Origin of the sequence: Streptomyces sp. ISL-99 (assembly GCF_018614005.1) — a bacterium.
In the GTDB taxonomy this organism is placed as follows: domain Bacteria; phylum Actinomycetota; class Actinomycetes; order Streptomycetales; family Streptomycetaceae; genus Streptomyces; species Streptomyces flavidovirens.
In genome coordinates, this window is record NZ_JAGGPC010000039.1 from 1 (window position 1) to 57,273 (window position 57,273).

The 57,273-nt window shown below is 69.6% G+C and carries 53 protein-coding genes (1 of these 53 only partly in view); 13 read left to right on the forward strand and 40 right to left on the reverse strand.

The annotated features are described in order from the left end of the window. Positions 1-193: 193 nt before the first annotated feature. From J7E91_RS24010 to J7E91_RS24025, 4 genes are all read right to left on the reverse strand, one after another. Entirely contained in the window at positions 194-1,057 is an 864-nt protein-coding gene (locus J7E91_RS24010) for an ABC transporter permease (protein ID WP_308377015.1), read from the reverse strand. Between the two features lie 117 nt (positions 1,058-1,174). After that, positions 1,175-2,434, reverse strand: coding sequence for a DUF2092 domain-containing protein (locus J7E91_RS24015; protein WP_214908212.1), 1,260 nt, complete (start codon positions 2,432-2,434; stop codon positions 1,175-1,177). A 259-nt stretch (positions 2,435-2,693) separates the two neighbouring features. Beyond that, positions 2,694-3,683, reverse strand: coding sequence for a CHRD domain-containing protein (locus J7E91_RS24020; protein WP_214908214.1), 990 nt, complete (start codon positions 3,681-3,683; stop codon positions 2,694-2,696). Between the two features lie 120 nt (positions 3,684-3,803). Continuing rightward, a complete protein-coding gene (locus J7E91_RS24025; RefSeq protein ID WP_214908218.1) occupies positions 3,804-4,814 on the reverse strand; it encodes a polyprenyl synthetase family protein in 1,011 nt (336 codons plus the stop codon). A 467-nt stretch (positions 4,815-5,281) separates the two neighbouring features. On the opposite strand from J7E91_RS24025, the gene fahA reads away from it, so the two are divergent. Next, complete coding sequence (gene fahA, locus J7E91_RS24030; protein ID WP_214908221.1) at positions 5,282-6,508, forward strand: fumarylacetoacetase; 1,227 nt, start codon at positions 5,282-5,284, stop codon at positions 6,506-6,508. Between the two features lie 449 nt (positions 6,509-6,957). On the opposite strand, the gene recQ is transcribed toward fahA, so the two are convergent. The 15 genes from recQ to J7E91_RS24105 form a co-directional block, all read right to left on the reverse strand. Continuing rightward, positions 6,958-9,111, reverse strand: coding sequence for a DNA helicase RecQ (gene recQ, locus J7E91_RS24035; protein WP_214908222.1), 2,154 nt, complete (start codon positions 9,109-9,111; stop codon positions 6,958-6,960). A 131-nt stretch (positions 9,112-9,242) separates the two neighbouring features. After that, a complete protein-coding gene (nuoN, locus tag J7E91_RS24040) occupies positions 9,243-10,898 on the reverse strand; it encodes an NADH-quinone oxidoreductase subunit NuoN (RefSeq protein WP_214908224.1) in 1,656 nt (551 codons plus the stop codon). After that, positions 10,895-12,472 carry an NADH-quinone oxidoreductase subunit M gene (locus J7E91_RS24045; protein ID WP_214908226.1) on the reverse strand — a complete coding sequence of 526 codons (1,578 nt, stop codon included), beginning with the start codon at positions 12,470-12,472 and terminating at the stop codon, positions 10,895-10,897. Before J7E91_RS24045 ends, nuoN begins: the two co-directional genes overlap by 4 nt. Positions 12,473-12,477: 5 nt before the next feature. After that, positions 12,478-14,418 carry an NADH-quinone oxidoreductase subunit L gene (gene nuoL, locus J7E91_RS24050; RefSeq protein WP_214908228.1) on the reverse strand — a complete coding sequence of 647 codons (1,941 nt, stop codon included), beginning with the start codon at positions 14,416-14,418 and terminating at the stop codon, positions 12,478-12,480. Positions 14,419-14,433: 15 nt separating this feature from the next. After that, entirely contained in the window at positions 14,434-14,733 is a 300-nt protein-coding gene (gene nuoK, locus J7E91_RS24055) for an NADH-quinone oxidoreductase subunit NuoK (RefSeq protein ID WP_069927518.1), read from the reverse strand. Continuing rightward, positions 14,730-15,599, reverse strand: coding sequence for an NADH-quinone oxidoreductase subunit J (locus J7E91_RS24060; protein WP_214908230.1), 870 nt, complete (start codon positions 15,597-15,599; stop codon positions 14,730-14,732). The genes nuoK and J7E91_RS24060 overlap by 4 nt, the downstream gene beginning before the upstream one ends. Beyond that, a complete protein-coding gene (nuoI, locus tag J7E91_RS24065; protein ID WP_214908232.1) occupies positions 15,596-16,246 on the reverse strand; it encodes an NADH-quinone oxidoreductase subunit NuoI in 651 nt (216 codons plus the stop codon). Before nuoI ends, J7E91_RS24060 begins: the two co-directional genes overlap by 4 nt. Continuing rightward, the gene (gene nuoH / locus J7E91_RS24070) at positions 16,239-17,591 is read right to left on the reverse strand and encodes an NADH-quinone oxidoreductase subunit NuoH (protein ID WP_214908377.1); all 1,353 of its coding nucleotides are present in this window, start codon (positions 17,589-17,591) and stop codon (positions 16,239-16,241) included. The genes nuoI and nuoH overlap by 8 nt, the downstream gene beginning before the upstream one ends. A gap of 5 nt (positions 17,592-17,596) precedes the next feature. Then, a complete protein-coding gene (locus J7E91_RS24075) occupies positions 17,597-20,104 on the reverse strand; it encodes an NADH-quinone oxidoreductase subunit G (RefSeq protein WP_214908234.1) in 2,508 nt (835 codons plus the stop codon). Continuing rightward, entirely contained in the window at positions 20,101-21,462 is a 1,362-nt protein-coding gene (gene nuoF, locus J7E91_RS24080) for an NADH-quinone oxidoreductase subunit NuoF (RefSeq protein WP_214908236.1), read from the reverse strand. The genes J7E91_RS24075 and nuoF overlap by 4 nt, the downstream gene beginning before the upstream one ends. Next, complete coding sequence (gene nuoE, locus J7E91_RS24085) at positions 21,459-22,283, reverse strand: NADH-quinone oxidoreductase subunit NuoE (protein ID WP_251016171.1); 825 nt, start codon at positions 22,281-22,283, stop codon at positions 21,459-21,461. Before nuoE ends, nuoF begins: the two co-directional genes overlap by 4 nt. Before the next feature lie 35 nt (positions 22,284-22,318). Next, positions 22,319-23,644, reverse strand: coding sequence for an NADH-quinone oxidoreductase subunit D (locus tag J7E91_RS24090; protein WP_214908240.1), 1,326 nt, complete (start codon positions 23,642-23,644; stop codon positions 22,319-22,321). Then, on the reverse strand, positions 23,641-24,375 hold the full coding sequence (locus J7E91_RS24095) for an NADH-quinone oxidoreductase subunit C (RefSeq protein WP_214908242.1): 735 nt from the start codon (positions 24,373-24,375) through the stop codon (positions 23,641-23,643). The genes J7E91_RS24090 and J7E91_RS24095 overlap by 4 nt, the downstream gene beginning before the upstream one ends. Further along, on the reverse strand, positions 24,372-24,926 hold the full coding sequence (locus J7E91_RS24100) for an NADH-quinone oxidoreductase subunit B family protein (protein WP_028812444.1): 555 nt from the start codon (positions 24,924-24,926) through the stop codon (positions 24,372-24,374). Before J7E91_RS24100 ends, J7E91_RS24095 begins: the two co-directional genes overlap by 4 nt. Before the next feature lie 18 nt (positions 24,927-24,944). Continuing rightward, positions 24,945-25,304 carry an NADH-quinone oxidoreductase subunit A gene (locus tag J7E91_RS24105; protein WP_003956195.1) on the reverse strand — a complete coding sequence of 120 codons (360 nt, stop codon included), beginning with the start codon at positions 25,302-25,304 and terminating at the stop codon, positions 24,945-24,947. Positions 25,305-26,015: 711 nt separating this feature from the next. Between J7E91_RS24105 and J7E91_RS24110 the strand changes: the two genes are divergently transcribed. The 5 genes from J7E91_RS24110 to J7E91_RS24130 all read left to right on the forward strand — a co-directional run bounded on the left by J7E91_RS24110 (position 26,016) and on the right by J7E91_RS24130 (position 30,401). Then, positions 26,016-26,864 carry a C40 family peptidase gene (locus J7E91_RS24110; protein WP_214908243.1) on the forward strand — a complete coding sequence of 283 codons (849 nt, stop codon included), beginning with the start codon at positions 26,016-26,018 and terminating at the stop codon, positions 26,862-26,864. 66 nt (positions 26,865-26,930) lie between these two features. Further along, positions 26,931-27,125 carry a hypothetical protein gene (locus tag J7E91_RS24115; RefSeq protein ID WP_374224774.1) on the forward strand — a complete coding sequence of 65 codons (195 nt, stop codon included), beginning with the start codon at positions 26,931-26,933 and terminating at the stop codon, positions 27,123-27,125. A gap of 42 nt (positions 27,126-27,167) precedes the next feature. Then, positions 27,168-28,151 carry a GlxA family transcriptional regulator gene (locus J7E91_RS24120; RefSeq protein ID WP_214908245.1) on the forward strand — a complete coding sequence of 328 codons (984 nt, stop codon included), beginning with the start codon at positions 27,168-27,170 and terminating at the stop codon, positions 28,149-28,151. A gap of 109 nt (positions 28,152-28,260) precedes the next feature. Continuing rightward, positions 28,261-28,863 (forward strand): isochorismatase family protein, encoded by a 603-nt coding sequence (locus J7E91_RS24125; protein WP_214908247.1) that lies wholly within the window; start codon positions 28,261-28,263, stop codon positions 28,861-28,863. Between the two features lie 134 nt (positions 28,864-28,997). Continuing rightward, on the forward strand, positions 28,998-30,401 hold the full coding sequence (locus J7E91_RS24130) for a serine hydrolase domain-containing protein (protein ID WP_214908379.1): 1,404 nt from the start codon (positions 28,998-29,000) through the stop codon (positions 30,399-30,401). Here the strand turns inward: J7E91_RS24130 and J7E91_RS24135 are convergent, their stop codons facing one another. The 9 genes from J7E91_RS24135 to mqnC form a co-directional block, all read right to left on the reverse strand. Beyond that, the gene (locus J7E91_RS24135; RefSeq protein ID WP_214908249.1) at positions 30,402-31,274 is read right to left on the reverse strand and encodes a hypothetical protein; all 873 of its coding nucleotides are present in this window, start codon (positions 31,272-31,274) and stop codon (positions 30,402-30,404) included. 319 nt (positions 31,275-31,593) lie between these two features. Further along, positions 31,594-33,015, reverse strand: coding sequence for an ATP-binding protein (locus J7E91_RS24140; protein ID WP_214908250.1), 1,422 nt, complete (start codon positions 33,013-33,015; stop codon positions 31,594-31,596). Between the two features lie 94 nt (positions 33,016-33,109). Continuing rightward, positions 33,110-34,393 (reverse strand): geranylgeranyl reductase family protein, encoded by a 1,284-nt coding sequence (locus tag J7E91_RS24145; protein WP_214908252.1) that lies wholly within the window; start codon positions 34,391-34,393, stop codon positions 33,110-33,112. A 95-nt stretch (positions 34,394-34,488) separates the two neighbouring features. Next, a complete protein-coding gene (locus J7E91_RS24150) occupies positions 34,489-35,418 on the reverse strand; it encodes a zinc ribbon domain-containing protein (RefSeq protein ID WP_214908253.1) in 930 nt (309 codons plus the stop codon). Positions 35,419-35,530: 112 nt separating this feature from the next. Further along, a complete protein-coding gene (locus J7E91_RS24155; RefSeq protein WP_214908255.1) occupies positions 35,531-36,391 on the reverse strand; it encodes an alpha/beta fold hydrolase in 861 nt (286 codons plus the stop codon). A 52-nt stretch (positions 36,392-36,443) separates the two neighbouring features. Further along, positions 36,444-37,355, reverse strand: coding sequence for a glutaminase (locus J7E91_RS24160; RefSeq protein WP_214908257.1), 912 nt, complete (start codon positions 37,353-37,355; stop codon positions 36,444-36,446). A gap of 10 nt (positions 37,356-37,365) precedes the next feature. After that, positions 37,366-38,061, reverse strand: coding sequence for a demethylmenaquinone methyltransferase (locus J7E91_RS24165; RefSeq protein WP_214908259.1), 696 nt, complete (start codon positions 38,059-38,061; stop codon positions 37,366-37,368). An 84-nt stretch (positions 38,062-38,145) separates the two neighbouring features. Beyond that, positions 38,146-38,742 carry a hypothetical protein gene (locus J7E91_RS24170; protein WP_308377000.1) on the reverse strand — a complete coding sequence of 199 codons (597 nt, stop codon included), beginning with the start codon at positions 38,740-38,742 and terminating at the stop codon, positions 38,146-38,148. 27 nt (positions 38,743-38,769) lie between these two features. After that, entirely contained in the window at positions 38,770-39,966 is a 1,197-nt protein-coding gene (mqnC, locus tag J7E91_RS24175) for a cyclic dehypoxanthinyl futalosine synthase (RefSeq protein WP_214908263.1), read from the reverse strand. 126 nt (positions 39,967-40,092) lie between these two features. Here mqnC and J7E91_RS24180 point away from each other — a divergent pair, with 126 nt between their 5' ends. Together J7E91_RS24180 and J7E91_RS24185 are read left to right on the forward strand one after the other, a co-directional pair. Then, complete coding sequence (locus J7E91_RS24180) at positions 40,093-40,344, forward strand: type II toxin-antitoxin system CcdA family antitoxin (RefSeq protein WP_214908264.1); 252 nt, start codon at positions 40,093-40,095, stop codon at positions 40,342-40,344. Further along, positions 40,341-40,742, forward strand: coding sequence for a PIN domain-containing protein (locus J7E91_RS24185; protein WP_214908266.1), 402 nt, complete (start codon positions 40,341-40,343; stop codon positions 40,740-40,742). Before J7E91_RS24180 ends, J7E91_RS24185 begins: the two co-directional genes overlap by 4 nt. 50 nt (positions 40,743-40,792) lie before the next feature. Here J7E91_RS24185 and J7E91_RS24190 read toward each other — a convergent pair whose 3' ends face one another. Together J7E91_RS24190 and J7E91_RS24195 are read right to left on the reverse strand one after the other, a co-directional pair. Further along, positions 40,793-42,430, reverse strand: a complete 1,638-nt coding sequence (locus J7E91_RS24190) for a serine/threonine-protein kinase (RefSeq protein ID WP_214908268.1) — start codon at positions 42,428-42,430, stop codon at positions 40,793-40,795. Positions 42,431-42,673: 243 nt separating this feature from the next. Further along, positions 42,674-43,537, reverse strand: coding sequence for a menaquinone biosynthetic enzyme MqnA/MqnD family protein (locus J7E91_RS24195; protein ID WP_214908271.1), 864 nt, complete (start codon positions 43,535-43,537; stop codon positions 42,674-42,676). 283 nt (positions 43,538-43,820) lie between these two features. Between J7E91_RS24195 and J7E91_RS24200 the strand changes: the two genes are divergently transcribed. Beyond that, on the forward strand, positions 43,821-44,024 hold the full coding sequence (locus tag J7E91_RS24200; protein ID WP_003984261.1) for a cold-shock protein: 204 nt from the start codon (positions 43,821-43,823) through the stop codon (positions 44,022-44,024). Between the two features lie 100 nt (positions 44,025-44,124). Here J7E91_RS24200 and J7E91_RS24205 read toward each other — a convergent pair whose 3' ends face one another. From J7E91_RS24205 to J7E91_RS24240, 8 genes are all read right to left on the reverse strand, one after another. Then, entirely contained in the window at positions 44,125-44,754 is a 630-nt protein-coding gene (locus J7E91_RS24205) for a TetR/AcrR family transcriptional regulator (protein ID WP_214908382.1), read from the reverse strand. A 200-nt stretch (positions 44,755-44,954) separates the two neighbouring features. Beyond that, positions 44,955-46,316 (reverse strand): dicarboxylate/amino acid:cation symporter, encoded by a 1,362-nt coding sequence (locus J7E91_RS24210; RefSeq protein ID WP_214908273.1) that lies wholly within the window; start codon positions 46,314-46,316, stop codon positions 44,955-44,957. 396 nt (positions 46,317-46,712) lie between these two features. Further along, positions 46,713-46,967, reverse strand: coding sequence for a DUF4229 domain-containing protein (locus tag J7E91_RS24215; protein ID WP_214908384.1), 255 nt, complete (start codon positions 46,965-46,967; stop codon positions 46,713-46,715). A 119-nt stretch (positions 46,968-47,086) separates the two neighbouring features. Beyond that, positions 47,087-47,611 carry a GNAT family N-acetyltransferase gene (locus tag J7E91_RS24220; protein WP_214908275.1) on the reverse strand — a complete coding sequence of 175 codons (525 nt, stop codon included), beginning with the start codon at positions 47,609-47,611 and terminating at the stop codon, positions 47,087-47,089. A 19-nt stretch (positions 47,612-47,630) separates the two neighbouring features. Next, on the reverse strand, positions 47,631-48,284 hold the full coding sequence (locus tag J7E91_RS24225) for a UdgX family uracil-DNA binding protein (protein ID WP_214908277.1): 654 nt from the start codon (positions 48,282-48,284) through the stop codon (positions 47,631-47,633). Positions 48,285-48,360: 76 nt separating this feature from the next. Further along, on the reverse strand, positions 48,361-49,524 hold the full coding sequence (gene mqnE / locus J7E91_RS24230; RefSeq protein ID WP_214908279.1) for an aminofutalosine synthase MqnE: 1,164 nt from the start codon (positions 49,522-49,524) through the stop codon (positions 48,361-48,363). A gap of 87 nt (positions 49,525-49,611) precedes the next feature. Then, complete coding sequence (locus tag J7E91_RS24235; protein ID WP_214908280.1) at positions 49,612-50,064, reverse strand: Lrp/AsnC family transcriptional regulator; 453 nt, start codon at positions 50,062-50,064, stop codon at positions 49,612-49,614. A gap of 118 nt (positions 50,065-50,182) precedes the next feature. Further along, entirely contained in the window at positions 50,183-50,878 is a 696-nt protein-coding gene (locus J7E91_RS24240; protein ID WP_214908281.1) for a UbiX family flavin prenyltransferase, read from the reverse strand. Between the two features lie 103 nt (positions 50,879-50,981). On the opposite strand from J7E91_RS24240, the gene J7E91_RS24245 reads away from it, so the two are divergent. Then, a complete protein-coding gene (locus J7E91_RS24245) occupies positions 50,982-51,602 on the forward strand; it encodes a rhomboid family intramembrane serine protease (protein ID WP_214908282.1) in 621 nt (206 codons plus the stop codon). Here the strand turns inward: J7E91_RS24245 and mqnP are convergent. Together mqnP and J7E91_RS24255 are read right to left on the reverse strand one after the other, a co-directional pair. Beyond that, the gene (gene mqnP / locus J7E91_RS24250; RefSeq protein WP_214908283.1) at positions 51,592-52,494 is read right to left on the reverse strand and encodes a menaquinone biosynthesis prenyltransferase MqnP; all 903 of its coding nucleotides are present in this window, start codon (positions 52,492-52,494) and stop codon (positions 51,592-51,594) included. The genes J7E91_RS24245 and mqnP overlap by 11 nt on opposite strands. Beyond that, entirely contained in the window at positions 52,491-53,948 is a 1,458-nt protein-coding gene (locus J7E91_RS24255) for a menaquinone biosynthesis decarboxylase (protein ID WP_214908284.1), read from the reverse strand. The genes mqnP and J7E91_RS24255 overlap by 4 nt, the downstream gene beginning before the upstream one ends. Before the next feature lie 89 nt (positions 53,949-54,037). On the opposite strand from J7E91_RS24255, the gene J7E91_RS24260 reads away from it, so the two are divergent. The 3 genes from J7E91_RS24260 to J7E91_RS24270 all read left to right on the forward strand — a co-directional run. Then, a complete protein-coding gene (locus J7E91_RS24260; RefSeq protein ID WP_214908285.1) occupies positions 54,038-54,370 on the forward strand; it encodes a PLD nuclease N-terminal domain-containing protein in 333 nt (110 codons plus the stop codon). Between the two features lie 318 nt (positions 54,371-54,688). Beyond that, positions 54,689-56,731, forward strand: a complete 2,043-nt coding sequence (locus J7E91_RS24265) for a hypothetical protein (protein ID WP_214908287.1) — start codon at positions 54,689-54,691, stop codon at positions 56,729-56,731. Then, positions 56,728-57,273 carry the beginning of an ABC transporter substrate-binding protein gene (locus J7E91_RS24270; protein ID WP_214908289.1) on the forward strand. Its footprint extends 1,008 nt past the window's final position, so 546 of the gene's 1,554 nt are visible here — the first part of the coding sequence; its start codon is at positions 56,728-56,730; its stop codon lies off the right edge, out of view. The genes J7E91_RS24265 and J7E91_RS24270 overlap by 4 nt, the downstream gene beginning before the upstream one ends.

Here is a 57,273-nt window from a genome sequence, read left to right on the forward strand (position 1 = left end):
GCGAAGACCAGCCTCCAGCACCAGCTCACCGGCGCCGCCGTCAACCTCATCCGCATCAACGCCTGGCTCACCGACACACCAAGAGCCCGCACCCGCACCAGCCCCCTGACAGCACTCCGCCCCGCCGCATAACGACGGGGCGAAGCAACCAGGCCCGAATTCACCAACAGCATCCGGCGGGGGCCGGGCACCTTCACGCTGTGATGTCCTTCGTCGTGAAGCGCGCCCAGGCGGCGGAGCCGAACACCGCCGCGTACAGCGCCTGGAGCCCGAGATTGTCCAGCACCTCGTCCCAGTACACCGGCTCGCGCAGCAGGTCCGCGAAGGACAGCCAGTAGTGCGGGAAGAGGTACGGGTGGATCGCGTGCAGCTGCGGGATCGTGTCCAGGATCTGCACCGTGATCAGCAGCCCGACCGTCGCCGCCATGGCCGCGATGCCGCTGTTGGTGAGCGTCGAGACGAACAGGCCGATCGCCGCGAGCCCGGCCAGCGAGGCCGCTACGACGGCCGCGATCAGCGCGGCCCGTAGCAGGCCGTCCCCGAAGCCGATCCGCGTACCGGAGATCGTCGTGACTTCACCCAGCGGGAAGAGCAAGGCCCCGGTGACCAGCGCCGATACGGCCACGACCAGGGTAGCGACCAGGCAGAAGACCATGGTGGACGCGTACTTGGCGAGCAGCAGCCGGGTACGTCCGGCCGGGGCGACCAGCAGATAGCGCAGCGTGCCGGCGTTCGCCTCGCCCGCCACCGCGTCGCCCGCGACGACGCCGACGGCCATCGGCAGGAAGACCGGCAAGGTGGCGGCGAGCGCCGCGAAGACGAGGAAGAGCCCGTTGTTCGTGATCTGGGTGAGGAAGGCCGGGCCCGCGCCGCCCCCTTCGCCGCCTCCGCCGCTGACCGGCGAACCGTCGCTCGTCTCGATCTTCACGGCGATGCCGATGAGTACGGATACGGCGGCCAGCACCGCCAGCAGCGCGAGCGTGCGCCAGCGCCGGAAGGTGATCGTCAGCTCGGACCGGAAGAGGCCGAGGAAGCCGAAGACGCTGCCGGCGGGCACCCTGAGACCGAGGCCGTCGACGGCGAGCTGCCCGCCGCGGAAGCGCTTCGTGAGCCCACGTGTGGCGATCACGGCCTCACTGTCCACGGCGGACAACTCCTCCATCCCCGCTGTGCCTTACTTGGCCGCGTTGGCGGCCTGGACCAGCGCGTCCTTGGTGACCGCGCCGACGTACACCTTGCCGTCGTCCGTCATCAGGGCGTTGACGAGACGGGTCTTGAAGACCGTGCCCGAGCCGAACTCGCCGGACACCTTGTCACCCAGCGCGTCCATGAACTCCGCGGCCTCCGGCGGCACGTCGCCCTTCTCGGGCGCCTTGAAGCCGGCTTCGCCGCCGGGGGACGAGATCTCGGCGACCGTGGTCCAGCCCTTGCCGATGACGTTGAGTCCCTCGAAGTCCTTCAGCTCGTCCTTGCCCTTGAAGTCCTTCTTGAAGTCCTTCTCGTGGGTCTTCAGTTCGTCGGCCTCGGTCACCTTCGCGCCCTTGGGCGGGCTGAACCTGAAGGTGTCCACGGACGGCTTCGCGAAGTCGACCTTCGTGAAGCCCGCGTCGATAGCGGCCTTGCCGCCGCTGCTCGGCGTGAGGGTGAACTTGAGCGGTACGCCGTTCTCGGCGTCGACCGCGATCCGGATGGACCCGATCGTCGAACCGGACTGCTTGGGCTTGATGAGCAGTTGGTACGCGTCCCGGCCCGCGACCTGCGCCGTACCGTCGACCGTGACCGATGTGGTGTCGTCCGCGGCCTTCAGCGCCTCCTCGGCCAGCTCCTTGGGGGTCGTCGGAACGCCCTCGGGCAGCTTCTCGCGCTTGCCGGAGTCCTCGCCCGAGCCCTTGCCCGAGCCCTTGCCCGAGTCCTTGGCGCCGGCGGGTGCCTCGGCGTGGAAGGCCTCGTTCGAGGCACTGTCGTACGCCCAGACCTCGCCGGCATTGTGAATCAGGCTGTACTCCGCGGCGTTGCCCAGGATCGAGACCCGCTGCTTGTCCGGGCCGTCGGCCGCGACGCGCAGTGTGTGCGTACCGGAGGCGAGTTCCATCAGCTTGGCCTGCGGGTCGGCCGACGAGCCGTCGCCGCCGGTCTCGCCCTTGGGCATCAGGCTGCCTGCCATGCCGCCGAGCGAAGGAATGCCCAGGTCGGTGTTGATCTTCACGGTGCCGGAGAGCTGCTGGGTGTCCGAGGCCGCGATCTTTTCGATCAGCTGCTGAGCAGTGATCTTCGGCAGATCGGGGTCGCCGGAATCGGCGAGCGCCGGGACGAGCCCGATGGTCGCCGCCGCCACCCCCGCCACCGCGACCGGGACGATGTAGCGCGCCGCCTTCCGGCGCCCCGCGGCGAAGTTCCTGCCCTCGGTGGTCTGTGCGCTGTCGTTCGGTGCCATGTGTGCCCTACCTCCGTGGTTGGCGGCCGTCGTCCAGTTGCACTCGTCCACCCCGCGCCGCCATTCTCACCCGAATTGGTGGGGAGTGGTGGTCCCAATCTGACCAAAACGGCGGGCAGGAAGCGTCAGCCCCGGGGATCAACTCCATCTACTGCTCCGGGATGACAACCGGCGTCGGCGCCTCCACCATCAGAGAGCGGAGACGCCGATTGCCCCTTGCATCCAGTTACCGCGGTTGCCACCGTTTCCGCGGTTGCCGCTACCGCTGGATGAAGACGTAGTACGCCTGATACGGAACGGCCGTCGACGTGCCCGCCTCGCAACTGCCGGCCGGCGCGACGCCGCCCACCGTGTTCAGCCGCAGGATCTCGGTGGTCTGCGCGAGGAGCCCGTGCTTCTCGCCGGACTGCTCAGCCTGGAGGTCGAGTTCCGGGATGTTGCCCGCACCGTTCGCGCTCTTGCTGATGAGCGAGCCCGTGACCGCGCTGTGGTCCGGGGCGATCCACTGCGGCGTACCGGAGTTCGGCCGTACGAAGGAGTGAGCGATGTCGCCGGCGAGTACTGCCCGTACGTCACGCTGCTGGAACGAGCGCTTGCCGTCCGTCCCCTTCACGCACGCGTAGATCTGCTTGCCCTTGACGACCGGCGACTGGAAGTTGTTCAGCGCGCGGTCGAAGTCGAAGCCATTGGTGACCTTGTGGAACTGGCCGCGCACCGCGCCGGCCGGGAACTCGGCGGTGTGCAGGTTGGCGTAGAAGCTCGTCGGGTCGGCCTTGAACGCCTTGAGCAGCGCCGCGTCCGCGACCTCGACCGAACCGGTCGCGGTCCGCGCCTTGCCCTTGTCCTTGCCGTGGCCCTTGCCCTTGTCGTGGCCGAGCTGCTTGGTGAAGTCGGCCTTGATGCCGCCGTTGACGCCCTTGCCGCCCTGGTGGATGTGGAGCGCGGTCGGCTCGCCGGTGCCGCGCCACTCCACGGCGAACGACACCGTGCTGCCCTTGACCTTGACGAATTCCAGCGCGACGCCGTCCCGGTCGCCGAGGGCGGGCCCGCCCTCGACCGGTACCTCGTTGGCGCCGGTCAGGCTGGCCACGAAGAACGACGCCCCCGTGCCGCTGCCCCTGCCACTGCTGCCCCTGTCGGCGGCAATGGCCGGAAGGGCGGCGAGAGTGACGCCCGCCGCTGCCGCGACCGCCGTGATGCCGATGAGGACGCCGCTCTTACGCCTGCGAATCTTCGCGATCCAGCCCATGACCGGACATCTCCCCGTTCCAGTGCCGCCGCCCCCTGCGTCGGCTTCTGGGCATGAATACGGAGCGGATGCGATTCCGAACTCAACGCGACAATGTGACCTGAGTCACATCTCTCGCTCCTACCCGGCGCGGTGCACCACCGCGTCGCACAGCTCCTCCAGAGCCGACTTCGCGTAGCACTCGGGCAGCGGCGCCAGCGAGGCCCTGGCCTCCTCGGCGTACCGGATGGTGTCGCGTCGCGCCTGCTCGAGGGCCGGGTGCGCACGCAGACGCCGCAGCACCTCGGCGAGCCTGGCGTCGTCCGTGAGGTCGCCGTCCAGCAGCTCGCACAGCTCGACGTCGTCCGGGCGCCCGTGCTCCGCGGCCTGCGCGCGCAGCAGCAGTACCGGCAGCGTGGGGATGCCCTCGCGCAGGTCCGTGCCCGGCGTCTTGCCCGACTCGTGGCTGTCGCTCGCGATGTCGAGTACGTCGTCGGCCAGCTGGAAGGCGGTGCCGAGGCGCTCGCCGTACTGCGTGAGGATGCCGACGACGCGCTCGTCGGCGCCCGACATCATCGCGCCGAAACGCCCCGATACGGCGATCAGCGAGCCGGTCTTGCCCGCAATGACGTCCAGGTAGTGCCCCACAGGGTCCTGGCCCTCGCGGGGACCGGCCGTCTCCAGGATCTGGCCGGTGACGAGACGTTCGAACGCCTCCGCCTGGATCCGTACGGCCTCCGGACCCAGGTCCGCCAGAATGTGCGAAGCGCGCGCGAAGAGGAAGTCGCCGGTGAGGACCGCGACCGAGTTGCCCCAGCGGGCATTGGCGCTGGCGACCCCGCGGCGTACGTCCGCCTCGTCCATCACGTCGTCGTGGTACAGCGTCGCCAGATGCGTCAGCTCGACGACCACGGCGGAGGGCACGATGCCCGGCGCGTGGGGGTCACCGAACTGCGCGGCCAGCATGACCAGCAGCGGCCGGAACCGCTTGCCCCCGGCCCGGACCAGATGCTGGGCGGCCTCCGTGATGAAGGGCACCTCGCTCTTGGTGGCGTCGAGCAGTCCTTCCTCGACGGCTGCCAAGCCGGTCTGGACATCGGTCTCAAGAGCCTGGTCCCGCACGCTCAGTCCGAACGGCCCGACGACGGTCACGAGGGTCACTCCTGTCTGCTGACGATCACACGGATTGTCGATGTGTCGCTGCCTTCACTCAAGTCAGCGTATCCGGTCGCCTTTCGATCACAGTGAGCGCCTTCCCGTGGCCCTGAGCACAGCCCGATGTGCCCGGTATGCCTCTATCGCCCCATGCAGGCATAAATAGTACCTTCATCCCGCGACGCCGTGTCCGATGCCCCGCCCGACGGCGAGGCCACCGAACCACCCGCGCGCCCACCCGCCCCGAGGACGATCACGCCTCCTTCGGACAGCCCCGCGGACTGCTGACGCCGTCCGGCCTGGAGGCCTGGGAGCCCCGCGCGTCCGTCCCCAAAGGGCGCCAAGCCGGAATTCCCCCTCCAGCAAGGCCTTTTCGGACATTGCGAAATCTTTTGGCACTGCCCTCCCAGGCGACACCCACGTAACGTGTTGTCCTCCACGACCTGGAAAGCGAGGCAGCACCGATGCCCGAGCAGAGCCCGCTCGACCTGGCCGAAGGCGACCTCTTCGGCCCGCACAACCTCCCCTACGGTGTCTTCTCCACCGCGGACGAGCCCGAGCGCCGCCGTGTCGGTGTCCGTATCGGCGGCCATGTGCTGGACGCGGGGGCGGCAGCGCTCACCCTGGGCTCTCCGTACGCGGCGCTGCTCGCCCAGCCGACGCTCAACCCGCTGCTGGCGGCGGGGCGTACCGCTTGGCGCGACGTACGCCGGGCGCTCACCGCGTGGGTGACGAGCCCGGCGCACCGCGCCGACATCGAGCCCCTGCTGCACCCGGTCACGGCGGTCACGCTGCACCTCCCGTACGACGTCGCGGACTACGTCGACTTCTACGCGAGCGAGCACCACGCCACGAACGTCGGCAAGATCTTCCGCCCCGACGGTGACGCGCTGACCCCCAACTGGAAGCATCTGCCGATCGGTTACCACGGCCGGGCCGGCACGGTTGTGGTGTCCGGTACGGACGTCGTGCGCCCCAGCGGCCAGCGCAAGGCCCCGGTGGACCCGGCCCCGGTCTTCGGCCCTTCGGTCAAGCTCGACATCGAAGCGGAGGTCGGCTTCATCGTCGGCACGCCTTCCACTCACGGCACGCCGGTGCCGCTGGCGGACTTCCGGGAGCACGTCTTCGGCCTGTTCCTCCTCAATGACTGGTCGGCGCGGGACATCCAGGCGTGGGAGTACGTGCCCCTCGGCCCCTTCCTGGGCAAGTCCTTCGCCACATCCGTATCGGCGTGGGTGACCCCCCTCGAAGCGCTGGACGCGGCCCATGTGGCGCCCCCGGCCCGCGACTTCCCCCTCCTCCCCTACCTGGACGACTCCAACGAGGAGGAGCCCGGCGGCTACGACATCCGCATCGAGGTGAAGATCAACGGCGAGGTGGTTTCGTCTCCGCCCTTCTCGACCATGTACTGGACGGCGGCCCAGCAGCTGACCCAGATGACGGCGAACGGTGCGTCGCTCCGTACGGGCGACCTCTTCGGCTCCGGCACGGTCAGCGGCCCCGAGGTGAACCAGCGAGGCTCCCTCCTCGAACTCACCTGGAACGGCCGCGACCCGATCGAACTCGCCACGGGCAAGCGCACGTTCCTGGAGGACGGCGACGAGGTGACGATGACGGCGTGGGCACCGGGCCCGCACGGCACGAGGGTAGGCCTGGGCGAGGTAACGGGCCGCATCACCCCGGCGACCTAGCCCTGCGGGGACCGGAGGGGGGACCGGGGTGCCGCTGCCCCGGGTGCGGGGCGCGGGGCCGGAGTGCCCCTGCCTCGGGTCCGGGGTGGCAGGTGGTCAGGGCCGGGGCGCCGCTGCCCGGGTGGCCGGGTCGCGGGACCGGGGTGCGGGACCGGAGTGCCGCTGCCCCGGGTGCCGGGGTGGGCGGGTGCCCAGGGCCGGGCGCGGGCGTGGGGTGCCGCTGCGCGGGGCTTTCCCCACCCCGCCCCTTCCCGAACCGGGGGCAAGCCCCCAGACCCCCGGACGCCCTCCGGGCATGTCCTCAAACGCCGGACGGGCTGAATGGTTACCGCAACCAAATCCAGCCCCTCCGGCGTTTGAGGAGCGGGGTCTGGGGCAGCGCCCCGCGCGGCGGAGCCGCAAAGTGTCGCAGCGGGAAGGGGCAGCGTACGGGGTGGGGCAACGCCTCCCTACGCCGGGCCGGACAGTTCCGGCTCGTCCCAGTCGGGTTCCGCGTCCCAGTCCCATTCCGCCGCGTCCGCATCGGCAACCGGTGCCGCGGACACCGCCGCCCTGGCCGGGGCCGCCGATCCGACCGCCGGGTCCGCCGCGCCCACCGGAGCCACCGGAGACGCCGCAGCCACCCGGGCCGCGGGAGACGCCGAGGCCGACGCGCCAACCCGGGCCGCGGGAGACGCCGGGGGCGTTGCGCCCGCCGGGGCCGTCGGCGCCTCCACCTCCGCCCCGTCCAGCGAGGCCAGCACTCCCAGCACTCCCTCCCCGTACGTGGCCAGCTTCTTCTCGCCGAGGCCGGCGATGCCGCCCAGGTCCGCCACCGATCCCGGCCGCACCGTCGCGATCTCCCGCAACGTCGCGTCGTGGAAGATCACGTACGCCGGTACGCCCTGCTCCCGCGCCTGCTCCGCGCGCCACGCCCGCAGCGCTTCGAAGACCGGTACCGCCTCCGTCGGCAGGTCCGCCTTGGCGGCGGCCGACTTCGCCTTGCGCTCGCCCTTCGCGGAGGCGGAGCGCGCGGCCGGCACCGTCTTCGCCTCCTTGCGCAGGCGCACCTCACGCTCCCGGCTCAGCACAGAGGCGCTCTCCTCCGTCATCACCAGCGTGCCGTACTCACCCTCGACCGCCAGCAGCCCCTGCGCCAGCAGCTGCCGTACCACGCCCCGCCATTCCGCCTCCGCCAGCTCCTCGCCGATGCCGAACACCGACAGCTGGTCGTGGTCGAACTGGATCACCTTGGCCGTCTTGCGGCCCAGCAGGATGTCGATGATCTGGCCCGCTCCGAACTTCTGCCGCCGCTCCCGCTGCAACCGCACCACCGTCGACAGCACCTTCTGCGCCGGCACCGTCCCGTCCCACGTCTCGGGCGGATTCAGGCACGTGTCGCAGTTGCCGCAGGACGGCGCACCGGGCTCCTGCCCGAAGTACGCCAGGAGCTGCGCCCGCCGGCACTGCGCGGTCTCGCAGAGGGCGAGCATCGCGTCCAGATGGGACGCCGCGCGCCGCCGGAACGCCTCGTCACCTTCCCCGCCCTGGATCATCTTGCGCTGCTGCACCACGTCCTGGAGGCCGTACGCCATCCATGCCGTCGACGGCATGCCGTCACGCCCGGCACGGCCCGTCTCCTGGTAGTAGCCCTCGACCGACTTCGGGAGGTCCAGGTGGGCGACGAACCGCACGTCCGGCTTGTCGATGCCCATACCGAAGGCGATGGTCGCGACGACTACCAGCCCCTCCTCCCGCAGGAACCTGGACTGGTGCGCCGCGCGCGTCCCCGCGTCGAGCCCCGCGTGGTACGGAACCGCCTCGATGCCGTTCCGGCAGAGGAACTCCGCCGTCTTGTCCACCGAGTTGCGCGAGAGGCAGTAGACGATGCCCGCGTCCCCCGCGTGTTCCTCACGCAGGAACGACAGCAGCTGCTTCTTCGGGTCCGACTTCCCCACGATCCGGTACTGGATGTTGGGGCGGTCGAAGCTCGCCACGAAGTGCCGGGCCTCCGGCATCCCGAGGCGTTGCGTGATCTCCCGGTGCGTGGCGTGCGTCGCGGTCGCCGTGAGCGCGAGCCTCGGCACCTCCGGCCACCGCTGGCCCAGCACCGACAGGCTCAGGTAGTCCGGCCGGAAGTCGTGGCCCCACTGGGCCACACAGTGCGCCTCGTCGATCGCGAAGACGGAGATCTTGGCGCGGGACAGCAGGTCCAGCGTCGCGTCCAGACGCAGGCGCTCCGGCGCCAGGTACAGCAGGTCCAGCTCCCCGGCCAGAAACTCCGCCTCCATCGCGCGCCGCTCGCCGAAGTCCTGCGTGGAGTTGATGAACCCGGCCCGCACACCGAGCGCCCGCAGCGCGTCGACCTGGTCCTGCATCAGCGCGATGAGCGGAGAGATCACGATGCCCGTGCCTGGTCTGACCAGCGCCGGGATCTGGTAGCACAGCGACTTTCCGCCGCCGGTCGGCATCAGCACGACGGCGTCCCCACCCGCCACCACATGCTCGATGACCGCCGCCTGCTCGCCGCGGAACGCGTCGTACCCGAAGACGCGGTGCAGCGTCTCCAGGGCGTCGCTCCGCGTCACCTCACCGGCCTCGGCCATGCCACCTGTCCCGTCCATCGCTCTGTCCCCCGTACGTACCGTGCCCGGCTCCCCACGATAGGGGCACCCACTGACACCACCGCCCAAAAGCTGCCGCCCGGCACCCCTACGAGGAGGGACACCGGGCGGCAGCACCCACACACCAAGGTTCAGCGGACGAAGACTCCCGCCTGGCCGGCCAGATCCAGGAAGTACTGCGGCGCGACACCGAGCACCAGCGTCACCACGACGCCCACCCCGATCGCCACCGTCGTCAGCGGCGACGGCACGGCGACCGTCGGGCCGTCGGCCTTCGGCTCGCTGAAGAACATCAGGACGATCACCCGGATGTAGAAGAACGCGGCGATCGCGGACGAGATCACACCGACCACGACCAGCGCCCCGGCCCCGCCCTCGGCCGCCGCCTTGAAGACCGCGAACTTCCCCGCGAATCCCGACGTCAGCGGGATTCCGGCGAAGGCCAGCAGGAACACCGCGAAGACCGCCGCCACCAGCGGCGAGCGCCGCCCCAGCCCCGCCCACTTCGACAGGTGCGTCGCCTCGCCGCCCGCGTCCCGCACCAGCGTGACCACGGCGAAGGCGCCGATCGTCACGAAGGAGTACGCCAGCAGGTAGAAGAGGACGGACGAGATGCCCTCGGGCCTGGTCGCGATCACACCGGCCAGGATGAATCCGGCGTGCGCGATCGACGAGTACGCGAGGAGCCGCTTCATGTCGGTCTGGGTGACCGCGACGATGGCGCCGCCCAGCATGGTGACGATCGCGATGGCCCACATCACCGGACGCCAGTCCCAGCGCAGGCCCGGCAGTACGACGTACAGCAGCCGCAGCAGGGCGCCGAAGGCGGCCACCTTGGTCGCGGCGGCCATGAAGCCGGTGACCGGGGTCGGAGCGCCCTGGTAGACGTCCGGGGTCCACATGTGGAAGGGGACCGCGCCGACCTTGAAGAGCAGGCCCATCAGGATCATCGCGGCGCCGATCAGGAGCAGCGCGTCATTGCCCATGGTGTCGGCCAGCGCCGGGTCGATCTGCTTGACCGTGCCGTCGACGACGCTCGCGATCCTGGCGTACGAGACGGAGCCCGCGTACCCGTACATCAGCGCGATCCCGAAGAGCAGGAACGCCGACGAGAAGGCGCCGAGGAGGAAGTACTTCACCGCGGCCTCCTGCGACATCAGCCGCTTGCGGCGGGCGACGGCGCACAGCAGGTACAGCGGGAGCGAGAAGACCTCCAGCGCCACGAACAGCGTCAGCAGGTCGTTGGCCGCCGGGAAGACGAGCATCCCGGCGATCGCGAAGAGCAGGAGCGGAAAGACCTCGGTGGTGGTGAACCCGGCCTTCACCGCCGCCTTCTCGCTCTCACTGCCCGGTACGGACGCGGCCTGGGCGGCGAACGAGTCGACGCGGTTGCCGTGCGCGTCCGGGTCGAGCCTGCGCTCGGCGAAGGTGAACACGGCGACCAGCGAGGCCAGCAGGATGGTGCCCTGGAGGAAGAGCGCCGGGCCGTCGACCGCGATGGCGCCCTCCGCCGCGATCTGCGCCTTCGTCGTGCCGTACCCGCCGGCCGCGAGCGCCACGACCGCCGCGAAGGCGGCGGCGACGGCGACGACCGACAGGAACAGCTGCGTGTAGTACCGCGCCTTGCGCGGCACCACCGCCTCGACGAGTACGCCGACCACGGCCGCGCCGACGACAATGAGCGTCGGTGACAGCTGGGCGTACTCGATGTGCGGGGCCGTGAAACCGCCGTCGGCGCCGGGCGCCGCGACCGTCGCCCACAGGCTGTGGACAGCTGATGCGCTCACTTGGCCGCCTCCGCCTCAATCTCGGGGGTGGGGTCCGTTTTCCGGACGTCGTTCATGGTGTGCTGCACGGCCGGGTTGACGATGTCCGTCAGCGGCTTGGGGAAGACGCCGAGGAGCAGCAGCAGCGCGATCAGCGGGGCGACGACCACCAGCTCACGGGCCTTGAGGTCGGGCATGGTCCGCACCTCGGCCTTGACCGGGCCCGTCATCGTCCGCTGGTAGAGGACGAGCGTGTAGAGCGCGGCGAGAACGATGCCGAGGGTGGCGATGACCCCGGCCACCGGGTACGCCGCGAACGCGCCGACCAGTACCAGGAATTCGCTGACGAACGGTGCCAGGCCCGGCAGGGACAGCGTCGCCAGGCTGCCGACCAGGAACGTCCCGGCGAGCACCGGGGCGACCTTCTGCACACCGCCGTAGTCGGCGATGAGCCGCGACCCGCGCCGCGTGATCAGGAAGCCGGCCACCAGCATCAGCGCGGCGGTCGAGATCCCGTGGTTGACCATGTAGAGCGTCGCGCCCGACTGGCCCTGGCTCGTCATCGCGAAGATGCCGAGCACGATGAAACCGAAGTGCGAGATCGAGGCGTACGCGATCAGCCGCTTGATGTCGCGCTGACCGACCGCGAGCAGCGCACCGTAGACGATGCTGACCAGCGCCAGCACGATGATCACGGGCGTGGCCCACTTGCTGGCCTCCGGGAAGAGCTGGAGGCAGAAGCGCAGCATCGCGAAGGTGCCGACCTTGTCGACGACCGCCGTGATCAGTACGGCGACCGGGGCGGTCGCCTCGCCCATGGCGTTGGGCAGCCACGTGTGCAGCGGCCACAGCGGCGCCTTCACGGCGAACGCGAAGAAGAAGCCGAGGAAGAGCAGCCGCTCCGTGTTGGTCGCCATCTCCAGCTCGCCGCTCGCCCGCGCCTCGGCGATCTCCGCGAGCGAGAAGCTCCCGGCGACCACGTAGAGACCGACGACGGCGGCCAGCATGATGAGCCCGCCGGCCAGGTTGTAGAGGAGGAACTTGACGGCGGCGTACGAGCGCTGGGTGGCCGCCGCCCCGTCGGTGCCCGCGTGCGCCCGGTCCCCGAAGCCGCCGATGAGGAAGTACATCGGGATGAGCATGGCTTCGAAGAAGATGTAGAAGAGGAAGACGTCGGTGGCCTCGAAGGAGAGGATCACCATCGCCTCGACCATCAGGATCAGGGCGAAGAAGCCCTGGGTCGGCCGCCAGCGTGACGACTTGGTCTCCAGGGGATCGGCGTCGTGCCAGCCCGCGAGGATGATGAAGGGGATCAGCAGCGCGGTGAGCGCGATCAGCGCGACGGCGATGCCGTCCACGCCCAGTTCGTACCTGACCCCGAAGTCCGGGATCCAGGCGTGGGATTCGGTGAGCTGGTAGCGGTCGCCGCCGGGCTCGAAGCGGACGACCACGAGGGCCGCCAGTACGAGCGTGGCGAGCGAGAAGGCCAGCGCCAGCCACTTGGCGGCCGTGCGGCGCGCGGCGGGCACGGCGGCGGTCAGGATCGCACCGACCGCCGGGAGCACCGCCGTCGCTGTGAGCAGGGGAAAGGACATCGTGATCAGACCGCCCTCATCAGCAGGGTCGCGGCAATGAGGATCGCCGTACCGCCGAACATCGAGACCGCGTACGAGCGGGCGTAGCCGTTCTGCAGTTTGCGCAGCCGGCCGGAGAGCCCGCCGACCGTGGCCGCCGTTCCGTTGACCACGCCGTCGACCAGGGTGTGGTCGACGTACACCAGCGAGCGGGTGAGGTGCTCGCCGCCACGGACCAGGACGACGTGGTTGAAGTCGTCCTGGAGGAGGTCGCGCCGGGCGGCGCGGGTCACGAACGAGCCGCGCGGGGCGACGACCGGGACGGGCTTGCGGCCGTACTGGAGGTACGCGATGGCCACGCCCGCCAGCAGGACGGCGACCGTCATGCCGGTGATCACCGGGACGCTGATCGGCGGGTGCGGGTGATCGAACTGCGTCACCGGCTCCAGCCAGTTCACGAACCGGTCCCCGATGCTGAAGAAACCGCCCGCGAAGACCGACCCGAAGGCGAGCACGATCATCGGGATCGTCATCGACCTGGGCGACTCGTGCGGATGAGGCATCTCACCGGGGTGCACCTCGATGCCGGGCTCGACACTGGCCGTCTTGTCCGGGTCGGGGGCGGGCTGCCAGCGCTTCTCGCCGAAGAACGTCAGGATCATCACGCGCGTCATGTAGTACGCCGTGATGCCCGCGCCCAGCAGCGTGACCGTGCCGAGGATCCAGCCCTGGGTGCCGCCCGAGGCGAACGCCGCCTCGATGATCTTGTCCTTGGAGAAGAAGCCGGACAGGCCCGGGAAGCCGATGATCGCGAGATAGCCGAGCCCGAACGTCACGAACGTCACCGGCATGTACTTCCGCAGGCCGCCGTACTTCCTCATGTCGACCTCGTCGTTCATGCCGTGCATGACCGATCCGGCGCCGAGGAAGAGGCCCGCCTTGAAGAAGCCGTGCGTCACCAGGTGCATGATCGCGAAGGCGTAACCGATCGGGCCGAGGCCCGCCGCCAGGATCATGTAGCCGATCTGCGACATCGTGGAGCCGGCCAGGGCCTTCTTGATGTCGTCCTTCGCGCAACCGACGATCGCACCGAAGAGGAGCGTGACCGCTCCGACCGCCACGACGGCGGTCTGCGCGTCGGGGGCGGCGTTGAAGATCGCGCCGGACCGGGTGATGAGGTAGACGCCGGCGGTCACCATGGTGGCGGCGTGGATGAGGGCCGAGACCGGGGTGGGGCCCTCCATCGCGTCACCGAGCCACGACTGGAGCGGCACCTGTGCCGACTTGCCGCACGCGGCCAGCAGCAGCATCAGCCCGATGGCCGTCATCTTGCCCTCGGACGTCTCCCCCGTCGCCTCCAGGACCGGCCCGAAGGCGAAGGTGCCGAAGGTGGTGAACATCAGCATGATCGCGATGGACAGGCCCATGTCACCGACGCGGTTGACGATGAAGGCCTTCTTGGCCGCCGTCGCCGCGCTGGGCTTGTGCTGCCAGAAGCCGATGAGCAGGTACGACGCCAGACCGACGCCCTCCCACCCGAAGTACAGCAGCAGGTAGTTGTCGGCGACGACCAGCAGGAGCATCGCCGCGAGGAAGAGGTTCAGGTAACCGAAGAAGCGGCGCCGGCGCTCGTCGTGCTCCATGTAGCCGATCGAATAGATGTGAATCAAGGTGCCCACACCGGTGATCAGCAGCACGAACGTCATCGACAACTGGTCGAGCTGGAACGCGACGTCACCCTGGAAACCCTCGACGGGAATCCAGCTGTAGAGGTGCTGGCGCATGGTCCGCGCCTCGACGTCGTACCCCAGCATCGCGCCGAACAGCACCACACCGACCACGAACGAGGCCGCCGCGAGGGCCGTGCCGATCCAGTGACCCACACGGTCGAGCCGCCGCCCGCCGCACAGCAGGACCGCCGCTCCGAGCAAAGGCGCTGCGACGAGCAGCGCAATCAAGTTCTCCACGATTCTTGCGACCCCTTACAGCTTCATCAGGCTGGCGTCGTCGACCGAGGCCGAGTGGCGGGACCGGAACAGCGACACGATGATCGCGAGACCCACCACGACCTCGGCGGCGGCGACCACCATCGTGAAGAACGCGATGATCTGGCCGTCGAGATTGCCGTGCATCCGGGAAAAGGCGACGAACGCGAGGTTGCAGGCGTTGAGCATCAGCTCGACGCACATGAAGACGACGATCGCGTTCCGCCGGATCAGCACACCCGCCGCGCCGATGGTGAACAACAGCGCCGCGAGATACAGGTAGTTGACCGGATTCACTTCGCGACCCCCGATTCGTTCTGGCCACGGGCACCGTCACCGTCACGCTCATGGCCGGCGTCACGGCCGGTATCACGGCCCAGCCGCTCCTCGGCGCGCTGCTCCAGCGCCTTGAGGTCGGCCAGCGCCTCCGTCGACACGTCCCGGATCTGACCGCGCCCGCGCAGCGTCTTGTTGACCGTGAGCTCGGACGGCGTACCGTCCGGCAGCAGACCGGCGATGTCCACCGCGTTGTGCCGGGCATACACACCGGGTGCGGGCAGCGGCGGCAGGTGCTTGCCGCGTACGCGCTCCTGGGACATCTCCCGCTGCGTCTTCGCGCGCTCGGTGCGCTCGCGGTGCGTGAGCACCATCGCGCCGACGGTCGCCGTGATGAGCAGGGCGCCGGTGAGCTCGAAGGCGAAGACGTACTTGGTGAAGATGAGTTCGGCCAGGCCCTCGACGTTGCCGCCGGCGGCGGCGTTCGCCCTGCCGAGCCCGTTGAAGGTGGACAGCGAGGCCTGCCCGATGCCGGCGATCAGCAGGATGCCGAACCCGAGACCGCAGCCCGCGGCCAGCCAGCGCTGCCCCTTGAGCGTCTCCTTCAGCGAGTCCGCGGCCGTGACACCGACCAGCATGACCACGAAGAGGAACAGCATCATGATCGCGCCGGTGTAGACGACGATCTGGACGACACCGAGGAAGTACGCGCCGTTGGCGAGGTAGAAGACGGCCAGGACGATCATGGTCCCGGCCAGGCACAGCGCGCTGTGCACCGCCTTCTTCATCAGGATGGTGCACAGGGCGCCGATGACGGCGACCGTACCCAGCACCCAGAACTGCACGGCCTCGCCGGTCGAAGTGGCGGAGGCGGCAAGAGCGTTCATCCCCCGATCACCTTCTCCGTCGCCGGCTCGTCCTCGCCGAAGGTCGACGCGGCCTCCTGGGGCCGCTCGCCCTTGCTGAGCGCGACCTGCCGCTCGGTGCCCGGCGCGGCCTCGGTCACCAGGCCCCGGTAGTAGTCCTGCTCGTCCATGCCGGGGAAGACCGAGTGCGGCGCCTCGACCATGCCTTCCTCCAGACCGGCGAGCAGCTGCTCCTTGGTGTAGATGAGCGACTCGCGACTGCTGTCGGCCAGTTCGAACTCGTTGGTCATCGTGAGCGCGCGCGTGGGGCACGCCTCGATGCACAGGCCGCACAGAATGCAGCGGGCGTAGTTGATCTGGTAGACGCGGCCGTAACGCTCACCGGGGGAGTAACGCTCCTCCTCCGTGTTCTCCGCGCCCTCCACGTAGATCGCGTCGGCCGGACAGGCCCAGGCGCACAGCTCGCACCCGATGCACTTCTCCAAGCCGTCCGGATGGCGGTTGAGCTGGTGCCGGCCGTGGAAGCGCGGCGCCGTCGTCTTCTGCTGCTCCGGATACTGCTCGGTCAGCCGCTTCTTGAACATGGCCTTGAAGGTCACGCCGAAGCCGGCCACCGGATTCTGCCAGGGCGTCCGGGGGGCTTCCCCCGGCTTTGAGGTGTCAGGCATCGTCGGCCTCCTTCCCGTCACTCATAGTGTCCGGCCCACCACTGACAATCAGCTCGCGCTCATGGCGCGGCCGCCTGCGGGGCACGGGTGGCAACTCCTGGCCGGGCAGCGGGGGCACCGGGAATCCGCCCGCCATCGGGTCGAAAGCGGGTGGTTCCTCCCCGTCCCGCGCCGCCTTCTCCTTCTCCTTCTTGTCGCGGAAGATGTCGGCGACGAAGGACAGGAGCAGGATCGCGACGATCGCCCCGGCGACGTACAGCACGATGTTCTGGAATTCCATGTTCTCGTTGCGCATCGCGCGCACCGTGGCGACCAGCATCAGCCAGACCACCGAGACCGGGATCAGGACCTTCCAGCCCAGCTTCATCAGCTGGTCGTAGCGCACGCGCGGCAGCGTGCCGCGCAGCCAGATGAAGAAGAACAGGAGCAGCTGGACCTTGACGACGAACCAGAGCATCGGCCACCAGCCGTGGTTCGCGCCCTCCCAGAAGGCCGAGATGGGGTACGGAGCCCGCCAGCCGCCCAGGAAGAGGGTGACCGAGACCGCCGAGACGGTGACCATGTTGACGTACTCCGCCAGCATGAACAGCGCGAACTTGATCGACGAGTACTCGGTGTTGAAGCCGCCGACCAGGTCGCCCTCGGACTCCGGCATGTCGAAGGGGGCGCGGTTCGTCTCGCCCACCATCGTGACGACGTAGATGATGAAGGACACCGGCAGCAGGACGATGAACCAGCGGTCGTGCTGCGCCTCGACGATCGCCGAGGTCGACATCGACCCGGAGTAGAGGAACACCGAGGCGAAGGCCGCGCCCATCGCGATCTCGTACGAGATCATCTGCGCGCAGGAGCGCAGGCCGCCGAGCAGCGGGTACGTCGATCCCGACGACCAGCCCGCGAGCACGATGCCGTAGATGCCGACGGAGGCGATCGCGAGGATGTAGAGCATGGCGATCGGCAGGTCGGTCAGCTGCATCGTGGTGCGCTGCCCGAAGATCGACACTTCGTTGCCGGCCGGTCCGAACGGGATGACCGCGATCGCCATGAAGGCCGGGATCGCCGCGATGACCGGAGCAAGGATGTAGACCACCTTGTCCGCCCGCTTGACGATCACGTCCTCCTTGAGCATCAGCTTGACGCCGTCCGCGAGGGACTGGAGGAGACCCCACGGACCGTGCCGGTTGGGGCCGATGCGCAGCTGCATCCACGCGACGACCTTGCGCTCCCACACGATGGAGAAGAGCACGGTGATCATCAGGAACGCGAAGCAGAAGACGGCCTTGATGACGACGAGCCACCACGGGTCGTGCCCGAACATGGACAGGTCCTCGGCCGCGAGAAGCATGGAGTTCACGCGAGCACCTCCGGTACGTCGGTGGCGGTGGCAGCGGCCGCGGGGCCGATGCGGACGACCTGTCCGGGGACCGCGCCGGTGTCGGTGGCGACGCCGCCGCCCGTCGAGTTCAGCGGCAGCCACACCACGCGGTCCGGCATCGCCGTGACCTGGAGCGGCAGTTCGACCGTCCCCGCGGGCCCGGTGACGGCGAGCAGGTCGCCGTCCTTTACGCCCGTACCTGCGGCGGTGGTCTCGGAAAGCCGGGCGACGGCCGCGTGGCGGGTGCCCGCGAGCGCCTCGTCGCCGTCCTGGAGCCGGCCCTGGTCGAGCAGCAGCCGGTGCCCCGCGAGCACGGCCTCGCCGGCGCCGGGGCGCGGCAGCGGCTGGGCGGACTCGGCGGGGTCGGTGGCGTGGGCCCCGCCCCAGGCGCCGAGACGGTCCAGCTCGCGGCGTACGGCCCGTACGTCCGGCAGTGCCAAATGCACGTCCAGAGCATCGGCCAGCATGTGCAGCACCCGCGCGTCCTCAGGGGCGAGCGTGCGCGTCATCTGGTCGGGCTTGAGCGCGGCCTCGAACATCCGGGCCCTGCCCTCCCAGTTGAGGAAGGTGCCGGGCTTTTCCGCGACGGCGGCGACCGGAAGGACGACGTCCGCCCGGTCCGTCACCTCGCTGGGCCGCAGCTCCAGGGAGACGATGAAACCGGCCTGGTCAAGTGCTTCACGCGCGCGTACCGGGTCGGGAAGGTCCGCGACCTCGACGCCCCCGACGAGCAGCGCGGCCAGTTCACCGGTGGCGGCGGCCTCGATGATCTGGCCGGTGTCGCGCCCGTAACGGCTCGGCAGTTCGGCCACGCCCCAGACCGCCGCCACCTCGTCCCGCGCGCGCGGGTCGGTGGCCGGGCGGCCGCCGGGCAGCAGCGCGGGCAGCGCGCCCGCCTCGACGGCGCCGCGCTCACCGGCCCGGCGCGGGATCCACACGAGGGAGGCGCCGGTCGCGTTGGCGGCCCGTACAGCCGAGGTGTACGCGCCCGGCACGGCGGCCAGCCGTTCGCCGACGACGATCACGGCGCCCTCGGCCCGCAGTGCCTCGGTCGCGGCGTTCCCGTCGCCCCCGAGCTCGGTGCGGTCCGCGATCGCGTCGAGCCACTCGGGTTCGGTGCCCGGCGCGGCGGGAAGCAGGGTGCCGCCCGCCTTCGTCAGGCCGCGCGTCGCGTGCGTCGCCACGGCGAAGGTGCGCTGCCCATGCTTGCGGTGGGCCTTGCGCAGCCGCAGGAAGACGCCGGGGGCCTCCTCCTCGGACTCGATGCCCACGAGCAGTACGGCGGGCGCCTTCTCCAGCGCCGTGTACGTGATGCCCGTACCGTCGAGATCGCGTCCGCGTCCGGCGACCCGGGATGCCAGGAAGTCGGCCTCCTCGCCGCTGTGCACGCGCGCGCGGAAGTCGATGTCGTTGGTGTCCAGGGCGATACGGGCGAACTTGGCGTAGGCGTAGGCGTCCTCGACGGTGAGCCGGCCGCCGGTCAGGACACCGGCCCGCCCGCGCGCCGCCGAGAGCCCCCGGGCCGCCGCTTCGAGCGCCTCGGGCCAGCTCGCCGGTTCCAGTACGCCCGCCTCGCTGCGTACGAGCGGAGTGGTGAGCCGGTCGGGACGCTGCGCGTAACGGAAGCCGAAGCGCCCCTTGTCGCAGATCCACTCCTCGTTGACCTCGGGGTCGTCGGCCGCCATGCGCCGCATGACCTTGCCGCGCCGGTGGTCGGTCCGGGTCGCGCAGCCGCCCGCGCAGTGCTCGCAGACGGACGGCGACGACACGAGGTCGAAGGGCCGCGAGCGGAAGCGGTACGCCGCCGAAGTCAGCGCGCCCACCGGGCAGATCTGGATCGTGTTCCCGGAGAAGTACGACTCGAAGGGGTCACCCTCACCCGTACCCACCTGCTGGAGCGCGCCGCGCTCAAGCAGCTCGATCATCGGGTCGCCCGCGATCTGGTTGGAGAAGCGGGTGCAGCGCGCACACAGCACGCACCGCTCGCGGTCCAGCAGCACCTGCGTGGAGATCGGGACCGGCTTCTCGAACGTCCGCTTCTTGCCGTCGAAGCGGGACTCCGCGTCGCCGTGGGACATGGCCTGGTTCTGGAGCGGGCACTCGCCGCCCTTGTCGCAGACCGGGCAGTCCAGCGGGTGGTTGATCAGCAGCAGTTCCATCACACCGCGCTGCGCCTTGTCGGCGACCGGCGAGGTGAGCTGGGACTTGACGACCATGCCGTCGGTGCAGGTGATCGTGCACGACGCCATGGGCTTGCGCTGGCCCTCCACCTCGACGATGCACTGGCGGCAGGCGCCGGCGGGGTCGAGGAGCGGGTGGTCGCAGAAGCGCGGGATCTCGATGCCGAGCAGCTCGGCGGCCCGGATGACCAGCGTCCCCTTGGGAACGGAGATCTCGATGCCGTCGATCGTCAGGGAAACCAGATCTTCGGGCGGGACCGCCGCCTCGCCGCCTCCGGAGGGAGCACTTGTCGTGACGGTCATGCGTTCACCTCCGTGGTGTGGGCGGGCTTGTCGGCCCAGACGGTCGACTTGGCCGGGTCGAAGGGGCAGCCCTTGCCGGTGATGTGCTGCTCGTACTCCGCCCGGAAGTACTTGAGCGAGGAGAAGATCGGGGACGCGGCGCCGTCGCCGAGCGCGCAGAACGACTTGCCGTTGATGTTGTCGGCGATGTCGTTGAGCTTGTCGAGGTCGCTCATGCGGCCCTTGCCGGCCTCGATGTCACGCAGCAGCTGCACCAGCCAGTACGTCCCTTCGCGGCAGGGCGTGCACTTGCCGCAGGACTCGTGGGCGTAGAACTCGGTCCAGCGGGTGACGGCCCGCACCACGCACGTCGTCTCGTCGAAGCACTGGAGCGCCTTGGTGCCGAGCATCGAGCCCGCCGCGCCGACGCCTTCGTAGTCCAGCGGTACGTCGAGGTGCTCGTCGGTGAACATCGGCGTCGACGAGCCGCCAGGCGTCCAGAACTTCAGGCGGTGTCCGGCGCGGATGCCGCCGCTCATGTCGAGCAGCTGGCGCAGCGTGATGCCGAGGGGGGCCTCGTACTGGCCGGGGTTGGTGACGTGGCCGCTCAGCGAGTAGAGCGTGAAGCCCGGGGACTTCTCGCTTCCCATCGAACGGAACCACTCCTTGCCCTTGTTGAGGATCGCGGGAACCGACGCGATGGACTCGACGTTGTTCACAACAGTCGGACACGCGTAAAGACCCGCGACGGCAGGGAAGGGGGGACGGAGCCGGGGCTGGCCGCGCCGGCCTTCGAGCGAGTCGAGCAGCGCGGTCTCCTCACCGCAGATGTACGCGCCCGCACCCGCGTGCACGGTGAGTTCGAGGTCGAGACCGCTGCCGAGGATGTTCTCGCCGAGGTAGCCCGCCGCGTATGCCTCACGTACGGCCTCGTGCAGCCTGCGCAGTACGGGGACGACTTCGCCGCGCAGGTAGATGAACGCATGGCTCGACCGGATCGCGTAACAGGCAATGACAATCCCCTCGATGAGGGAATGCGGGTTCGCGAAGAGGAGCGGGATGTCCTTGCAGGTCCCGGGCTCCGACTCGTCGGCGTTGACAACTAGATAGTGCGGTTTGCCGTCGCCCTGCGGGATGAACTGCCACTTCATGCCGGTGGGGAAGCCGGCGCCGCCGCGGCCGCGCAGACCGGAGTCCTTGACGTACGCGATGAGGTCGTCCGGCGACATGGCGAGGGCCTTGCGCAGGCCTTCGTACCCCTCGTGCCGCCGGTAGGTGTCCAGGGTCCAGGACTCGGGCTCGTCCCAGAACGCCGACAGGACGGGCGAGAGCAGCTTTTCAGGGCTGGTCTCGTTGATCTCGGCTGCCAAGGTCATCACTCCCCCTCCTCGGTTTCCGGTCCGGCCGGGTGAGCGGGGTCGGACGCCGAGGTCTGCTGCGGAGCGTCGTGCGAGCTGAGGTGCTCGGACGGCGAAGGATCGTGCGGCGGCCCGTCCTGCTGCTGGGCCTCTCCGCGCGGGTGGACCACGCGGTGCTGCGGTGCCTCGCCCTTGGCTAGCTTGAGCCCGATGAGCGAGGCGGGCCCGGCGCCACCGGTCGCCTCGACGGCGCCGGGGCGCTCGTCGGGGAAGCCGGCCAGGATGCGGGCGGTCTCCTTGTACGTGCACAGGGGCGCGCCGCGGGTGGGCTGGACGGGCCGTCCTGCCCGCAGGTCGTCGACGAGGCGCTTGGCGGATTCGGGCGTCTGGTCGTCGAAGAACTCCCAGTTGACCATCACCACGGGCGCGAAGTCGCAGGCCGCGTTGCACTCGATGTGTTCGAGGGTGACCTTGCCGTCCTCGGTCGTCTCTCCGTTGCCGACGCCAAGGTGCTGCTTCAGCTCGTCGAAGATCGCGTCGCCGCCCATGACCGCGCACAGCGTGTTGGTGCAGACGCCCACCTGGTAGTCGCCGGACGGCTTGCGCCGGTACATCGAGTAGAAGGTGGAGACCGCGGTGACCTCCGCGGTGGTCAAGCCGAGCGTCTCGGCGCAGAACCGGACGCCGGTGCGGGTCACGTGGCCCTCCTCCGACTGCACGAGGTGCAGCAGCGGCAGCAGGGCGGACCGGCTGTCGGGGTAGCGGGCGATCACCTCCTTGGCGTCCGCGTCGAGCCGGGCGCGTACGTCGGCCGGGTAGTCGGGAGCGGGGAGCTGCGGCATCCCCAGGCTCACCTCTTGATTTGCTGGTGTGGCTGTCACCGGTCGACGCCTCCCATCACGGGGTCGATGGACGCGACGGCGACGATGACGTCGGCGAACATGCCGCCCTCGCACATCGCCGCCATGGCCTGCAGGTTGGTGAAGGACGGGTCGCGGAAGTGGACCCGGTAGGGACGGGTGCCGCCGTCGGAGACCACGTGCACACCGAGCTCGCCCTTGGGTGACTCGATCGCCGTGTACGCCTGCCCGGCCGGCACCCGGAAGCCCTCGGTCACCAGCTTGAAGTGGTGGATCAGGGCCTCCATGGAGGTGCCCATGATCTTCTTGATGTGGTCGAGCGAGTTGCCGAGGCCGTCGGGTCCGAGCGCGAGCTGCGCGGGCCAGGCGATCTTCTTGTCGGCGACCATCACGGGGCCCGGCTCCCGGAGCCGGTCCAGGCACTGCTCCACGATGCGCAGCGACTGCCGCATCTCTTCGAGCCGGATCAGGAAGCGGCCGTAGGCGTCGCAGGTGTCGGCGGTCGGTACGTCGAAGTCGTACGTCTCGTAACCGCAGTAGGGGTCGCTCTTGCGCAGGTCGTGCGGCAGCCCGGCCGAGCGCAGGATCGGGCCGGTCGCGCCGAGCGCCATGCAGCCGGTGAGGTCGAGGTATCCGACGTCCTGCATGCGGGCCTTGAAGATCGGGTTGCCGGTGGCGAGCTTGTCGTACTCCGGCAGGTTCTTCTTCATGGTCTTCACAAGCTCGCGGAGCTGGTCCATCGCGCCCGGGGGCAGGTCCTGGGCCAGTCCGCCGGGCCGGATGAACGCGTGGTTCATGCGCAGGCCGGTGATGAGCTCGAAGGCATCGAGAATCAGTTCACGATCGCGGAATCCGTAGATCATGATCGTCGTCGCGCCCAGCTCCATACCGCCGGTGGCGATGGCCACCAGGTGGGAGGCGAGCCGGTTGAGCTCCATCAGCATCACGCGGGTGACAGTCGCCCGGTCCGGGATCTGCTCCTCGATGCCGAGCAGCTTCTCGACGCCCAGGCAGTACGCCGTCTCGTTGAAGAACGGCATGAGGTAATCCATGCGCGTGACGAAGGTCGTGCCCTGCGTCCAGTTCCGGAATTCGATGTTTTTCTCGATGCCGGTGTGCAGGTAGCCGATGCCGCAGCGGGCCTCGGTGACCGTCTCGCCGTCGATTTCGAGGATGAGCCGGAGCACGCCGTGCGTCGACGGGTGCTGGGGGCCCATGTTGACGACGATGCGCTCGTCGTCGGCCTTGGTCGCCGCCTGGACGACCTCGTCCCAGTCGCCGCCGGTGACTGTGTATACGGGACCTTCGGTGGTCTCGCGTGCAGGTGCGGGTGGGGTGGTCACGAGTACGACCTCCGCTGGTCCGGAGCCGGAATCTGGGCGCCCTTGTACTCGACGGGGATGCCGCCGAGGGGGTAGTCCTTGCGCTGCGGGAAGCCCTGCCAGTCGTCCGGCATCATGATCCGGGTGAGGGCGGGGTGCCCGTCGAAGACGAGGCCGAAGAAGTCGTACGTCTCGCGCTCGTGCCAGTCGTTGGTCGGGTAGACCGAGACCAGCGACGGGACGTGCGGGTCGCTGTCCGGGGCGCTCACTTCGAGCCGGATGAGCCGGCCGTGGGTGATCGAGCGCAGGTGGTAGACGGCGTGCAGCTCGCGGCCCTTGTCCTCCAGGTAATGGACCCCGCTGACGCCCGTACACAGCTCGAAGCGCAGGGCCGGGTCGTCGCGCAGGGTCTTCGCCACCCGCACCAGGTGCTCGCGCGCGATGTGGAAGGTGATCTCGCCGCGGTCGACGACGGTCTTCTCGATGGCGTTGTCCGGGAGAAGGTTCTGCTCCTCCAGGGCGCCTTCGAGCTCGTCGGCGACCTCGTCGAACCAGCCGCCGTAGGGGCGGGCCGCAGGTCCGGGCAGGCGTACGGAGCGGACGAGGCCGCCGTAGCCGGTGGTGTCGCCGCCGTTCTTCGCGCCGAACATGCCGCGCTGGACGCGGATCTCTTCGCCGTGATCACCGCGCTGGCCGGGCAGGTTCTGCGCGCTGAGTTCCTTGTCGGGGTTCGGCTCGTTGATGTCGCTCACCGGAGCAGCCCCTTCATCTCAAGGGTGGGGAGCGCCTTCAGGGCCGCTTCCTCCGCCTCGCGGGCCGCTTCTTCCTGGTTCACGCCGAGCTTGGAGTTCTGAATCTTGTGGTGGAGCTTCAGAATCGCGTCGATCAGCATCTCGGGGCGGGGTGGGCAACCGGGCAAATAGATGTCAACAGGAACAATATGATCAACACCCTGCACAATTGCGTAGTTATTGAACATTCCACCTGAAGAGGCGCAAACACCCATGGAGATAACCCACTTGGGGTTCGGCATCTGGTCGTAGACCTGCCTCAGCACCGGCGCCATCTTCTGGCTGACCCGGCCTGCCACGATCATGAGGTCGGCCTGCCGCGGCGAGCCGCGGAAGACCTCCATGCCGAAGCGGGCCAGGTCGTAGCGGCCGGCGCCCGTCGTCATCATTTCGATGGCGCAGCAGGCGAGGCCGAAGGTCGCGGGGAAGACGGAGGACTTCCGCACCCAGCCCGCGGCCTGTTCGACGGTGGTCAGCAGAAAGCCGCTGGGCAGCTTCTCTTCGAGTCCCATTGGTGACCCCTCAGCCCCTCAGTCCCATTCCAGGCCGCCGCGCCGCCATACGTACGCGTAGGCAACGAAGACGGTGAGCACGAAGAGCAGCATCTCGACGAGCCCGAAAAGCCCCAGGGCGTCAAAGGAGACGGCCCAGGGGTAGAGGAAGACGATCTCGATGTCGAAGACGATGAAGAGCATCGCCGTCAGGTAGTACTTGATGGGGAAGCGGCCGCCACCGGCGGGTGTGGGTGTCGGCTCGATGCCGCACTCGTACGCTTCAAGCTTTGCCCGGTTGTAGCGCTTTGGGCCGATAAGCGTGGCCATGACCACGGAAAAGATCGCAAACCCTGCCCCGAGGGCGCCGAGCACGAGGATGGGCGCGTAGGCATTCACGCTCCTCGCTCCTTCCAGTCGTCCTTGACCGTTGGACCGCACCCGGGCCTGCATTTCGCGCCGCCTCCATGATCTTCGCCACGCGAAGATCATGTATATGTGAGGCAGTTCACAAGCCCGGCTGCTTCGCATCTTATGCCTGCTGGTCTGTGATCTGCGACACGGGTTGCGACAACGTCTTTGTGATCTCCACCACCCGACGAACGATCATCAAGCCGGGTGAGCGGTGATCTTCATACGCGAAGTGCACGAGTGGCTACCAGACGTGACAAGCGGTGGTGTTACCGCTGGTCGCGAGGGGGGCGCGCTATCAAGCGATGTCCTGTACAGGCAAATTCGCAAGGGGCGGCTTCCGAGTGATAAGGGAAAGCCGCCTCATCACTCCGAGGGAGCCCGGCGGACGAATGTGGACGCGTGAGCGCGTTCACGAGCGATCCGGGTCCCGAACGGTTGTCGATCTGTGACCTGTGCCACTTCATCCCCGCCCCGGGGAAAGCGGGCTTGGCCAACGGTGTGAACGGGTGGTAAGCGCCGGGCAATTGGGACGTAATGCGGAAAGCCCATGATCACAGGCATGATCACGCATGCCCGTATTGCCCGTTACGGCGTCAATAAAGCCCGGCAGAAGCCCGATTCGAGCCGCTGAGGCGCAACTGTGGCGGAGCACACCTTTCTTGAAGGGAACCGCGAACGCCTGATAGCGGTTGTCCCATGTCCCTCACCGCTCACATACCCAGCCACCGGAAACCCCGTCGTAGCGCCTCCAAGGTCGCGCTCCGTGCCGGAGTTGCCGGTGGCGTCCTCAGCACCCTCGGTGTGGCCGGTGCTGCCGGGCCGGCGCATGCCGAGCCGGTGACCGCCACCATCGAAATGCCCACCCTCACCGCGGACCTGGCGAACACCGTCGCCGTCTCCGCCGAGGCCACCCAGCAGGTCGCGCACGCCTACGACCTCCAGGCCCAGCAGGACGAAGCCGCCGCGAAGGCCGCGAAGGCGGCCAAGAAGGACAAGGCGGAGGCCGAACGCAAGGCCGAGGCCGAAGCCAAGCGGAAGGCCGAAGAGGCCGCCAGGAAGAAGGCTGCTCAGGAAGCAGCCGAGAAGGCCGCCGCGGAAGAGCGCGCCTCGCGTTCCTCGGAGCGCACGACGCTCAGCGCCTCCGCCTCCGTCGGCTCCTCCGACTCCTCCTCGTCATCCTCCACCGCCACCGGCAGCGCCGCCGCCATCGTCGCCTTCGCGCGAGCCCAGGTCGGCGACGCCTACGTCATGGGCAGCACCGGCCCCAACTCCTGGGACTGCTCCGGCCTTGTCCAGGCCGCCTACCGCCAGGCCGGCATCGACCTCCCGCGCGTCTCGGGCGCTCAGTCGAGCCTCGGCACCTCCGTCTCTGTCGACAGCCTCCAGCCGGGCGACATCCTCTACTGGGGCAGCCGGAGCAACTCGTACCACGTGGCGGTCTACGTCGGCGACGGCAAGTACGTCGGGGCGCAGAACCCGAGCACGGGCGTCGTCGAGCGCTCGCTGTCGTACGACATGCCGACCGGCGCGGTCCGCGTCCTCTGACCAAGCCTTAGTTCTTCCGCGACGGAGGGCCGTCGTTCCCACGCCCGGGAACGACGGCCCTCCGTCGTGCGTTCGCTCCATCTGCCTGCACCTGGTACGCCGGACCTCGGCGCGCAGGTCGCCGGCCAGCCGGCCCACCGCCTGGTCGTGCCGGCCCATCGCACCGGCGGGCAGTCCCAGTTCATCGACCAGCCCGTCCCCGAGACCGACGACGGCAACCTCGCAATTTCGCCGGAGCCGGTGGCCGGATGTGACAGATAACCGTCATTGCGGTCGCGGGGTGGAGGCGCTGACGATGGACGCATGCCCACCCCCCACCGTGTCGTCATCGCGGTCTTCCCGGATGTCGACCTGCTCGACGTGACCGGCCCGGCCGAGGTCTTCGCCCTGGCCAACCGGCAAACCGGTGGCCGCGCGGCCTACGAGGTCCGCCTGGCAGGCCCCGACGCGGGGCCGGTCGTCACGTCGGCCGGAGTGCGCCTGCTGGCGGACCTGGCCTTCGCCGACGTGGGCGCCGCAGTGGACACACTGCTGGTGCCCGGCGCGGTGGACCTGCACCCGCACGGCCCGGTGGCCCGGATCGACGACACCGTGGTGGAGTGGATCAGAACCACGGCGCCGTACGCGCGGCGCATCGCGTCGGTGTGCGTGGGCGCGCACCTGCTCGCGGCGGCCGGACTGCTCGACGGCCGGCGGGCGACCACGCACTGGTCGACCGCGGCGCAGCTCGCGGCCGAGCATCCGCAGGTGAGGGTCGACGCCGACCCGATCTTCGTCCGCTCCGGCCGGGTGTGGACCGGCGCGGGCATCAGCACCTGCATGGACCTGGCGCTCGCCCTGGTGGCCGAGGACCACGGCGAGGACCTGGCCCTGGCCGTGGCACGGGAGCTGGTGATGTACCTCAGGCGGCAGGGCGGCCAGAGCCAGTTCAGCGTGCCGCTGAGCCGGCCCGCCGCGTCCCGCAGGGACATCGACGAACTGCGCGTGTTCATCACCGAGCACCTCGACGACGATCTGTCAGCGCCCGCGCTGGCCGGTCGCATGTGCCTGAGCGAGCGCCATTTCGCCCGGGTCTTCCGCCAGGAGACCGGCACCAGCCCGGCCGCCTATGTGGAAGCCGCCCGGGTCGAAGCGGCCCGCCGTCTGCTGGAGACCACCGACCAGCCACTGGAGCAGATCGCGGCGACTGTCGGGATGGGATCGGTGGAAACACTGCACCGCGCCTTCCGTAAACAGATCAGCACCACCCCGGCCTCCTACCGCCGCCGCTTCCGCACCGCTTCCTGACCGCTCCTGCCGTCCCCACGCCCCCTGCCCCCCTGCCCCTCTGTCACGCGAACTGCCGCAACCGCGGCCTCGCCATGCCCGTTTCCCGCCCGAAAGGAACCTTTTACCCATGAACGCCTCCGCGACCCTGCGTGACGTCATCGGTCTCGACAACACGCTGCCCCGCCTCAGCGAGACCACCCTGATCATGATCGATTTCCAGAACACCTACCGCACCGGCGTCATGGCCCTGGACGGCGCCGAGCCCGCCCTGGCCGCCGGGGCCCGCCTGCTCGCCGCCGCCCGCTCGGCCGGCGTACCGGTCGTCCACGTCATCAACGACGGAGGCGAGGGCACCCCCTACGACATCCGCACCGAGATCGGCGCCATCAGCCCGGAAGTGGCACCTGCCGACGGCGAGCCGGTAGTGGTCAAGCAGTTCCCCGACTCCTTCCACCGCACCGACCTGGAAAGGAAGCTGCGCGACCTCGACGCCGGCCCGCACCTGGTCCTGGCCGGGTTCATGACCCACATGTGCGTCTCCTTCACCGCCCAGGGCGCCTTCAACCTGGGCTACCGGCCCACGGTCGTCGCCGAAGCGACCGCCACCCGCTCCCTGACCGCACCCGACGGCAGCACCGTGCCCGCCGCCACCCTCCAGGCAGGAAGCCTGACCACCATCACCGATCTCTTCGGCACCGTGGCCCCCACGGTCGAACACCTCACCGCCTGACCGGTCACACCTCACAAATGTCATCAGTTCCTGTGCAGCAGATCGTCCTGTGGGCGGAGGGCGTGCCGCGGCGGCGCGACGAGGATGGAGGAATCGCGTACGCCCGTACGCGAGTTGACCCCACGGGAGTGACCATGAGCCCAGCCCGCCCGTACGGCCGCCACCCGGACCTCCGCCGCCCGGAGCACCGGAGAGTCCGCCTGGCCGCCGCGGCCTCGGCCGCCGTTCTGTCGCTCGCGGTCGGCGTCGTGCCGACGCACGCCGCCGCCGCCGAGCACATGACAGCCGCCTCCACCTCCGCCTCCGCTCCTTCCGGCGCGCCCGCCGCGCCCTTCAAGGGAGTCGGCCACCGCCTCGACCGGGCAGCTCTGCGCGACTCCCTCGCGGCCATTCACCGGGCCGGTATGTACGGGGCCTATTCATCGGTCCGGGACGGCTCCGAGCAGTGGCGGGGCGCCACCGGATTAGCCGACGTGGACACCGAGCGCCGGATGCGCCCCGACTTCGAGCACCGGATCGGCAGCATTACCAAGACCTTCACCGCGGTGGCCGTCCTTCAGCAGGTCCACAAGGGCCGCATCGAACTGGACGCGCCGATCGGGCGCTACCTGCCCGAGCTGGTACCGGGTGAGACAGGCCGCGAGGTGACGGTACGCATGCTGCTCAACCACACCAGCGGCATAGCCGACTACGTGCTCCCGGCCTTCCCGGGCGTCGTCGAAAACCCGGAAAAGGTACTGGAAGAAAACCGCTTCCGCCGCCTGGACCCCGAGCACCTCGCCCGTCTCGGCCTCGCGGCACCACCGGCCGCCGAGCGCGGCAAGCACTCATACTCGAACACCAACTACATCCTCGCCGGGCTGCTGTTGCGGGAGGTCACGGGCCAGGACCCGGAGACGTACATCACCCGCAACGTGATCCGTAAGGCCGGGCTGCGGCACACGTACTTCCCCCGCTCGCCCTACATATCCGGGCCGCACGCCAAGATGTACGAGTCGATGTACGGCTATATAGACCCGGCCCGCGACTTCAGCGCCTACGACATGTCCTGGGCCGGTACGGCCGGGGCGATGGTGTCGACCATGCGGGACCTCAACGACTTCTACCGCCAACTGCTCGGCGGCAAGCTGCTCGGCCCCGCCGAACTCCGCGCCATGAAGACCACCGTCCCGGCACACGACCCGGAGCCGGGCCAGGAAGTCGTGATGCGTTACGGACTGGGCCTCTTCACCATGCGCATGCCGAGCGGCGGCTGGTACTGGGGCCACAACGGCGTTGTCTTCGGAGCCGGGACCTGGGCGCTCTCCACCGAGGACGGCCGCAGGCAGGTCGCGATGGGCTACAACTTGACGAAGTACAAGCGGTTCGACGAGGACAACAGGCCGAAGCCGGACCCGATAGGGGACGCGCTGTTCCAGTACGTCGACGGCGCACTCAGCGGCACGGGGCAGTCCTCCGCACCCCGCCACCGGCGGCCGGCACCCGGCTCGCTTCCCCCGCTCAACGCCCTGGTGGAACCCGGGCAACTGCGCCGATAGTCATCGCTCCGGCCGGAATTTGTGCGTACGGACGGTGTCCCGCAGCCGGGCCGCCTTGCCGCGCACGACGTCCGCCGGGAGGCGGTCGTCGTCCGGGCGTACGTACGGCTCACTGCGGCAGACGCGGCACAGACCGCCCGCCAGGGATTCCGGCGTACCGGGGGCGTGGCAGTCGGTGCACTCCATGACGCACCGGCCCTGAACGGGCGCCGGAAGCGCGGGCGGCAGCCGGTCGATCAGCCGGTTCTGTACGAAGCCGAAGGGACGCCGTACGGGGTCGGGCAGCATCGTCGCGACGGCCCGCACGAGCTGCGCCTCGGTGGCCCCTCGCCGGAACCAGTCCCCGGCGAGGTCGGCCAGCGCATCGCATTCCACTCCGGACAGGGCGAGTTGGGGGTGCTGGTGCACGAGCCGGGCGAGCGCGTCGCGACCGCGCGCCGCGGGCTCCTGCGCGGGCACGGGGTCGGCCAGTCCGGACTGCGGAACATCGCCACCAAGGAAGGCCGCCCACCAGGCATCGGGACGAGCGGTACGCGTGAAGAACGTCCGGTACACCCACCGCGCGCCTTCGGCGTCCTGCACTTCCCGGCGTACGCGCCGCAGGTGCCCGGCCTCGGAGAGCCTGCGCAGTACGGTGCCGATGGCACACTGCCCGAAGCCTTCCAGCTCCCTGGCCAGCGCTTTGATGGAGATGTCGGCGCCGTCGGGCAGCCGGTCGATGTAACCGGCGACGGCTGCTTCACGCTTGGGCAGATGTGCGAAGTCGCGGGCGCGGCGGGGCTCCTGGTCGGGCGCGGACCGTTTCCCGAAGCCGGGCTTGGCCATCGGGTGGGCGGGCGCGTGCAGGGCGGGACTAAGCTGCTGAACAGCCATGAGATCGGCTCCACGATCTTGTTGGTCAGACCCCTGTGTGGTGCTGCTAACACCGCATGGGGGTCGTTTCGTTGTGGCGCACGCTACACGGCAGGAGCACTGCGTGGCGACCCGGCCACGAAAAGTCATCTCCACTGGCACGCCGAACAGTTGGCGCGCCGCACGCGGGGTGGGTGGGAAGGATCCCCACCCCCCATTCCTAGCAAAAGCCGCTCGAACCTCGCCCCCCGAAGCTCAAGCCTCGCCCCTGCGGCAGCTCCACCCCCGTCCTGCGTGGCCGCGGTGAAGGGCGACCGGCTGCGGCCCCGCGCCTGAGCCGTCACCGCCAGGCGGTCAGCAACTCCTCGGGGCCGACCACCTGTACGCCGTCCACCGTGGCGCCGCTGCGCGATACCGCGAGCAGCGGTGTCGCGTCGTCCGCGCCCGGCAGCTGCGAGCGGTGGGCGATCAGTTTCGCCAGGTCGTGGGCGTCGAACGGCCGGTTTTCCAGCCACTTGACGGAGCCGACTGCCGTGATCCGCTTGGCGATCGGGCCCCGGTCGGCCGCGACAATGTCGATTTCCGGGTCATTGGTGCGCGTCCAGTACCCCCCGACAGCACCTGAATCGTCGGGCACCCCGCCCTCCCGCATGCGGTAGAGCCCCTCGCGGACGACGGGCTCGATGGCGCGACCGCGCCAGGAAGTCCACGACTTCCGGATCCGCGCCAGCGTCAGGTCCCCTCTGCCCCGCTCGATCTCCGAGAGGTACGGCCCGATGAAGGCGAGCCAGAACCGCAGATGCGGATCGGCGACGTAATACCGGGTCTCCTTCGACGGGCGCGTGGACAGGGGGGTGACCGCCTCCACGACCCGTTTTGCGCCGAGCAGTTGGAGCGACCGGTTGAGGCTGGTCGCGGGGAGGCCGCCCGCCGCCCGCCCGATGAGTGAGTGGGTCCGCTCGCCGGAACCGATGGCTCCCAGCACCAGGCGTGCCTGGGCGTCGGCCGGGAATTCGGCGGCCAGCGATCGCTCCCCGCTGACGATGAGCGCGGACGTGGGATCGGCCACGACTTCGGCCAGGTAGTCGAAGACTCCGGCGGCTCGCGGCCACTCCTCCAGTACGAGCGGCAACCCGCCGGACACAAGATAGGCGTCGAAGGCCTCGGCGGGCGGCAGTCGCAGTATGTCCGCCACATCTGCCGGGCTGAGCGGCGGGACCACCATCTCCGTACCCCGCTGGTGGAAGGGGCGGTCGTAGTCGTTGAGCCGCTCCATCATCGCCAGGTCAGAGCCCACGCAGAGCAACAGGACCGGTCGCCGTGACAGCTCGCGGTCGAAGAGCTTCTGCAGGGTGCCCTCGAAGCCCGGATCGTTCTTGATCAGGTATGGCATCTCATCGAGCACCACCACGCTCGGCCGGTCGGTCGGCAGGGCACCGGCGAGAAGGTGCAGGGCGGCGTCCCAGTCCCTGGGCGACTGCCCGCGCATCGCCTCGGCGCCGGGGAGATCCGATGCGGCGGCCGCCTCGATGAACAGCCTCAGGTCCGTTTCGGCAGTGGACTGGGCGGAGGCGGTGAAGAACATGCTCGGCAGCCCCGAGCGCTCGATGAACTCCTCCACCAGCCGGGACTTCCCCACCCTTCGGCGGCCACGCATCAGGACGGCCCGGCCGGGCCGTCCTGCCCGGCCGCCGGCCTCGGTGCGCTTGATCATCCGGTCGAGGGCGGCAAGCTCGCGCTCGCGGCCGATGAAGTCGTCCATTTATGCCATCCATCCGCCTGCGATCGGCCCAGGCATGATGGGCCCAAAAATGAACGTACCAAATTTGGTAGTGACCTGCATCACAAACGATGGGTCAGGAATTCGGTGCGACCTTCGCCAGGCCGTTGATGATGCGGTCCATCGCGTCGCCGCCCGTCGGGTCGGTCAGGTTGGCCAGCATCTTCAGTGTGAACTTCATCAGCACCGGGTGCGTCAGGCCGCGCTGGGTGGCGAGCTTCATGACCTTCGGGTTGCCGATGAGCTTCACGAAGGCGCGGCCCATCGTGTAGTAGCCGCCGTACGTCTCCTTGAGGATCTTCGGGTAGGCGTGCAGTGCCAGTTCCCGCTGGGCGGGGGTCGCGCGGGCGTGTGCCTGCACGATCACGTCGGCGGCGATCTGGCCCGACTCCATGGCGTACGCGATGCCCTCGCCGTTGAACGGGTTCACCATGCCGCCCGCGTCGCCGACCAGCAGCAGGCCCTTGGTGTAATGCGGCTGGCGGTTGAAGGCCATCGGGAGCGCGGCGCCGCGAATCGGCATCGTCATGTTGTCCGGGGTGTAGCCCCAGTCCTCCGGCATCGACGCGCACCAGGCTTTGAGGACCTCGCGCCAGTCCAGTTCCTTGAACGCCTTGGAGGAGTTCAGGATGCCGAGGCCGACGTTCGACGTGCCGTCGCCCATGCCGAAGATCCAGCCGTAACCGGGGAGCAGGCGGTCCTGCGGGCCCCTGCGGTCCCACAGCTCCAGCCAGGACTCCAGGTAGTCGTCGTCGTGGCGCGGGGAGGTGAAGTACGTGCGTACCGCTACGCCCATCGGGCGGTCCTCGCGGCGGTGCAGGCCCATGGCGAGGGAGAGGCGGGTGGAGTTGCCGTCGGCCGCGACGACCAGCGGGGCGTGGAAGGTGACCGGGGTCTTCTCCTCGCCCAGCTTGGCGTTGACACCGGTGATCCGGCCCGTACGGGGGTCGACGATCGGCTCGCCGACGTTGCAGCGCTCGTGCAGGCGGGCACCGGCCTTCTGGGCCTGGCGGGCGAGCTGCTCGTCGAAGTCGTCGCGCTTGCGGACGAGTCCGTAGTCGGGGTACGAGGCCAACTCCGGCCAGTCCAGCTGGAGGCGTACGCCGCCGCCGATGATGCGCAGGCCCTTGTTGCGGAGCCAGCCCGCCTCTTCGGAGATGTCGATGCCCATCGAGACCAGCTGCTTGGTGGCGCGGGGCGTCAGGCCGTCGCCGCACACCTTCTCGCGCGGGAACGCGGTCTTTTCGAGGAGCAGGACGTCGAGTCCGGCCTTCGCCAGGTAGTACGCGGTGGTGGAGCCGGCGGGTCCGGCCCCGACGACGATCACATCTGCGGTGTGCTCGGAGAGGGGCTCGGTCACGGCGGGATCTCCCGTAAGACTCGACATCGCGTGCCTTGGGGGCACAGGTCAGGGGCAGTCTATTGGGGGGTGCGGAGCGGTCCTCGGAAGGGTGGTCAGTGGAGGGTCCAGGTGGACAGCGCGGTGTCGAAGGTCTTGCGGGAGTACTGCCAGTCCCGGTCCCGGCCCTTGGTGTAGATCGAGTAGTCGGTGCCGTTCGGCGCGATGTAGCCCTGGTCGATGGCGTGGAGGGTCTCGCCCGTCTGCTTGTCCGTGAACGTGTACTCCCAGATCGCGCCCGGGCGGCCCTGGAAGGTGTTCCGTTCCAGGCGCAGGCGCCGGAAGTCCTTCTGGTTGACCCTGGCCTTGTTCTCAATGCTGAGGAAGTTGTCGTACGAGGAGGCGTACGGGGGGTTGGGGACGACGCCGATGAGCAGGTGCTCCATGCCGGTGGAGCCGGAGTAGGTGATCTGGCCGGAGACCGCTTTCGTACGGGACCAGAGCTCGGGTACGGCGAGGGAGAAGCCGGCGGGGTCGGTCACCGTGCGGAAGCCGGCGGGGGCGTCGGGGGCTTGTAGGCCTTCCGGGATTTGTGGGCTTTGTGGGGCTTCGGGAGCTTTCGGGCTCTCCTGGGGCGGGATCGTGGGCGCGGGCGCGGATGGTGCCGATGACGTCGACTCGGTCGGGTGGTCGCTCGTGGTCACTACGGGCTTGTCGTTCTGCGACTGGGCCGGGGCGGTGCCGTCGTCGCTGAGCAGCAGCACACCGGCGGTCGCACCGCCGCCGATGAGGAAGGCGGCGGTGAGTGTGGCCGCCCAGACGCGAGCGGGGTTCTTACGCGCAGGCGAAGGCGGGGGTCCGGGCGCGGGCACAGGCGCGAGGTGCACGGGAGGCGGCGGGTTGACCGGGGTGGCCGTCGCCGTCTCCATCGCCTCCAGGGGTACGGGTGGGACGTACTGCGGCTGCGGTCGTTCGCGCCCGCACCTCAGGCAGTAGCGGGCGTCGTCGGAGACCTCGGTCCCGCAGTGCGGGCAGTGCGGCGGCATGGACCCATCTTGCCCGGCGGGCGGGGCGCGTCAACCGGCTTCCGGGAAGCGGGGGTTGCGGCGTCGGCCGGGGTGCGGCCGACGCCGCCGCCCGCCGGGAAACCCTTCCTGGTCAGCTGCCGAAGAAATCGCCCAGGGACGCGGCGAGCACGTCCGGGGCCTGTTCGGCCACGTGATGTCCGGAGTCGATTCCGTGGCCGCGGACGTCGGTTGCCCAGTGCTGCCAGATCTTCAGCGGGTCACCGTAGAGCTCTTCGAGGTCGTCCTGGAGCGACCACAGGATGAGTGCGGGGCAGTTGATCCGCTCGCCGGCCCTCCGGTTGGCTTCTTCGTGGCGCTTGTCGACGGTCAGACCGGCTCGGTAGTCCTCCAGCATCGCGCGCACCACGTCGGGGTTTCTCGTGGCCTCGCGCCATTCGTCGTAGTTCTCCTGCCCCATGCTCTGCGGATCGCCGCGGTACCAGCTGTCCGGGTCGGCGTTGATGACACGCTCGGGAATGTCCGGCTGGGCGAAGAAGAACCAGTGCCACCATCGCGTCGCGAACTTCGCGGTGATACGGGACAGGTGCTCGCTGATGGGCAGGCAGTCGATCAGCGCCACCCGGGACACCGCGTCGGGGTGATCGAGGACGAGGCGCAGCGCCACGGCTCCCCCTCGGTCGTGCCCGGCGAGCAGGAATCGGTCATGGCCGAGGGAGCGCATCACGGCCAGCATGTCCCGGGCGACCGCGCGTTTGGAATGGGCGGTGTGATCGGCTGTGGGTACCGGGCCACGAGAGCGGCCGTATCCCCGCAGGTCGGGGCAGACGACCGTGAAGCCTCGCTCGACCAGCTGAGGGGCGACGCGGTGCCAGGTCGCGGAGGTCCTGGGGTGGCCGTGCAGCAACAGCACCGGCGGGCCCTCTCCGCCGTAACGCACGAAGATGCTCGCGTCCTGCACCTGAACCAGCTTGGATTCGAATTCTTCGAACATCACCCCAGCGTCTCGCACCCCGTGCCGGGAGGGGGCTGGAAGACCGGCAAAGCTAGAAGACCGAGAGGCCCGTCAGGGTCGTGAAGCGGTCCAGGGCCGCCACGCCCGTCACCGAGTTGCCGCGCTCGTCCAGGCCCGGGCTCCACACGCACAGCGTGCACCGCCCCGGTACGACCGCCACGATTCCGCCGCCCACGCCGCTCTTGCCCGGCAGCCCGACCCGGTGGGCGAATTCGCCGGCCGCGTCGTACGTACCGCACGTCAGCATCACCGCGTTGATCTGCTTCGCCTCGCTGCGCGTCAGCAGCCGGGAGTCGTCCGCGCGCAGTCCGTGGCGGGCGAGGAAGCGGGCCGCCAGGGCGAGGTCCGCGCAGCTCATCTCGATCGCGCACTGCCAGAAGTAGTGGTCGAGGAGTGTGGGGACGGGGTTGGTGATGTTGCCGTACGACGCCATGAAGTGGGCCAGGGCGGCGTTGCGGTCGCCGTGCGCGGATTCCGATTCCGCGACCTCCGGGTCGAAGGCCAGGTCGGGGTTGCCGGATTCCTGGCGGAGGAAGTCGAGGAGTTCGCTGCTCGCGTCGCCGGTGAGGGTCTGGAGGCGGTCGGTGACGACGAGCGCGCCGGCGTTGATGAACGGATTGCGCGGGATGCCGTTCTCGTACTCCAACTGGACCAGGGAGTTGAAGGGGTTGCCGGACGGCTCGCGGCCGACCTGCTCCCACAGGGAGTCGCCGCCCGTCGCCAGGACCAGCGCGAGCGTGAAGACCTTGGTGATCGACTGGGTGGAGAAGGGGCGCTGCCAGTCCCCGACTCCGTACACCTTGCCGTCCACATCCGCGATGGCCATGCCGAAGTGGCGCGGGTCGACGGCGGCGAGCGCCGGGATGTACTCGGCGGGCCTGCCGCTGCCGACCTGCGGCGCCACGTCCCGCGCGATGCGCTCCAGGACCGACTGGTAGTCCACGGGTGGCTCTCTACTGCGGCTTCGTGCCGCGGTGCAGTGCTACGACGCCACCCGTCAGGTTGCGCCAGGCCACCTTCGACCAGCCCGCCCGCTGGAGCCGGGACGCCAGTGCCGCCTGGTCGGGCCACGCGCGGATGGACTCGGCGAGGTAGACGTACGCGTCGGGGTTGCTGGAGACGGCCTTTGCTACCGGCGGCAGCGCGCGCATCAGGTACTCGGTGTAGACGGTGCGGAACGGGGCCCACGTCGGGTGCGAGAACTCGCAGATCACGACCCGCCCGCCGGGCTTGGTGACCCGGTACAGCTCGCGCAGCGCCGCGTCCGTGTCCTGCACGTTGCGCAGACCGAACGAGATCGTCACCGCGTCGAACACGTCGTCGCGGAACGGCAGCTTCGTCGCGTCACCGGCGGTCAGCGGCAGGTGCGGGTGGCGCTTCTTGCCCTCGCGCAGCATGCCGAGCGAGAAGTCGCAGGGGACGACGTACGCACCGGTGGCGGCGAAGGGGAGGGAGGAGGTGGCCGTACCCGCCGCGAGGTCGAGGACCTTCTGCGCGGGGCGCGCGTTCACGGCCTTCGCGACCTCCTTGCGCCACACCCGGTCCTGCCCGAGCGAGAGGACGTCGTTGGTGAGGTCGTAGTTCGCCGCCACGTCGTCGAACATCGACGCGACTTCGTGCGGCTGCTTGTTCAGGGATGCGCGGGTCATGCTCCGTATTCAAGCAGTACGTCCCGAAGCCCGGATCAGCGGAATCCACCCTCGACGCGCCCCGTGATCACACCGGCTCCGCGTTCATACCCGCCCGCGGTACACCAGCCGTCCGTCCAGCGCGGTGACCAGGCACGGACCGTCGCCCTTCTCTCCCTCGAATACGGCGAAGTCCGCGACGCCGGAGGGGGTGAGCACCCGTGGCCGCGCGGTGACCGGGGCGCCCGGGGTCCCCTCGTACCACCGGATGCCGGACCGCTCGACGGCCGTGCGCACCTCGGGCCGGGTGAAGGGCCCGGCGAGCACGGTCGTGCCGCGCGCCAGCAGCCGCTGCACGCCGCGCCGGGCACTGGCAGACCACCGGGCGGCGGTCATGTCGAGCGCGTCGAGGGCGGCGCCGGTCAGGGGCTCGGTGCCGAGGGCGTCGGCCTCGCGGGGGTCGGGCCAGTAGGCGGCGTCGAGGAGCGCGGCGGCGTCCGGCTCGTACCGGCCGGGCGTCAGCAGCCCGGCCCACTCGCGGACGCGGGCCCGGTCGCCGTACGCGGCGTACAGCTCTTCGTACGGCCCGATGGCGGCGAAACGCCGGCCGTCCACGACGACCGCGTGCCCGGTGTCCGTCCGCTCCTCGTCCGGATGATCCGCGACGAGACGGACGCCGAGCACCCGGTGAATCGTCAGCACGGCGCTCCTAGTTGGTGCTGGTTGCGGCTAGTTGGTGCTGAGGATCTTCAGCTCGGGGTGCGCGGTGCCGCCCTCGATGGCCGTCGACGACAGGTGGGAGACGGCGTGGTCGTCGACCGGGTCGTTCGCCGGGTCGTCGTGGACGAGGATGTGCTCGTACGTCGTGGTGCGCTGCGCGGGCACGCGTCCCGACTTGCGGATGAGATCGATGATCTCCATCCGGTTCGAGCGGTGCTTGGCCCCGGCTGACGAGACGACGTTCTCCTCCAGCATGATCGACCCCAGGTCGTCCGCGCCGTAGTGCAGCGACAGCTGGCCGACCTCCTTGCCGACCGTCAGCCAGGAGCCCTGGATGTGCGCGACGTTGTCGAGGAAGAGGCGCGCGACGGCGATCAGGCGCAGGTACTCGAAGAGCGTGGCCTGCGTACGGCCCTTCAGCGCGTTGTTCTGCGGCTGGTAGGTGTACGGGATGAAGGCGCGGAAGCCACCCGTCCGGTCCTGTACGTCGCGGATCATCCGCAGGTGCTCGATGCGCTCGGCGTTGGTCTCACCCGTACCCATGAGCATCGTCGACGTCGACTCGACACCCAGCCGGTGCGCCAGCTCCATGATCTCCAGCCAGCGCTCGCCGGACTCCTTGAGCGGCGCGATGGCCTTGCGCGGCCGCTCGGGCAGCAGCTCGGCGCCGGCGCCCGCGAAGGAGTCGAGCCCGGCGGCGTGAATCCGCCGGATCGCGTCCTCGGCGCTCACGCCCGAGATCCGCGCCATGTGCTCGACCTCGGAGGCACCGAGTGAGTGGATGACGAGCTGCGGGTACGCCGCCTTGATCGCGGCGAAGTGCTCCTCGTAGTACTCGACGCCGTAGTCCGGGTGGTGTCCGCCCTGGAACATGATCTGCGTACCGCCGAGCTCGACGGTCTCCGCGCAGCGGCGCAGGATGTCGTCGAGGTCGCGGGTCCACACCTTGTCGCTCTTGGGCGCGGCGTAGAAGGCGCAGAACTTGCACGCGGTGACGCACGAGTTCGTGTAGTTGATGTTCCGCTCGATGATGTACGTCGCGATGTGCTCCGTACCGGCGTAGCGGCGGCGGCGCACGGCGTCGGCGGCCTGGCCGAGGGCGTGCAGCGGCGCGTGGCGGTAGAGCTCCAGCGCCTCTTCCGGGGTGATCCGCCCACCCTCAGCGGCGCGGTCGAGGACGGCTGTGAGGTCGGCCTTCTCAGTCACCGGAGTGTCCCTTTCGGCAGGGTGTGGACGGACCGGCCCAGCCTACGCCAGCCCTCGGAGTGAGCGGCGGGCGCCCGGTTGACGCAAAGATGGCGACCGAGGCGTGCATCGCAGTACGCTCGCGATATGGCCGACACAGCGCGCGTCACCATCACGCTCCCTGCCAAGCAGGTCGAAGCGCTCAAGCAGATCACCGACAACGTCTCGGGGTACGTCGCGGAGGCAGTCGCCCGGCAGCTCCGGCGGGAGTTCGTGGCACAGGAATTGGCGCGTTACCAGGAGGAGTACGGCGCATTCACTGAAGAGGAGCTGGCGCAGGCCGAGGCCGAGATCTTCGGCACGTCCAAGCCGAACGACACTGAGGCCAAAGCGGCATGACCAAGTACTTCTCCACCCTCGTCCTCGACAGCGAGGGTCTGTCGGGATGGGTCTCCCGCGACCGCAAGATCTCCGCCCGGATCTTGCGGCTCCAGGAACTCGGCGCAGATATGGCGATCAGCGCGGCCACCATCATCGAGGTCACTCATGCGAGGGCGGACATGGCGCGCCTGAACTGGCTGCTCTCCGGCATCAAGGTCGAACCCCTCACCGAGCAGGCATCCAGAGCGGCCGCCAAGCTCCTCAGAAACGCCAACCTGCACGGCCACAAGTACGCCATCGATGCCATGGTCGCCGAAGTGGCCCTCCGCCAGCCCGGCCCGGTGGCCCTGCTGACCTCGGACACCGACGACATGCGCAAGCTCTGCGGAAGCGGCGTGCACCTCGTCAATGTCTAGTACGCCATCCGGTACGCCCCGCTCCCACTTCGCCCGCGTACGACTTCGCCTCAGCGGTCCAGCCGGCGCAGTGAGCCGGCCGGGTTCCCGGTGCCCGCGCCCTCGGCCCTGACGGTCAGGGTGCCGTCCTTCTCCAGCGTGTACGTGACCTGAACGGTGCCGCGCGCGCAGCCCGGGGTGGAGGGGCGGGCGGGGTCGGCGCGGTCGGTGATGCGGATCCTGTTCGCCGTGGCGGAGTCCAGTTCGCCCAGGCCGTTGCACCGGAGCGGGCCGAAGGTGTTCGTCGTACGGGCCACGGCGTCGCCCGGTACCCCTGCGCTGATCTTGACGGAGTACTGGCTGGCCACGCCGCCCGCCGTGACGCTTCCCTCCCACGTGCCGGTGAAGGCCTTGGGCACACCCGGCGGCGTGGCGGGGGCTGCGTCGTGGCCGCCGCTTTCCTTACCGGCGTCCGTGTTGTCACCGCCCAGTCCGCTCAGGTAGACGGAGCCGCCCACCGTCGCGACCGCCAGCGCGCCCGCGACGGCGAGGACCACCGTGCAGCTCCTGCGGCGGCCACGCCCCCGGTCGCCGGGGGTGTTCTCGGTGGTCAGCGAGAGCGAGAGGCGGCCCGCCGGATCGCTGGCCGTCGCGGCCGCGTCCCCGAGCGGCTCCGGTACGACGGGCACAGGCGCAGGCCCGGGCCCGGCGGCCCCGCTGCCGAAGGACGCCGGCGGCGGCCCGAACGCGCCCACCGCCGGGCTGCTGAACGGCACCGGCCCCGACAACCCCGGCGGCGCCGAAGCCGGTTCCAGGTCGAGCAGCCGCACCGCCGCCCGGCCGGCCCGCTCGACCAGCGGACCCGGCAGCCACCCCGCCGCCACCAGCCGCGCGGCTCCACCCGGCGCGAGCCGCCGCGCCACATCTCCGGGGGACGGCCGGTCCGCCGCCTCCTTCGCGAGGCACGCGGCGACCACCTCACGCAACTCGCCGTCCAGCGCGTCCAGCCCGTCCAGCCGCGGCTCCTCGTGCACCACCTTGTAGAGCAGCGCCGCCGAGGAGTCGCCGGGGAACGGCGCCTCGCCCAGCGCGGCGTACGCCAGCACCGCACCCAGGGAGAAGACGTCGGCCGCGCCCGTCACGTCCTTGCTGAGGATCTGCTCGGGCGACATGTAGCCGGGCGAGCCGATGGACACGCCGGTGGAGGTGAGCGACGCGGTGCCGTCGGTGGCGCGCGCGATGCCGAAGTCGATCAGCCGGGGCCCGTCGAGGGTCAGCATGACGTTCGACGGCTTGACGTCCCGGTGTACGAGACCGAGCCCGTGCACCGCCGTCAGCGCCTCCGCGAGCCCAGCGCCCAGCGCCCGTACCGCGTACGCGGGCAGCGGCCCGGCGTCGGCGACGGCCTCGGTCAGCGTCGGCCCGGCGACGTACCCGGTGGCCACCCACGGCACGGTGGCGTCCGGGTCCGCGTCCAGCACGGGCGCCGTCCAGTCGCCGCCCACCCGGCGGGCCGCCGCCACCTCGCGACGGAAGCGGGCCCGGAACTCGTCGTCGAGCGCGTAGTGCGGGTGCGCGACCTTGACCGCGACCGTACGTCCGCCCGCGCTGCGCCCGAGATAGACGCGGCCCATGCCACCCGCCCCGAGCCTGCCGAGGATCCGGTACTCGCCGACGGTCTGCGGGTCCCCCGCGTCGAGCGGCTGCATGGCCTCGTCCTCCCCCGTACCGCCCACTGTCGGCTCCGCCCGCGGCTTGCTGTCGCCAGCAGCCTAGGGCGTGTCCGGCAGATCAGGGCCGGGGCCGCGACGCCTGGCACGGCACCTCGCCGCGTTGCCGAAACGCCCGAATAGCTCCGCTATTAGGACGCTCCGGCGCCTTGCGATGCACCGCACCAGACGCCGCGGCCTTTCCGCCCCTGATCCGCCGGACAGGCCCTGGGGGCGCCCCGCTCAGCCGAGCAGTTCGACGGTGACATCGGCCGGAAACCCGGTGGTCGGGCCGGTCCTGCGGGCGAATTCCCGTACGCCCGCCAGTTGCTCGGGGCCGAAGCGGAAGTCCAGCGTCGTAAAGTAGCGCTCCAGCAGCACCGCGTCGAAGACCTCCCAGCGCGCGGCCTGCTCGGCAACCTTGCCGACCTCTTCCAGGGACAGATCGCGGGAGGTCAGGAACGCCTCGTGCGCCTTCTTCACGACGCCCGGCTGACGCGCGAGGTAGTCCTTGCGCGTCGCCCACACCGCGAAGACGAACGGCAGCCCCGTCCACTCCTTCCACATCTGCCCCAGGTCGTGGACCTCAAGACCGAGCCGCGGCGCGTCGTGCAGCGCGGCCCGCAGCGCCGCGTCGCCGATCAGTACGGCCGCGTCCGCCTCCTGCATCATCACCCCGAGGTCGGGCGGACACGTGTAGTAGTCGGGCCGTACGCCGTACTGCTCGGCGAGCAGCAGCTGCGCCAGGCGCACCGACGTACGCGACGTCGAACCGAGCGCGACCCGCGCCCTGTCGAGCTGCTCCAGTGGCACCTGGGACACGATCACGCAGGACATGACGGGCCCGTCGCAGCCGACCGCGAGATCGGGGAAGGCGACGAGATCGTCGGCGTTGCGCAGGAACTCGACGAGGGTGACGGGCGCGATGTCGAGATCACCGCGCACAAGTTGCTCGCTCAGCCGCTCAGGGGTGTCCTTCGACAGCTCGAAATCGAGCAGCGCTCCGGTACGGGCCAGCCCCCAGTAAAGGGGCAGGCAGTTCAGGAACTGGATGTGGCCGACACGTGGCCGGCTGCGACGGTGGTCGACAGCAGTTGAATTGTCCACATCGCGAGGCTAGACCCGTCCGTGACCGGGGCCGACGCCGGGGCGGCCGGGGCGAGTCGGTGACCTCCGGAAGGCTTGCGGAGGGACGCCGTCAAACTTCCGGGTGACGTGATCTTTCCCTCTTCCACTCTCCTCAAAGTGCGTGCTACGCTCGCCGCAAGTTGCAGTTTGGTTTCCCTTGCAGTACAGAGCCTGCGGAGCATGTGACCCGCAGGCTTTTGTAGTTTTCAGGCTTCTTTGCAGGTTCTGGAGCAGGGCAACCCTTTGGCCCATAGGAGGGCTTATGGCTACCGGAACCGTCAAGTGGTTCAACGCTGAAAAGGGCTTCGGCTTCATCGCCCAGGACGGCGGCGGCCCGGATGTCTTCGTCCACTACTCCGCGATCAACGCGTCTGGTTTCCGCTCGCTTGAGGAGAACCAGCAGGTGAACTTCGACGTCACGCAGGGCCCCAAGGGCCCGCAGGCGGAGAACGTCACCCCGGTCTAGTTGCCCGGGCCGACTGATCGCGGTCGGAATACGCAGTACCAAGGAGCCCCGTTCCTCGCGGACGGGGCTCCTGCCTGTGTGCGGGCCACCGGGGAGGTGGTCACCCGGCGTCGCCGGGCGAAGGCGCCCACCGCTGCCCGTTCATGAGGTTCTCCAGGCCCGCCCAGGCGAAGTTCATCAGTGTCGCGGCCGTCTCCTTCGCCGAGACGCCCGGCGTCCCGTTCCCCCACCCCGCGAGCGACTCGGCGGCCCCCACCAGCGCATGGGCCAGCCCGGCCACTTCGCGCTCGGCCAGTTCCGCGTCGCAGTCCGCCTCGCGCGCCGCCGCCCCGATCAGGTACGTCACGAAGCCGATGATCTCCGTACGCATCGCGGCGACCTCGGTGGCGAACGGCTCCCCGTGTGTACGGGCCTGGTTGTGCAGCACCGCCCAGCCGTCCGGGTTCTCCGCGGCGTGCGTGAAGAAGGCCCGCAGCCCGTCCCACAACTGACGATCGGCCGGTACCCCGGGCTCCACCCCTGCCCGTACCGCTTCGACAAGCGCGCTCGCCTCGCGCCGGATGCAGGCCGTGAACAGCTCTTCCTTGGAGTTCAGGTACAGATAGACGAGCGGCTTCGACACCCCGGCCAGCTCGGCGATCTCGTCCATCGACGCGGCGCGGTAACCCCGCTGTCCGAAGGTCTGCACGGCCGCGTCCATCATCTGCCGCTCGCGCACGGCACGCGGCATCCGCTTGCCCTTCACAGCACCATCCACATCCCGGTCCTCCCGCCCCGCGGCTCCCACCTCACCGCATACCGCGACCTACTCACCGGTAAGCGTACGGCGCCCCCTCGCCCCAAATCCCAAGTGCCCCTGAACGCAAGGCGTCCAGGGGCACTTCAGCGATTCAGCGGGTCAGCGGGTCAGCGGGTAACAGCGCCGGCTGGTCACGCGGTGACCGGCACTGCGACCTTCTCCTCGGCGTCACGCACACCGTCGCGCACGTCGTCGTACTCGTCGACCGGCGAGGACGAGGCGGAGTTGTACGCGTCGTGGTCGAGGATCTTCTCGCGGGCGGCGACGACGACCGGCACCAGAGCCTGGCCCGCGACGTTCGTGGCGGTCCGCATCATGTCCAGGATCGGGTCGATCGCCATCAGCAGGCCCACGCCCTCCAGCGGCAGACCCAGTGTCGAGAGGGTCAGCGTCAGCATGACCGTCGCGCCCGTCAGACCGGCGGTGGCCGCCGAGCCGATGACCGAGACGAAGGCGATCAGCAGGTAGTCCTGGATGCCGAGCTGTACGTCGAAGATCTGCGCGATGAAGATCGCCGCGAGCGCCGGGTAGATCGCGGCGCAGCCGTCCATCTTGGTCGTCGCGCCGAACGGCACGGCGAACGACGCGTACTCCTTCGGCACGCCGAGGCGCTCGGTGACCCGCTGGGTGACCGGCATGGTGCCGACCGAGGAGCGGGAGACGAAGGCGAGCTGGATGGCCGGCCAGGCGCCCTTGAAGAACTGGACCGGGTTGACCTTGGCGACCGTCGCGAGCAGCAGCGGGTAGACGCCGAACAGCACGATGGCGCAGCCGATGTAGACGTCCGCGGTGAAGGTCGCGTACTTGCTGATCAGCTCCCAGCCGTAGTCGGCGATGGCGAAGCCGATGAGGCCGACCGTACCGATGGGCGCGAGGCGGATGACCCACCACAGGGCCTTCTGGAGCAGCTCCAGGACCGAGTTGCTGAGCTTGAGGATCGGCTCGGCCTTTTCGCCGAGCTGGAGCGCCGCGATACCGGCGACGGCGGCCATGAAGACGATCTGGAGCACGTTCAGTTCGGTGAACGGCGTGATGACGTCGGTCGGCACGATGCCGGTCAGGAAGTCGATCCAGGAGCCGGAGCCCTCGGGCTTCTTGCCGTCCTTCGGCGTCAGGCCCGTACCGGCGCCCGGGTTGGTGAGCAGGCCGATCGCGAGGCCGATGGCGACCGCGATCAGTGACGTGATCATGAACCAGAGCAGCGTGCGCGATGCCAGCCGGGCGGCGTTGTTGACCTTGCGGAGGTTGGTGATCGACACCAGGATCGCGAAGAAGACGAGCGGCGCGACGGCCAGCTTCAGCAGCTGGACGAAGATGCCGCCGACCTGCTCCAGCGTCGCCTTGAGCCAGCTGACGTCCTGGCTGCGGGCGAGCCAGCCGAGAAGGACACCGAGGACCAGACCGGTGATGATTTGGGCCCAGAAGGGGAACTTGTCGGATATCCGGAAGCGGGTCTTCTGCTTCTCGGGCGCGGTCGCGGAGTTCGCGGACACGGACACACTCCGTTGATTACGTATGGGCATACGGGACGGGGGGTGCGGCGGCCGTGAGCTGCACGTGGCGTGGCGTGCTGGAGCTGTGGGCGGTCGCCGCTGCGTGATGTCGCTTCTGATGTCAGATGTGGCGGCGACAGGCCGCGGACATGCAGCGGCAGAGATCGACATGCAGGCGCGCCACCAGCACGAGCGGGACGCTCGGGTCAGGGGAGTGCGCGGCTGCTGTCGTCATGCCGAGAACGTTAACACTTGCACTTTGAGAACATCAAAGCTCTTCTTTGGGTCCGTACGCCTCGGCGCCCGCCCGGAATACGCCAACACCCCAGCCCCGGACGGGTGTCCGGGACCGGGGTGTCGGTGAGGCTGCTGAGTGTGACGTACCTTACGCCGCCCCTACGGGGTCAGGCCGTCCTCCTGGCTGCGGTTGGACTCCAGCCTGGCCTTCGCGCTGTCCACGCGCTCGACGATCCGCTCGGACATCGCGTCGCGCTGCTTGCGCAGCAGCACGAAGCTGAGCGGCGCGGAGACGACGATGGCGAGCAGCAGGACCCACAGCAGGTTGGAGTCGCCGAGGCCGGCCGGGAGCACGCCGAAGTGGACCAGGCCCCAGATGACGAAGAAGCAGCCGACGAAGACGCCCAGGCGCATGGCGGTGTAGCGGATCGTTGCGTGCTTGGTGCTCACGGGGGACCTTCTTCTCAACGGCAACCTAAAGGGTCTCTACCAGTCAAGCACAGGCCCTCGGCGAGCCGCCCGGGCCCCCACCCTCAGTGCAGTTCCAGCAGCATGACGATGTCGTCGCGGTCGTCCCCCGGCGCGACCCGGATCGCGCCGGGCACGCGCCCGACCTCCTTGTAGCCGCAGGAGGCGTAGAAGCGGTCGACGCCGGTGCCGCCGCGGCAGGTCAGCCGTATCGCTTCGATGCCCTCGAAGCCGCGTACCGCCGCCTCTGTCGCGGCCATGAGGTCCTGCCCGTATCCCTTGCCCTGGTGGGCGGGGTGAACCATGACCGTGTAGAGCCACACCCAGTGCCGCATGAGGCGGTGCGTGTTGTTCGCGATGAAGGCCGTCGCGGCGACGGCGCCCGCCTCGTCGTACCCGACGAGCAGCCGCGTGCGGCCGTCGTCCATGGCGGCGAGGTGCTTGGCCCACTCGGGCCTGATGTCGTCGGAGGTCACCGGTGGTACGAAACCGACGGCGCCGCCCGCGTTGGAGACGTCCGCCCACAGGTCGAGGACGCCGTCGCGCAAGGCGGGGCCGATCCGCGGATCGAGTTCGAAGGTCAGCGGCATGCGTTCGACGATAAACGGATCAGCCGAGCGCCTGCGCCGCCATCCGCAGATCGGACACCAGGCCCTCGTAGGCCGCCTCGCGGTCGTCGGCGCGCAGCACCGCGGAGGGGTGGATGGTGGCGACCACGCTCTCGCCGCGCCCTTCGAAGGGGAGCAGCATCCCGCGCTGCTTGGTCACCCGGAAGGAGGGGCCGAGCAGCGCCTTCCCGGCGGTCGCGCCCAGTACGACGATGATCTCGGGGTCGACGACCCGCAGTTCGGCGTCGAGCCAGGGCTTGCACGCGGTCATCTCGCGCAGGTTGGGCGCCTTGTGGATGCGGCGCTTGCCGCGTTCGGCGACGATCTCGAACTTGAAGTGCTTGACGGCGTTGGTGACGTACGTGTCGTCCGGGTCGATGCCGGCTTCGTCCAGGGCCCGCGTCAGTACCTTGCCGGCGGGGCCGACGAACGGCCGGCCCTGCCGGTCCTCCTGGTCGCCGGGCTGCTCACCGAGCAGCAGGACCCGGGCGTGCGCGTTGCCCGCGCCGAAGACGGTCTGCGTGGCGTCGCGGTGCAACGGGCAGCCGCGGCATCCGGCCGCGGCCTCGCGGAGCCCGGGGAGTCCGGCCCGGCCGGAGGGGAGGAAGGGTTCGGCCGTGTACGCGTCCTCGGGCGACTCGCTTGGGCTTGCCATGCGGCCCGGGTACCCCCCGGCGCCGCCGGCCACACCACGAACCGTCAGCAAACGCCCATAAGCCACCCGTACGGCGTCAGACCCGCATCGCCTGCGGCGACTCGCGGCGGTCCGCCTCCGGCCCCGGGTACTCGCGGATGATCTCGTACCGGGTGTTGCGCTCCACCGGGCGGAATCCCGCGTCCCGGATCAGCTCCAGCAGGTCCTCGCGGCCGAGCTTGTTCGGCGTGCCGTAGTTGTCCGCGTCGTGCGTGATCTTGTACTCGACGACCGAGCCGTCCATGTCGTCCGCGCCGTGCTGGAGCGCGAGCTGCGAGGTCTGCACGCCGTGCATGACCCAGAAGACCTTGACGTGCGGCACGTTGTCGAAGAGCAGCCGCGAGACCGCGAACGTCTTCAGCACGTCGACGCCGCTCGCCATCGTCGTACGGGCCTGAAGACGGTTGCGGATCTTGCCGTCCTTCATGTCCTCGAAGTCGTGCTGGTAGCGCAGCGGGATGAAGACCTGGAATCCGCCGGTCTCGTCCTGGAGCTCGCGCAGCCGCAGCACGTGGTCCACGCGGTGGCGCGGCTCCTCGATGTGCCCGTACAGCATGGTCGAAGGGGTCTTGAGGCCCTTCTCGTGCGCGAGCCGGTGGATCCGCGACCAGTCCTCCCAATGAGTCCTGTGGTCGACGATGTGCTGGCGGACCTCCCAGTCGAAGATCTCGGCGCCACCACCGGTCAGGGACTCAAGACCCGCCTCGATGAGCTCGTCGAGGATCTCGGAGGCCGACATGCCCGACACGGTCTCGAAGTGGTGGATCTCGGTAGCCGTGAACGCCTTCAGCGAGACGTTCGGCAGCGCCTTCTTCAACTCGCTCAGAGAGCGCGGGTAGTAGCGCCACGGGAGGCTGGGGTGGAGGCCGTTGACGATGTGCAGCTCGGTGAGGTTCTCGTTCTCCATCGCCTTGGCGAGCTTGACGGCTTCCTCGATGCGCATCGTGTACGCGTCCTTCTCGCCCGGCTTGCGCTGGAACGAGCAGTACGCGCACGACGCGGTGCACACGTTCGTCATGTTGAGGTGACGGTTGACGTTGAAGTGGACGACGTCGCCGTTCTTGCGCGTACGCACCTCATGGGCGAGGCCACCCAGCCAGGCCAGGTCGTCGGACTCGTAGAGGGCGATGCCGTCCTCGCGGGTCAGCCGCTCACCGGCCCGGACCTTCTGCTCCAGCTCGCGCTTCAGCCCCGCGTCCATGTACGGCCGCCTCCCATATGTCTACGTAAAACAGGCTCCACCCAAGGTACGCCACCCCTCATTTCTGGGGGCGACCCCCAGGCCCCCCTACTGTTCGGGCAGTTCCCCGACCCGGTTCTCCCACTTCGTGGAGAGCACGATCGTCGTCCGCGTCCGCGAGACGCCCCGCGTCCCGGACAGCCGCCGGATCGTCTTCTCCAGGCCGTCGACGTCCCCCGCCCGGATCTTGAGCATGTACGAGTCGTCGCCGGCGATGAACCAGCAGTCCTCGATCTCCGCGAGGTCCTTCAGGCGGCGCGCCACGTCCTCGTGGTCGGCGGCGTCGGACAGCGAGATGCCAATCAGCGCGGTGACGCCGAGACCGAGCGACTTGGCGTCGACCGTGGCGCGGTAGCCGGTGATCACACCCGCCGCCTCAAGACGGTTGATGCGATCGGTGACGCTGGGGCCCGAGAGGCCGACGAGCCGGCCGAGTTCGGCGTACGAGGCCCTGCCGTTCTCCCTGAGGGCCTGGATGAGCTGCCTGTCCACGGCGTCCATATGCCTGAAGCCTTCCATTATTCAGCAATACCGCGTGTTATATAGGTAATCTAAGGCGCGCAGGGCTCAACGCCCCGCAAATCTTTCAGAAGATCAAAGAAGGCGACGTACTGGTCCCTCACTGGTCCTTCCGGGAGCCACCGAGCTCTCCCTCCCAGCGGCGGTACAGACTGTGCGGCACCCCCGCCGCGTCCAGCACCCGCCCCGCGACGAAGTCCACCAGATCCTGGATGTGCGTCGCTCCCGCGTAGAACGCCGGGGAGGCCGGGAGCACCACGGCGCCCGCCTCGTCCAGCGCCACCATGTGCTTGAGGGTCTGGCCGCTCAGCGGCGTCTCGCGCACCGCCACCACGAGCCGGCGCCGCTCCTTGAGCGTCACGCTCGCCGCCCGTTGCAGCAGATCCTTCGACAGCCCCAGCGCCACGCCCGCCACACCCGCCGTCGACGCCGGGACGATCAGCATGCCCTTGGCCGGGTACGAGCCCGACGAGGGCCCGGCGGCGAGGTCCCCCGCCGCCCAGTACCGCACGTCGCCGACATCGGCCGTGAACGTGTCGGGCTTCCCGTCCGCGCCGCGCGCCAGCCACGTCCGCAGGTCTTCCTGCCAGTGCGCGTCCCGGAACGCGATCCCCGTCTCGTCCAGCAGCGTCAGCCGCGCGGCCCGGCTCACCACCAGGTCCACGCTCTCGCCCGCGTCCAGCAGCCCGCGCAGCACGGCGGCGGCGTACGGCGTACCGGACGCGCCGGAGACGCCGACGACCCAGGGGCGGCGCGGCGACTGCGGCTGCTGACTGCGTGCAAGTCCTGACTCCACGTGCCCGACCTTATCCGGGCGCGCCGGGGCGGAACCGAGTCAGGTGCCCGGACGTTCCACTGACAGGCCGCCACACAGGTCGTACGTACCGCAGGGGGACGCCATGCCACCGACCGCAGTCGACCGGAGCCGGAGCGGGAGCCATCCGGCCAGGACCGCCATCGTGCTCATGCTCGGCTGGGTCGCGCTGCTGTGGGTCCTGGAGGCGCTGGACGCCGCGACCGGCGCGCTGGACACGTACGGGCTGAGCCCGCGGGACTTCGGCGAGCTGCGTGACGTACTGCCGATGTCGTTCCTGCACCACGGCTTCGACCACGTGGCGTCGAACACGATCCCCCTCCTGATCCTCGGCTTCCTGGCCGCCCTGAGCGGGATACGCCGCTTCGCCGCCGTCGTCCTCACGATCATGCTCGTGGGCGGGCTCGGGGTGTGGCTCACCGCCCCCGACCACTCCAACACGGCGGGCGCGTCGGTCGTCGTCTTCGGCCTTCTCGGCTACCTGCTGGTCCGCGGCTTCGTCGACCGCAACGCCGTCGACGTCGTGATCGGTCTGCTGGTGGCCGCGGTCTACGGCTCGCTGCTGTGGGGCGTGCTCCCGACGAACACCGCCGTCAGCTGGCAGGGCCATCTCTTCGGGCTGATCGGCGGCGTGCTCGCCGCGTACCTCTTCCGGCGGCGGTCGCCGCTCATACCCGCACCCGCCGGGCGCCGCCTCACACCGTGAGACCGCGTACCAGCAGGTCCAGCAGCGCGCACACGAACAGCGCGATCCCGATGAAGCCGTTCGTCGAGAAGAACGCCCGGTTGAGGCGGGACAGGTCGTGCGGCTTCACGATCGTGTGCTCGTAGAGGAAGGCCACGGTCACCACCACCAAACCGGTCCAGAAGAAGACCCCGGCGCCGGTGGCCAGCGCGTACCAGACCAGCAGCACGGTCGTCACCACATGACACACCCGCGCGCCGTACAGCGCGGCCGGGACACCGAAGCGGGCCGGCACGGACTTCACTCCGTGCGCGCGGTCCGCCTGGACATCCTGGCTGCCGAAGATGAGGTCGAAGCCGCCGATCCAGATGCCGACCGCGAGACCCAGGATCACCGCGTCCCAGGACCACTCCCCCGTGATCGCGAGCCAGGCGCCGACAGGCCCCATGGCCTGGGCGAGGCCGAGAATGGCATGCGGGAAGTTCGTGAAGCGCTTGCCGTACGGATAGACCACCATCGGGACGACGGCGATCGGCGCCAGCGCCAGGCACAGCGGATTGAGCGCGGCGGCCGCGCCGAGAAAAACGACCACGGCGATGAGCGCACCGGTCCACGCCGACCTGACCGAGACCGCGCCGGTGACGAGCTCGCGGTTGGCGGTGCGGGGGTTACGGGCGTCCAGCTCGCGGTCGATGATCCGGTTGCACGCCATCGCGAAGGTCCGCAAACCCACCATCGCCACGGTGACGAGCAGAAGCTTGCCCCAGTGAATGTTCCGGTCGAGCTGGAACATCGCGGTGAGCGCGGCGATGTAGGCGAAGGGCAGCGCGAAGACGGAGTGCTCGATCATCACGAGCCGAAGGAACGCCTTGGTCCTCCCGACCTGCGGAACCGCGGCCGCTGCGCTGCTCACAGCCCGTACTCCTTCCAGCGCTTTGTCACCCGTTCGGCCGTCGCCGGGTCGGACTCGACCATGTTCGGCCAGCCGCCATCGCGGGTGTAGCCCTCCTCGGGCAGCTTCTTCGTCGCGTCGATGCCCGCCTTGCCGCCCCAGAACTGCTGGTACGACGCATGGTCCAGGTGGTCCACCGGACCCTCGACGACCGTCAGGTCACGGGAGTAGTCCACATTCCCCAGCGCCCGCCAGGCCACCTCGTGGTAGTTGTGCACGTCGCAGTCCTTGTCGACCACGATGATCAGCTTCTCCAGCGACAGCATGTGCGCGCCCCAGATGGCGTGCATGACCTTCTGCGCGTGCTTCGGGTACTTCTTGTCGATCGACACGATGACGCAGTTGTGGAAACCGCCCGCCTCAGGCAGGTGGTAGTCCACGATGTCCGGCACGATGATCTTGAGCAGCGGCAGGAAGAAGCTCTCCGTGGCCCGCCCCAGCGGCCCGTCCTCCGTGGGCGGCCGCCCCACCACGATCGACTGGAGCAGCGGACGCCGCCGCATGCTCACCGTGTCGATCGTCAGCGCCGGGAAGTCCTCCTGCGGCGTGTAGAACCCGGTGTGATCACCGAAGGGCCCTTCCGGCAGCATCTTCCCGGGCTCCAGCCACCCCTCCAGTACGACCTCGGCGTGCGCCGGGACCTGGAGCGGAACGGTCTTGCAATCGACCATCTCGATCCGCTTGCCCGAAACGAAGCCCGCGAAGAGGTACTCGTCGATGTCACCCGGCAGCGGCGCAGTCGAGGCGTACGTCACGGCAGGCGGCGCCCCGAAAGCAATGGCGACAGGCAGGCGCTCACCCCGCCGGGCCGCCACCTGGTAGTGGTTGCGGCTGTCCTTGTGGATCTGCCAGTGCATGCCGATGGTGCGCTTGTCGTGGCGCTGGAGCCGGTACAGCCCCAGGTTCCGGATGCCCGTCTCCGGGTCCTTGGTGTGCGTAAGCCCCAGATTGAAGAAGGACCCGCCGTCCTCCGGCCAGGTGAACAGCGCGGGCAACCGGTCGAGATCCACGTCATCACCCGTGATGACGACCTCCTGCACCGGCGCCGCGTCGGACTTGACCTTCTTCGGCGGCACGTGGGCCATCGCCCCGAGCTTGCCGAAAGCCTCCCGCACACCGACGAAACCCTGCGGCAGTTCCGGCTTCAGCAGCCCGCCGATCTTGTCCCGGATGTCGTCGTACGACTTCAGTCCGAGCGCCTTGAGCAGCCGGCGGTCCGTACCGAAGACGTTCATCGCCAGGGGCATGGCGGAGCCCTTGACGTTCTCGAAGAGAAGCGCCGGGCCGCCCGCCTTGTTCACCCGGTCGACGATCTCCCCGACCTCCAGGTACGGGTCGACTTCGGCCTTGATGCGCTTGAGGTCGCCCTCGCGCTCCAGCGCCCGGAGCAGGGAGCGAAGATCGTCGTAAGCCATGCGGTCCAGTATCCGGTACGCACTACGCTTGGCCCGTCACCGGGGCCGCCTTCGGCGCCCCGCGGCCCGCGTTCTGGGAGCTTGCCCTCATGCTCAGGTATCTGCCGTTCCTCCTGGTTCTGGCGCTGTGGATCTACGCCTTCATCGACTGCCTGAACACCCCCGAGGAAGAGGTCCGCCACCTCCCCAAGGTGGTCTGGGTGATCATCGTGCTGCTCTTCGGCGAGGTACTGATCGGCCCGGTCGCCTGGCTGGCGGTCGGCAAGGTCCGCAAGGGAGCCGGGAACGGCACGCCCTCCGAATGGCGCCGCGGCCGCAAGCAGCAATGGGTCGCCCCTGACGACAACCCCGACTTCCTCAAGTCCCTCAAGGACGAGAACGAGAACGACGGCCCCGAGGACCCGACGCCCCCCAAGCCCTGACGCAGCGGCGGGGCCGACCGGACGGTGGCCCCCGGCCCCGCCTCACCTGCCACGCCACCGGTGAGGGGACGTGCCGGGGCGCTCCCCGCAGGGCGTTGAACGCAACCCCCGCGAACGAACCACCACCTACCCGAACGTTCGACGCCCGAGGAGACGCCCCGGCGCGGCACCGCCCCCAACGCCCCCGCAAAAGACGCCCACCCCACCCCCGCGTCGCGATTTACCGGTGCATCAGTCGAAAACCCGTGCACGCACCAACTCACTTTACGTAGGTTGGAGTTAACGTAGCGACACATGTTGCTGGTGCGGGGGGGCACTGTGGACAGAGAGCTGTTCGGCCGCGAGGCAGTCCTCGACGGTCTCGCGCCACGGCTCATCGGTCTGCCTCCTCGCGGGTTCCAGAAGGTCCCCTTCGAGCACCGCGACGATCTGCCCGCCGTGGTCCTCACCGGCGGGCGCGGTATGGGCAAGACCGCGCTGCTCAAGCGGCTGCACAGCGCGTACCGCCAGCGCACCCCCATCGCTCTGATCGACTGCGAGCGAGCCGAGTTCACCGAGCGCCCGGCCGAGCACTCGCTGTCCTGGTCCCCGGTCACCGAGGCCCTCGCCGAGCTCGGCGAGCAGCTCGCGCCGCCCGTGCACGGTGCGGGGGCCGTCGAGTTCCCACGGCTGGCCGCCGGGCTGCTCGCCGTCGCGAGCCTCGGGTGGCAGCCGCACGACGACGAGAACATCGTCGCCGAAGGGCTCCGGCTCGGGCTCCTCGTCGAGCCCGGTTCGCGCTGGCGCAACCAGATCCGCACCTGGCTGACGAAGGTCGTGGCGAAGCTCGCGGCCATGGCTTCCGGGGTGGGTCCGGGGCTCGATGTGGTCGTGGAGACGACCGTCGAGTCCCTGCTCGACGATCTGTTCAACCGGGGCCAGCGCGCCTCCGCCGACTGGTACGGCAACTACCCGGGCGCCGGCGGCAAGGCCAAGCGCGGCCTGACGCTGCTGGCGCTGCACTTCCGGCGCGGCAGCGAGCACCGGGGCCGCGCCGAACGTCACCTCGTCGGTGCCCTGCGGGCCGATCTGGACGCCGCCTACCAGGGAATGGGGCGGTTACGCCGCGTGGGGCGGCCCGTGGTCCTCATCGACAACGCCCAGGCGCCGCTCGGCCGCCGGCTCGTCGAGCCCGTACTCCGGGACCGGGCCGACGGCAAGCGCGACCACGTGGTGCTCGTCGCGGCCCTGCGCGGCCACGACCACCCCGCTCTGCGTCACGCCGTACGCCGGACCCTGCCGGAGGTCCGGCACGAACTGGGCTGGCGGCGCGGACGCGAGATCGCTTCGGGAGCCGTGGCCGTCGAGCTGACCCCGCTCGAACCCGAGCACGTACGGCAGTTCTTCGACCTGACCGACCCACGCCAGCTGACCCATCCGAAGCTGGCCCGTGCCGTGCACCGGCTCACCGGCGGGCGCCCCGTGGGCGTGGACCTGCTGGCCCGGGCCGCCGGGCAGGACCCGCATCCGGAGCGGTTCACCCCGGCTTCGCTGCTCGCCGCGACCGTCACCCTCCGCGAGGACCGGGAAGGGCAGGAGGTGGCCGCCGAGCTGCTCGCGCGGCTGGTGCCCCCGTCCCGGCTCGACTGGCTCACCGTACTGGCGCCCGCGCACGACGTGCCGTCGGCGGAGGCGCTGGCCGCGTCGCGGCTGCCGGGCGAGGAGGGGCGTACGGGACTGGCCGCCGTACGCGATGTGCGCACGCTGCTCGCCGACGAGCACTGGCCGCCGGCCCCCGGGCACTTCGTCGGCGACCCCTTTCTGCGCACGCTGCTGCTGCACCGGCTGCGGTACGGCGACCGTGACTTCGGCCGGTGGCGGGCCGTCCATGAGACGCTGCGCGACTACTACCGGGACCGGGACGTTCCGCGGCGGCTGCACCACGAGCTGGCGCTGGGGGCCACCGAGGGCGCGGTGACGTATCTGCGGGAGACCTTCGCGCTCGCCGACGCCCGCGTCTGGCTGGACGAGCTGCGCTTCATCGCCTCCGCGCCGCATTTCGACGATCCGGATGTACGGCGGCCCATGGCCCTCGGCCGGGCCGACGCGTCGGCGCCGCCGCCCGGCTCGGACACCACGCTCCATCTGCGCATCCGCCGACTGCTGTTCGCGGTGTGGCAGCTGACCGATCCGCTGGCCCTTCCGGACGACGAGGTGACCGAGAAGATGGGGTACGAGCTGGGGCTCCTCTCGGAGCTGCACAGTTCCGGCAACGAAGTTCTCTGGCAGGCCTCCCGCTCCTGGCCGCAGGCCGTACGCGAGTGGCGCGTCCCGGCCGCCGGCACGACCAGCACGACCAGTACGAGAGGGGACGGCTCATGACGGACTGGCTGAGAAGGGTCTTCTGGTTCACCCCTTTACGCAAGGGGCTCACGGTGCTCCTGGTGCTCGCGGTGGTCGCCGGTCTCTCGTACGGCGGCTACCGCATCGCCAACCCCGACCTGACCTGCGCCACAGGAGTCGCCCGGCCGGAGGAGGGCGCGGAGTGTGTGGGCGTCTCCGCCGGCGGCTACGACTTCGAAGTTCCGGCGCTGGGGCAAGTCGCTGACGCCATCGCCAGGGAGAACAAGAAGCTGAAGGCCGGGGAATACGCGACCGTGGCCGTGATGCTCCCTCTCACCTCCAAGGACCGTGGACTGCGTACCAAGGTCCTCCACGAGGTGCAGGGCGCGTTCCTCAAGCAGCACTCGGCCAATACCGACGACAATGGGCGGCTGCCGAAAATCCGGCTCGTCCTGGCCAATACGGGTAACGGAAACGCGCATTGGCAGACGACGGTGAGGCAGCTGAAGGGGATGGTGGACGGCCCCGACAACCTGCGGGCCGTCTCCGGCGTGGCCACCAGCAGCGCCGAGACCAAGGAC

Excerpts from the sequence above, each read along its gene's own strand:
- J7E91_RS24015 (WP_214908212.1), bottom strand. The coding sequence starts at position 2,434 with ATGGCACCGAACGACAGCGCACAGACCACCGAGGGCAGGAACTTCGCC.
- J7E91_RS24020 (WP_214908214.1), bottom strand. The coding sequence starts at position 3,683 with ATGGGCTGGATCGCGAAGATTCGCAGGCGTAAGAGCGGCGTCCTCATC.
- fahA (WP_214908221.1), top strand. The coding sequence starts at position 5,282 with ATGCCCGAGCAGAGCCCGCTCGACCTGGCCGAAGGCGACCTCTTCGGC.
- recQ (WP_214908222.1), bottom strand. The coding sequence starts at position 9,111 with ATGGACGGGACAGGTGGCATGGCCGAGGCCGGTGAGGTGACGCGGAGC.
- J7E91_RS24045 (WP_214908226.1), bottom strand. The coding sequence starts at position 12,472 with ATGTCCTTTCCCCTGCTCACAGCGACGGCGGTGCTCCCGGCGGTCGGT.
- J7E91_RS24060 (WP_214908230.1), bottom strand. The coding sequence starts at position 15,599 with ATGAACGCTCTTGCCGCCTCCGCCACTTCGACCGGCGAGGCCGTGCAG.
- nuoI (WP_214908232.1), bottom strand. The coding sequence starts at position 16,246 with ATGCCTGACACCTCAAAGCCGGGGGAAGCCCCCCGGACGCCCTGGCAG.
- nuoH (WP_214908377.1), bottom strand. The coding sequence starts at position 17,591 with ATGCTTCTCGCGGCCGAGGACCTGTCCATGTTCGGGCACGACCCGTGG.
- J7E91_RS24075 (WP_214908234.1), bottom strand. The coding sequence starts at position 20,104 with ATGACCGTCACGACAAGTGCTCCCTCCGGAGGCGGCGAGGCGGCGGTC.
- nuoE (WP_251016171.1), bottom strand. The coding sequence starts at position 22,283 with ATGCCGCAGCTCCCCGCTCCCGACTACCCGGCCGACGTACGCGCCCGG.
- J7E91_RS24100 (WP_028812444.1), bottom strand. The coding sequence starts at position 24,926 with ATGGGACTCGAAGAGAAGCTGCCCAGCGGCTTTCTGCTGACCACCGTC.
- J7E91_RS24110 (WP_214908243.1), top strand. The coding sequence starts at position 26,016 with ATGTCCCTCACCGCTCACATACCCAGCCACCGGAAACCCCGTCGTAGC.
- J7E91_RS24120 (WP_214908245.1), top strand. The coding sequence starts at position 27,168 with ATGCCCACCCCCCACCGTGTCGTCATCGCGGTCTTCCCGGATGTCGAC.
- J7E91_RS24125 (WP_214908247.1), top strand. The coding sequence starts at position 28,261 with ATGAACGCCTCCGCGACCCTGCGTGACGTCATCGGTCTCGACAACACG.
- J7E91_RS24130 (WP_214908379.1), top strand. The coding sequence starts at position 28,998 with ATGAGCCCAGCCCGCCCGTACGGCCGCCACCCGGACCTCCGCCGCCCG.
- J7E91_RS24135 (WP_214908249.1), bottom strand. The coding sequence starts at position 31,274 with ATGGCTGTTCAGCAGCTTAGTCCCGCCCTGCACGCGCCCGCCCACCCG.
- J7E91_RS24140 (WP_214908250.1), bottom strand. The coding sequence starts at position 33,015 with ATGGACGACTTCATCGGCCGCGAGCGCGAGCTTGCCGCCCTCGACCGG.
- J7E91_RS24150 (WP_214908253.1), bottom strand. The coding sequence starts at position 35,418 with ATGCCGCCGCACTGCCCGCACTGCGGGACCGAGGTCTCCGACGACGCC.
- J7E91_RS24155 (WP_214908255.1), bottom strand. The coding sequence starts at position 36,391 with ATGTTCGAAGAATTCGAATCCAAGCTGGTTCAGGTGCAGGACGCGAGC.
- J7E91_RS24165 (WP_214908259.1), bottom strand. The coding sequence starts at position 38,061 with ATGACCCGCGCATCCCTGAACAAGCAGCCGCACGAAGTCGCGTCGATG.
- J7E91_RS24180 (WP_214908264.1), top strand. The coding sequence starts at position 40,093 with ATGGCCGACACAGCGCGCGTCACCATCACGCTCCCTGCCAAGCAGGTC.
- J7E91_RS24185 (WP_214908266.1), top strand. The coding sequence starts at position 40,341 with ATGACCAAGTACTTCTCCACCCTCGTCCTCGACAGCGAGGGTCTGTCG.
- J7E91_RS24190 (WP_214908268.1), bottom strand. The coding sequence starts at position 42,430 with ATGCAGCCGCTCGACGCGGGGGACCCGCAGACCGTCGGCGAGTACCGG.
- J7E91_RS24200 (WP_003984261.1), top strand. The coding sequence starts at position 43,821 with ATGGCTACCGGAACCGTCAAGTGGTTCAACGCTGAAAAGGGCTTCGGC.
- J7E91_RS24205 (WP_214908382.1), bottom strand. The coding sequence starts at position 44,754 with ATGCCGCGTGCCGTGCGCGAGCGGCAGATGATGGACGCGGCCGTGCAG.
- J7E91_RS24215 (WP_214908384.1), bottom strand. The coding sequence starts at position 46,967 with ATGCGCCTGGGCGTCTTCGTCGGCTGCTTCTTCGTCATCTGGGGCCTG.
- J7E91_RS24220 (WP_214908275.1), bottom strand. The coding sequence starts at position 47,611 with ATGCCGCTGACCTTCGAACTCGATCCGCGGATCGGCCCCGCCTTGCGC.
- J7E91_RS24225 (WP_214908277.1), bottom strand. The coding sequence starts at position 48,284 with ATGGCAAGCCCAAGCGAGTCGCCCGAGGACGCGTACACGGCCGAACCC.
- mqnE (WP_214908279.1), bottom strand. The coding sequence starts at position 49,524 with ATGGACGCGGGGCTGAAGCGCGAGCTGGAGCAGAAGGTCCGGGCCGGT.
- J7E91_RS24235 (WP_214908280.1), bottom strand. The coding sequence starts at position 50,064 with ATGGACGCCGTGGACAGGCAGCTCATCCAGGCCCTCAGGGAGAACGGC.
- J7E91_RS24245 (WP_214908282.1), top strand. The coding sequence starts at position 50,982 with ATGCCACCGACCGCAGTCGACCGGAGCCGGAGCGGGAGCCATCCGGCC.
- J7E91_RS24255 (WP_214908284.1), bottom strand. The coding sequence starts at position 53,948 with ATGGCTTACGACGATCTTCGCTCCCTGCTCCGGGCGCTGGAGCGCGAG.
- J7E91_RS24260 (WP_214908285.1), top strand. The coding sequence starts at position 54,038 with ATGCTCAGGTATCTGCCGTTCCTCCTGGTTCTGGCGCTGTGGATCTAC.